Annotated in this window: 41 protein-coding genes and 1 pseudogene (1 of these 42 only partly in view); 12 read left to right on the top strand and 30 right to left on the bottom strand. The window is 70.1% G+C overall.

The window, feature by feature from the left end; translation table 11 throughout:
- From ACFVAV_RS05745 to ACFVAV_RS05760, 4 genes and pseudogenes are all read right to left on the bottom strand, one after another.
- Positions 1-13,452: pseudogene (locus ACFVAV_RS05745) on the bottom strand (non-ribosomal peptide synthase/polyketide synthase); its annotated part reaches 10,272 nt to the left of the window's first position; the annotation flags it as partial.
- A gap of 606 nt (positions 13,453-14,058) precedes the next feature.
- On the bottom strand, positions 14,059-16,329 hold the full coding sequence (locus tag ACFVAV_RS05750) for a polyribonucleotide nucleotidyltransferase (RefSeq protein WP_379030575.1): 2,271 nt from the start codon (positions 16,327-16,329) through the stop codon (positions 14,059-14,061).
- A 375-nt stretch (positions 16,330-16,704) separates the two neighbouring features.
- A complete protein-coding gene (rpsO, locus tag ACFVAV_RS05755; protein WP_019048089.1) occupies positions 16,705-16,974 on the bottom strand; it encodes a 30S ribosomal protein S15 in 270 nt (89 codons plus the stop codon).
- Positions 16,975-17,068: 94 nt separating this feature from the next.
- The gene (locus ACFVAV_RS05760; RefSeq protein WP_379030578.1) at positions 17,069-18,052 is read right to left on the bottom strand and encodes a bifunctional riboflavin kinase/FAD synthetase; all 984 of its coding nucleotides are present in this window, start codon (positions 18,050-18,052) and stop codon (positions 17,069-17,071) included.
- A gap of 101 nt (positions 18,053-18,153) precedes the next feature.
- Between ACFVAV_RS05760 and ACFVAV_RS05765 the strand changes: the two genes are divergently transcribed.
- On the top strand, positions 18,154-18,936 hold the full coding sequence (locus ACFVAV_RS05765) for a metal-dependent transcriptional regulator (protein ID WP_379030581.1): 783 nt from the start codon (positions 18,154-18,156) through the stop codon (positions 18,934-18,936).
- Here the strand turns inward: ACFVAV_RS05765 and ACFVAV_RS05770 are convergent.
- The 7 genes from ACFVAV_RS05770 to ACFVAV_RS05800 form a co-directional block, all read right to left on the bottom strand.
- On the bottom strand, positions 18,926-19,744 hold the full coding sequence (locus ACFVAV_RS05770) for a hypothetical protein (RefSeq protein WP_379030584.1): 819 nt from the start codon (positions 19,742-19,744) through the stop codon (positions 18,926-18,928). The two genes, ACFVAV_RS05765 and ACFVAV_RS05770, sit on opposite strands and share 11 nt — an antisense overlap.
- Before the next feature lie 125 nt (positions 19,745-19,869).
- Positions 19,870-20,292, bottom strand: coding sequence for an EF-hand domain-containing protein (locus tag ACFVAV_RS05775; RefSeq protein WP_379030587.1), 423 nt, complete (start codon positions 20,290-20,292; stop codon positions 19,870-19,872).
- Positions 20,293-20,407: 115 nt separating this feature from the next.
- Positions 20,408-21,340, bottom strand: a complete 933-nt coding sequence (gene truB, locus ACFVAV_RS05780) for a tRNA pseudouridine(55) synthase TruB (RefSeq protein ID WP_379030590.1) — start codon at positions 21,338-21,340, stop codon at positions 20,408-20,410.
- On the bottom strand, positions 21,340-22,011 hold the full coding sequence (gene npt / locus ACFVAV_RS05785) for a 4'-phosphopantetheinyl transferase Npt (RefSeq protein ID WP_379030592.1): 672 nt from the start codon (positions 22,009-22,011) through the stop codon (positions 21,340-21,342). Before npt ends, truB begins: the two co-directional genes overlap by 1 nt.
- Positions 22,012-22,209: 198 nt before the next feature.
- The gene (locus tag ACFVAV_RS05790) at positions 22,210-23,151 is read right to left on the bottom strand and encodes a metallophosphoesterase family protein (protein WP_379031792.1); all 942 of its coding nucleotides are present in this window, start codon (positions 23,149-23,151) and stop codon (positions 22,210-22,212) included.
- 89 nt (positions 23,152-23,240) lie between these two features.
- The gene (locus ACFVAV_RS05795; protein ID WP_379030595.1) at positions 23,241-24,374 is read right to left on the bottom strand and encodes a lipase family protein; all 1,134 of its coding nucleotides are present in this window, start codon (positions 24,372-24,374) and stop codon (positions 23,241-23,243) included.
- A gap of 105 nt (positions 24,375-24,479) precedes the next feature.
- Positions 24,480-25,826 (bottom strand): MATE family efflux transporter, encoded by a 1,347-nt coding sequence (locus ACFVAV_RS05800; protein WP_379030598.1) that lies wholly within the window; start codon positions 25,824-25,826, stop codon positions 24,480-24,482.
- Between the two features lie 279 nt (positions 25,827-26,105).
- Here ACFVAV_RS05800 and ACFVAV_RS05805 point away from each other — a divergent pair, with 279 nt between their 5' ends.
- Positions 26,106-27,272 (top strand): MFS transporter, encoded by a 1,167-nt coding sequence (locus ACFVAV_RS05805; protein WP_379030601.1) that lies wholly within the window; start codon positions 26,106-26,108, stop codon positions 27,270-27,272.
- Between the two features lie 183 nt (positions 27,273-27,455).
- On the opposite strand, the gene ACFVAV_RS05810 is transcribed toward ACFVAV_RS05805, so the two are convergent.
- The 7 genes from ACFVAV_RS05810 to rimP form a co-directional block, all read right to left on the bottom strand.
- A complete protein-coding gene (locus ACFVAV_RS05810) occupies positions 27,456-28,454 on the bottom strand; it encodes a bifunctional oligoribonuclease/PAP phosphatase NrnA (protein ID WP_379030604.1) in 999 nt (332 codons plus the stop codon).
- Positions 28,455-28,459: 5 nt separating this feature from the next.
- A complete protein-coding gene (gene rbfA / locus ACFVAV_RS05815; RefSeq protein WP_189024213.1) occupies positions 28,460-28,909 on the bottom strand; it encodes a 30S ribosome-binding factor RbfA in 450 nt (149 codons plus the stop codon).
- Positions 28,910-28,927: 18 nt separating this feature from the next.
- Positions 28,928-29,221: a DUF503 domain-containing protein gene (locus ACFVAV_RS05820; RefSeq protein ID WP_379031795.1), complete on the bottom strand. Its 294-nt coding sequence runs from the start codon at positions 29,219-29,221 to the stop codon at positions 28,928-28,930.
- An 89-nt stretch (positions 29,222-29,310) separates the two neighbouring features.
- Positions 29,311-32,310, bottom strand: a complete 3,000-nt coding sequence (gene infB, locus ACFVAV_RS05825; protein ID WP_379030608.1) for a translation initiation factor IF-2 — start codon at positions 32,308-32,310, stop codon at positions 29,311-29,313.
- 108 nt (positions 32,311-32,418) lie between these two features.
- Complete coding sequence (locus ACFVAV_RS05830; protein WP_379030611.1) at positions 32,419-32,748, bottom strand: YlxR family protein; 330 nt, start codon at positions 32,746-32,748, stop codon at positions 32,419-32,421.
- Between the two features lie 68 nt (positions 32,749-32,816).
- A complete protein-coding gene (gene nusA / locus ACFVAV_RS05835) occupies positions 32,817-33,845 on the bottom strand; it encodes a transcription termination factor NusA (RefSeq protein ID WP_379030614.1) in 1,029 nt (342 codons plus the stop codon).
- Complete coding sequence (gene rimP / locus ACFVAV_RS05840; protein WP_379030617.1) at positions 33,842-34,471, bottom strand: ribosome maturation factor RimP; 630 nt, start codon at positions 34,469-34,471, stop codon at positions 33,842-33,844. Before rimP ends, nusA begins: the two co-directional genes overlap by 4 nt.
- Before the next feature lie 182 nt (positions 34,472-34,653).
- On the opposite strand from rimP, the gene ACFVAV_RS05845 reads away from it, so the two are divergent.
- Positions 34,654-35,400: a hypothetical protein gene (locus ACFVAV_RS05845; protein WP_379030620.1), complete on the top strand. Its 747-nt coding sequence runs from the start codon at positions 34,654-34,656 to the stop codon at positions 35,398-35,400.
- Positions 35,397-35,834 carry a ferritin-like domain-containing protein gene (locus ACFVAV_RS05850; RefSeq protein ID WP_379030623.1) on the top strand — a complete coding sequence of 146 codons (438 nt, stop codon included), beginning with the start codon at positions 35,397-35,399 and terminating at the stop codon, positions 35,832-35,834. Before ACFVAV_RS05845 ends, ACFVAV_RS05850 begins: the two co-directional genes overlap by 4 nt.
- 123 nt (positions 35,835-35,957) lie before the next feature.
- On the opposite strand, the gene ACFVAV_RS05855 is transcribed toward ACFVAV_RS05850, so the two are convergent.
- Together ACFVAV_RS05855 and ACFVAV_RS05860 are read right to left on the bottom strand one after the other, a co-directional pair.
- Positions 35,958-37,709, bottom strand: a complete 1,752-nt coding sequence (locus tag ACFVAV_RS05855; RefSeq protein ID WP_379030626.1) for an acyl-CoA dehydrogenase family protein — start codon at positions 37,707-37,709, stop codon at positions 35,958-35,960.
- A gap of 178 nt (positions 37,710-37,887) precedes the next feature.
- Positions 37,888-39,636, bottom strand: a complete 1,749-nt coding sequence (locus tag ACFVAV_RS05860; RefSeq protein ID WP_379030629.1) for a proline--tRNA ligase — start codon at positions 39,634-39,636, stop codon at positions 37,888-37,890.
- A gap of 103 nt (positions 39,637-39,739) precedes the next feature.
- Here ACFVAV_RS05860 and yaaA point away from each other — a divergent pair, with 103 nt between their 5' ends.
- The gene (gene yaaA / locus ACFVAV_RS05865) at positions 39,740-40,486 is read left to right on the top strand and encodes a peroxide stress protein YaaA (protein WP_379030632.1); all 747 of its coding nucleotides are present in this window, start codon (positions 39,740-39,742) and stop codon (positions 40,484-40,486) included.
- Here the strand turns inward: yaaA and ACFVAV_RS05870 are convergent.
- From ACFVAV_RS05870 to ACFVAV_RS05885, 4 genes are all read right to left on the bottom strand, one after another.
- The gene (locus ACFVAV_RS05870; RefSeq protein ID WP_379031798.1) at positions 40,476-40,871 is read right to left on the bottom strand and encodes a VOC family protein; all 396 of its coding nucleotides are present in this window, start codon (positions 40,869-40,871) and stop codon (positions 40,476-40,478) included. The two genes, yaaA and ACFVAV_RS05870, sit on opposite strands and share 11 nt — an antisense overlap.
- Complete coding sequence (locus ACFVAV_RS05875) at positions 40,871-41,152, bottom strand: ArsR/SmtB family transcription factor (RefSeq protein ID WP_379030635.1); 282 nt, start codon at positions 41,150-41,152, stop codon at positions 40,871-40,873. Before ACFVAV_RS05875 ends, ACFVAV_RS05870 begins: the two co-directional genes overlap by 1 nt.
- Positions 41,153-41,241: 89 nt before the next feature.
- Positions 41,242-41,922 (bottom strand): NADPH-dependent F420 reductase, encoded by a 681-nt coding sequence (locus ACFVAV_RS05880; RefSeq protein ID WP_379030638.1) that lies wholly within the window; start codon positions 41,920-41,922, stop codon positions 41,242-41,244.
- 91 nt (positions 41,923-42,013) lie between these two features.
- The gene (locus ACFVAV_RS05885) at positions 42,014-42,940 is read right to left on the bottom strand and encodes a LysR family transcriptional regulator (RefSeq protein WP_379030641.1); all 927 of its coding nucleotides are present in this window, start codon (positions 42,938-42,940) and stop codon (positions 42,014-42,016) included.
- A 94-nt stretch (positions 42,941-43,034) separates the two neighbouring features.
- Between ACFVAV_RS05885 and ACFVAV_RS05890 the strand changes: the two genes are divergently transcribed.
- From ACFVAV_RS05890 to ACFVAV_RS05900, 3 genes are all read left to right on the top strand, one after another.
- On the top strand, positions 43,035-43,727 hold the full coding sequence (locus ACFVAV_RS05890) for a type 1 glutamine amidotransferase domain-containing protein (RefSeq protein ID WP_379030644.1): 693 nt from the start codon (positions 43,035-43,037) through the stop codon (positions 43,725-43,727).
- A gap of 194 nt (positions 43,728-43,921) precedes the next feature.
- The gene (locus ACFVAV_RS05895) at positions 43,922-44,791 is read left to right on the top strand and encodes an SGNH/GDSL hydrolase family protein (protein ID WP_379030647.1); all 870 of its coding nucleotides are present in this window, start codon (positions 43,922-43,924) and stop codon (positions 44,789-44,791) included.
- 183 nt (positions 44,792-44,974) lie between these two features.
- Positions 44,975-46,222 (top strand): hypothetical protein, encoded by a 1,248-nt coding sequence (locus ACFVAV_RS05900; protein WP_379030650.1) that lies wholly within the window; start codon positions 44,975-44,977, stop codon positions 46,220-46,222.
- Positions 46,223-46,228: 6 nt separating this feature from the next.
- Here the strand turns inward: ACFVAV_RS05900 and ACFVAV_RS05905 are convergent, their stop codons facing one another.
- Positions 46,229-46,849, bottom strand: coding sequence for a metal-dependent phosphohydrolase (locus ACFVAV_RS05905; protein WP_379030652.1), 621 nt, complete (start codon positions 46,847-46,849; stop codon positions 46,229-46,231).
- Between the two features lie 100 nt (positions 46,850-46,949).
- Between ACFVAV_RS05905 and ACFVAV_RS05910 the strand changes: the two genes are divergently transcribed.
- Positions 46,950-47,363: a PPOX class F420-dependent oxidoreductase gene (locus tag ACFVAV_RS05910; protein ID WP_379030655.1), complete on the top strand. Its 414-nt coding sequence runs from the start codon at positions 46,950-46,952 to the stop codon at positions 47,361-47,363.
- A gap of 9 nt (positions 47,364-47,372) precedes the next feature.
- Here the strand turns inward: ACFVAV_RS05910 and ACFVAV_RS05915 are convergent, their stop codons facing one another.
- Together ACFVAV_RS05915 and cobA are read right to left on the bottom strand one after the other, a co-directional pair.
- On the bottom strand, positions 47,373-48,833 hold the full coding sequence (locus tag ACFVAV_RS05915) for an MFS transporter (protein ID WP_379031801.1): 1,461 nt from the start codon (positions 48,831-48,833) through the stop codon (positions 47,373-47,375).
- Positions 48,834-48,911: 78 nt separating this feature from the next.
- A complete protein-coding gene (gene cobA / locus ACFVAV_RS05920) occupies positions 48,912-50,153 on the bottom strand; it encodes a uroporphyrinogen-III C-methyltransferase (protein ID WP_379030658.1) in 1,242 nt (413 codons plus the stop codon).
- Positions 50,154-50,298: 145 nt separating this feature from the next.
- On the opposite strand from cobA, the gene ACFVAV_RS05925 reads away from it, so the two are divergent.
- Complete coding sequence (locus tag ACFVAV_RS05925; RefSeq protein ID WP_379030661.1) at positions 50,299-51,258, top strand: isopenicillin N synthase family dioxygenase; 960 nt, start codon at positions 50,299-50,301, stop codon at positions 51,256-51,258.
- 38 nt (positions 51,259-51,296) lie between these two features.
- Here ACFVAV_RS05925 and ACFVAV_RS05930 read toward each other — a convergent pair whose 3' ends face one another.
- On the bottom strand, positions 51,297-52,652 hold the full coding sequence (locus ACFVAV_RS05930; protein WP_379030663.1) for a DoxX family protein: 1,356 nt from the start codon (positions 52,650-52,652) through the stop codon (positions 51,297-51,299).
- Between the two features lie 188 nt (positions 52,653-52,840).
- Here ACFVAV_RS05930 and ACFVAV_RS05935 point away from each other — a divergent pair, with 188 nt between their 5' ends.
- Both ACFVAV_RS05935 and ACFVAV_RS05940 read left to right on the top strand, forming a co-directional pair.
- Entirely contained in the window at positions 52,841-53,971 is a 1,131-nt protein-coding gene (locus ACFVAV_RS05935) for a phosphotransferase family protein (RefSeq protein ID WP_379030666.1), read from the top strand.
- A gap of 15 nt (positions 53,972-53,986) precedes the next feature.
- Complete coding sequence (locus tag ACFVAV_RS05940) at positions 53,987-55,096, top strand: hypothetical protein (protein WP_379030669.1); 1,110 nt, start codon at positions 53,987-53,989, stop codon at positions 55,094-55,096.
- 613 nt (positions 55,097-55,709) lie between these two features.
- Here the strand turns inward: ACFVAV_RS05940 and ACFVAV_RS05945 are convergent.
- Entirely contained in the window at positions 55,710-56,072 is a 363-nt protein-coding gene (locus ACFVAV_RS05945; RefSeq protein WP_379030672.1) for a cobalamin biosynthesis protein, read from the bottom strand.
- A complete protein-coding gene (locus tag ACFVAV_RS05950; RefSeq protein WP_379030675.1) occupies positions 56,069-57,622 on the bottom strand; it encodes a cobyrinate a,c-diamide synthase in 1,554 nt (517 codons plus the stop codon). Before ACFVAV_RS05950 ends, ACFVAV_RS05945 begins: the two co-directional genes overlap by 4 nt.
- Positions 57,623-57,671 lie beyond the last annotated feature (49 nt).

Raw genomic sequence — 57,671 nt, forward strand, 5'->3', positions numbered from 1 at the left:
GAGCACGGCACCGTCACGTACAACCACGCCATCGGCCGCTGGGTCGGTACGCAGGGAATCGTCGGCTACAACACCATCGGCCAGCGCATGATCCGGCACGACATCGTCGGCCACGGCACCGTTGCGCTGGACGCCGTTGGGCACAGCACCGTCGCGCAGGGCGCCATCCGCCGCAACACCATCACGCACGGCACCGCCGGCCACCGCACCGTCGCACACGGCACGGTTGGGCACAGCATCGGCGCGCGAGGCGCGACCGGCCACAACATCATCGGTCACTGCGTGATCCGGCACGGCACCTTCAGCCACCGCGCTGTCGCGCACGGCACCGTCAGCCACCGCACCGTTGCACAGGACACCGTTGTGCGCAGCATCATTGCGAGCGACTTGGGCCACAGCGCCATCGATGATGACACCGTTCCGCATGGCAGCGGCATGGTCGGTGGTCCGGCCGCCCGACTGCGCCCGGCTGTCGGTGCTCGTGCGCCGGAGCAGCGCAGCACGTACCGGCGGCTGGCTCGTCAGGTCGTAGCCCGCCCCGACGATATCGCGCACCGCGTCGGCCAGGTCGGCCTCGGCGACATCGTGCACGACGGCTACCGGCAGCACGCGGTCGACCGGGAGGACGACCTGGGTCGGTTCCTCGGTGTCCTCCGGGAACACGGTCCGCAGCGATTCGTGCCGTTCGAGCACATCGCCCAGCGCCGCCCACAGGGCAGCGGTGTCCAGCTCGCCGGACAGGCGCAGGGCGATCGGCAGGGTGTAGACGGCCGAGTCGGGGTCGATCCGGTTCAGCAGCCAGAGGCGGGTCTGTGCCAGCGACAACGGGATACGGTCGGGGCGCGGGTCGGCCACGGTCAGCGGTGGCCGTTGTTCGCTGCGGCCGACGGCGCGTTCGGCGAGGCCGGCGACGGTCGGGGCGTCGAAGACATCGCGCACGTCGAGCGCGCTGCCCAGCGCCGCGTTGGCGCGGGCGACGAGCCGCATGGCGAGCAGGGAGTTGCCGCCGACGGCGAAGAAGTCGTCGTCGGCGCCGACCCGCGCCAGTCCGAGCAGCTCGCCCACGACGGCGGCGAGCGCGGTCTGCGTACCCGGTCGCGGCGCCACGTAGGCGGTGGTGACGGACAGATCGGCGGCCGGTAGCGCCGAGCGGTCCAGTTTGCCCGCGGAGTTGAGCGGGACGGTGTCGAGCACCACCAGGTGGGCGGGCACCATGTACGCGGGTACCCGCCCGGCGACATGCGCGCGCACCACGGCGGCCTCGACGTCACCGGCGACGTAGGCGACCAGGCACTGGCGTCCGGCGTCGTCGGTCGCGGGCACCACGGTCGCGTGGGTGACGCCGGGCGCGTCGCCGAGCGCGGCTTCGATCTCGCCCAGCTCGATCCGCAGGCCACGGATCTTGACCTGGAAGTCGTTGCGGCCCAGATACACCAGCGCGCCGGAGCGGTCACGGCGCACCAGGTCGCCGGTACGGTACATGCGCGCACCGAACCCGTCGGCGGGGCGTGCGCCACCATCGAATTCCGCGGCGAACGGATCGGCGACGAAGCGGTCGGCGGTCAGGTCCGGCCTGCCCAGGTAGCCGCGGGCGAGCTGGTCGCCCGCCAGGTACAGCTCACCCGCGACCCCGGTGGGCACCGGATGCAGCCGCTCGTCGAGGACGTAGGCGCGCACGTTCCAGGTCGGCCTGCCGATCGGCAGCTCGGTCTGCTCGACCGGGGCGGTGATCTGCCCGAAGGTGCTGGTGATCGTCACCTCGGTCGGCCCGTAGGTGTTGTGCAGTTCGGCGGGGACGGTGGCGAGCACGGTAGCCGCCAGCGCGGCGGGCAGTTCCTCGCCACCCAGGTGCAGCATCCGCAGCCCGCGCAGGTCGTCGGCGAGCCCTTCGGCGAGCATCGCGGCCAGCACCGACGGCACGAATTCGGCGACGGTGACGCGCTGTTCGCGCACCACGCGCGCCTGATAGGCCAGGTCGAGGTGGCCGCCGGGCCGCAGCAGGACCAGGGGGGCGCCGAGCAGCGCCGGGCACAGCAGCTCCCACAGCGAGACGTCGAAGGTCAGCGGCGCGCGCTGCAGCAGCCGGTCGGCGGCGGTCAGGTCGTATTCGCCACGCAGCCAGCACAGTTCGTTGACCACCGCCCGGTGCGAGACCAGCACGCCCTTGGGCAGACCGGTCGAGCCGGAGGTGAACAGCACATAGGCCGGGTGGTCGGGCTGCAGTGCTGCGAGGCGTTCGGCGTCGGTGACCGGGCCGCTCGCGACGGGCGGCTGAGCCGGGTCCTCGAGCTGCGCGACGGTGAGCACCGGGCAGCCGGACCGTGAGGCGGCCGCGAAATGGACCGAGGCCGTGGCGGATCGGATGCTGCGGTCGACATGGTCGAGGTCACCCGCCGACGCCGCGACGACCAGTCGCGGCGCCGCGGTCTCGAGCACGTGCCCGATGCGGTCGGCGGGCTGGGTCGGGTCGATCGGCACGTACACGCCACCCGCGGCGAGCACGCCGTGCAGTACCACCAGCAGCTCGATGCCGCGCGGCACGGCGACGGCCACCGGAGTCTCCGGGCCGACGCCGCAGCCGATCAGCCTGCGCGCGAAGCGATTCGCGCGGGCGGCGAGCGCGCCGTAGGTGATCTCGTCGCCTTCGAAGACGGCGGCGACGGCGTGCGGGTCGCGGGCGGCGGCCGCGTCGACCAGGTGCGCCGCCAGCGGGGCGCGGATGCCGAGTTCGGCGAGGGCGGGAGCGAGCGGTTCGACATCGCCGTGCGGGCCCGCCAGCAACGCCGCGCGGGCGGCGTCGCCGAGCAGGGCGAGGTCACCGACGGCGGTTCCCGGTTCGGTGACCGCGGCGCGCAGCACCCGCTCGAGCATCCCGAACAGGGTGGCGATGGTGTCGGCGTCGAAAAGGTCGGTGGCGTAGCGCAGTTCGAGGTCGAGGCCGTCGGCGGTGCCGTCGGCGGCGTAGTGGTCGACGAAGGTGAAGTCCAGATCCACCTCGATCGGCGCGTCCGGCAGGGTCAGCCCCGACAGGGTCAGCCCGGGCAGTTCGAACGCGGTGGTGCGCTGGTTCTGCAGGGCAAGCGACACTTGATACAGCGGCGAATAACCCTGGGAACGAGCGGGATTGACGGCGTCGACGAGGCTTTCGAACGGCACGTCGGCATGGTCGAAGGCATCGAGGTCGCCCGCGCGGATCTGGTCGAGCAACTCGCTGAAGCGCGCGTCCGACGGCACGTTCGCGCGCAGCACCAGGGTGTTGACGAACATGCCGACGATATCGTCGAGTTCGCGGTGCCCACGGCCGGCGACCGGCGTGCCGACGACGATGTCGGTACCCGCGGACAACCGCGCCAGCAGCGCGGCGAGACCGGCGTGCAACACCATGAACGGCGTGGCGCGCTGTGCCCGGGCCAGGTCGTCGATCCGCCGGTGCAGGTCCGTGTCGAGGGTGGCGGTGAACGTGGCGCCCCGGTTCGAGGCGACCAGCGGCCTGCGACGGTCGGCGGGCAGCGTGAGGACGTCGGGGAGGCCGGCGAGGCGGTCCGTCCAGTAGGCGAGCTGGTGCGCCAGCGGCGCGTCGGGATCGTCGGCACTGCCGAGTCCCTCGGTCTGCCACAGCGCGTAGTCGGCGTAGTGCACCGCCAAGGCGGGCAGCCGCGGGTCGGTGCCCGCCGCGCGGGCGGCATAGGCGGCGACCAGGTCGCGGGTCAGCGGGCCCATCGACCAGCCGTCGGCGGCGATGTGGTGCACGACCAGCACCAGGACGTGCTCCGTGGGCGTGACCCGCAGCAGCGCGGCGCGCACCGGCACCTCGGTGGTGATGTCGAAGCCGCCGCCGAGGACCGCGACTACCGCTTCGGGGACATCATCGACGGCGACGTCGGTGACGGCGAGCTCGGGCACGAACGGCGCGCCGACGAGTTGGGTCGCCTGCCCGTCGAATTCGGGATAGGTGGTGCGCAGCGTCTCGTGCCGGGCGACCAGGTCACCCAGCGCGCCGCGCAGCGCGGCGGTGTCGAGCTCGCCGCTGAGCCGGATCGCGACCGGGATGTGGTAGGCGGCCGAGTCCGGATCGAACCGGTGCAGGAACCACATCCGCTGCTGCGCGGGCGAGAGCGGAATCCGCTGCGGCCGTTGCCCCGCCACCGGCCCGCGCCTGCTGCCCGTGCCACGCAGCGCGTCCAACCGCACCGCCAGCCCCTCGACCGTGCTCGCCTCGAACAGTTCCCGCACCGGCACCCTGGCATCCAGCGCCGCACCCAGCCGTGCGGCCACCTGGGTGGCCAGCAGCGAGTTGCCGCCGAGTGCGAAGAAGTCGTCGTCGGCACCGGCCCGGTCGAGCCCGAGGACCTCGGCGAAGGTCGCGGCGACGATCCGCTCGGTGGCGGTGGCCGGTTCGCGGTAGTCGCGCTCCGGCAGTTCCGGTGCGGGCAGTGCCCGGCGATCGAGCTTGCCGGAACTGTTGATCGGCAGCGCATCCAGGAAGACATAGGCGCCGGGCACCATGTACGACGGCAGCACCGCCGCGACCGCGGCATCGAGGTCGGCGGGCGACAGCGTCGTGGGCACGACACGGACGGCGGCCTCGGTCACGCCTACAGGATCGTCAGCGAGAACAGTTGCGCCGGTGGTCGGTACGCCACCCCGACCGGCGAGACCGGCGGCGACAGCGTCAGCGACACCGCCGGTATCGGTGGCAGCAGTGGCGCAATCGGAGACAGTGCTGGGGACGACATAGGCGACGAGTTGGTCTGGGCGGTCGTCATCGGAACGCACCAGGACCGCGACCCGGCCGACGCCGGGGACCGAGGCGAGAGCGGCCTCGATCTCGGCGGGCTCGATCCGGAGGCCGCGCAGCTTCACCTGGAAGTCGGTGCGGCCCAGGTAGTGCAGGGCGGCACCGACTTCGCCGGTGCGCCAGGCGACGAGGTCGCCGGTGCGGTAGAGACGCTCGCCGGTACCGAACGGGTCGGCGATGAAGCGTTCGGCGGTGAGGTCGACGCGGCCGTAGTAACCGTCGGCCAGCTGGGTACCTGCGACATACAGCTCGCCGGGCACTCCGGGGGGAACAGGACGCAACCGCGAATCCAGCACGTACACACGGGTGTTGGCGACCGGCGAGCCGATCGGCGCGGCGGCGGTCTGCTCGGCGCCGACCTCGTGGGTAGTGACCTGGATAGCGGTTTCGGTCGGGCCGTACAGGTTCACGACCGTCGCACCGGTGGCCGTGCGTACCCGCTGGGCCAGCTCGGTGGTCAGTGCTTCGCCACCGGCGAAGACCAGTCTCAGGGAATCCGCCCGCACCGGTTCGGCGACCACGGCGGCCAGCACCGACGGCACGTACTGGACGACGCTGACCGCGTGCCGAGCGGTCGCGGCGGCCAGGTAAGCCGGGTCGCGGTGCCCGTCGGCGGTGGCGAGCACCAGTCGCGCACCGGTCTGCAACGGCCACAACAGTTCCCACACCGACGCATCGAAGGTGAACGGGGTCTTCTGCAGAACGACATCGTCGGCGGTGAGCGCGTATTCCCGCTGTAGCCACAGCAGTTGGTTCACCACGGCCCGATGCGGCACCGCCACGCCCTTCGGCCTGCCGGTCGAGCCGGAGGTGAACAGGACATAGGCGAGGTGCTCCGGCCGCAGCGGGGCGAGCCGTTCGCCGTCGCTGATCGGCTGATCCGGCAGCTCCGACAGGTCGAGCGCATCGATCTCGACGACGACCGACTCCCCCACGGCCACACCGTGACCGGCGGCTGTCAGCACGCAGACCGGTGCCGTCTGCCCCAGCACGTACGCGGTCCGGTCGGCCGGATGATCCGGATCGACCGGCACATACGCGGCACCTGCCGCGAGGACGGCATGCACGGCGACCAGCTGATCCGCACCGCGCCGCAAGGCCACGGCGACCACCGATCCCGGCCCGGCGCCGAGACCGATGAGGTGCCGCGCCAGCCTGGCGACACGACTCGCGAACTCCGCATACGTCAGCGACGCGACATCTCCACTCGCGATGCCGAATCCGTCACCGGGCGTGCCCGCAACCAGGTCCTCCGCGGGGTCGGTGTCCACGACCACCGCGACGGCATCCGGAGTCGCGGCGACCTGGTCGGTGAACAGGGACGCGAGGGTGGCCGAGGAGCCGAGCGCGAGATCGGTGGCGTTCCAGGTGGTCAGCACCTCGGCGGATTCGGCCGGGTCCAGCAGGTCGATGTCGCCGACCGGGCGGGCCGGGTCGGCGAGGACACCGTCGAGCAAGCGATGCAGGCGGGTGGCGAAACCGGCGACGGTGGTGGCGTCGAACAGGTCGGTGGCGTACAGGAACGCACCGGAAAAACCTGCGGGAGCACCGTTGTCGTCGCGGTGTTCGGTGAGGGTGAGTTCGAGGTCGAACTTGGCGATGCCGGTGGGCAGGTCGAATCCGGCGACCGCGAGACCGGGCAGCGCGAGGGCGCGCGGGGTGTCCTCGTTGAGCGACAGCATCACCTGGAACAGCGGGTTTCGGGCGGTGGAGCGGACCGGGTCGAGTACCTCGACCAGCCGCTCGAACGGCACGTCCGCATGACCGAAGGCCGCGAGGTCGGTCTCGCGCACCCGGGCGAGCAGCTCGGTGAACGAGGCGGCAGGGGCCACCTCGGTGCGCAGCACGAGGGTGTTGACGAACATGCCGACCAGGTCGTCGAGCGCGCGGTCACCACGCCCCGACACCGGCGTGCCGATCGCGATATCGGTGGTCGCCGACAGTCGCGCCAGTAGCACGGCGAACACGGCGTGCGCCGCCATGAACACCGTGACACCCTGCGTGCGAGCGAATTCGGCCAGCGCGCGGTGCGTTTCGGCATCGATGTCGATCGCGTGCAGCGCACCACGCCGCGACGCGACCGCAGGCCTGGTCCGGTCTGTCGGCAGTTCCAACTGCTCCGGCACCCCGGCCAGCGCATTCGCCCAGAACGACAGTTGCTGCGCCGCTACCGATTCCGAATCGGCGGCATCACCGAGCACCGCGTGCTGCCACACCGCGTAGTCGGCATACTGCACGCTCAACGGCACCCACTGCGGCGCTTCCCCCACGGCCCGCGCGCCATAGGCGGCGAGCACGTCCCGGATGAGCGGACCGAATGAGAACCCGTCAGCGGCAATGTGATGCACCACGATCACGAGCACATACTCGGGCTCGACGAAGCCCGCTGATCCCGCACGAGTCTCCGACACGATGCCTCGCTGCATGGCCTGGACACCGAGGCCGACCCGGTCCGCAACGAGCCGCGAACACCCGGCATCCGCCACAGTGCCGATGCCATCCGCCACGGTGACGACCGCATCCATCGCACGCCCGGCACGATCTTCAGCAGCACCAGCGTCATTCGCCGCAGCTCCTACCCGATCAGCCGCGAAGCCAGTGGTGGGGACGGAGTCCGGCACGGACGAATGAGCCTCGGCTGCTTCGACGCGAAGCAGACTCGCCAGGATCGGGGCGTCGATGGTGAGGTCGAAACCGGTCGCGACGAAGGTGCGGACCGCGTCCGGCAGTGCGTCCGCGGTGACGATCTGCGGGAGGACTTCGGGGACGAGGCCCGCTGCGGGAAGGATTTCGGCGAACGCGTGACCGTCGCGCTCCGGATAGCGGGTCCGCAGGACTTCGTGCCGGTCCAGCACGTCGACGAGGGCGGCCTGCAGCGCTGCGACGTCGAGTGTGCCGGTGAGGCGCACGGCCATCGGAATGTTGTCGGTGGCCGAACCGGGGTCGAACCGGTTGAGGAACCACATGCGCTGCTGGGCGGGTGAGAGGGGCAGCGGGTCTGGTCGGGTGCCCGCGACGAGAGCAGGGCCGGAGCCGGTACCGCGCAACCGGTCCGCGGCCGCGGCGAGGGTCAGCACGGTGGCGGTGTCGAAGAGCTGGCGGACCGGGATGCGGATGTCGAGGTCGGTGCCGAGGCGGGCCATCAGGCGGGTTGCGAGGAGTGAGGTGCCGCCCAGATCGAAGAAGTCGTCGTCGCGGCCGACCCGGTCCAGGCCGAGGACCTCGGCGAAGGCGGCGGCGACGACCTGTTCGGCCGGTGTCTCCGGTGCGCGGTAGGCGGCGGTTTCGAAGACCGGGGCGGGGAGCGCGGCGCGGTCGAGCTTCCCGACGTGGGTCAGTGGGACGGCGTCGAGGGCGACGATCGCGGCGGGCACCATGTGGGCGGGCAGGTGGGCGGCGGTGTGCGCGATGAGGGTCGCGGCGTCGATGGTCGCGCCGGCGACCGGCACCACGTACGACACCAGCACGGTCGCGCCCGCCTCGGTGCGGTGGCCGATGGTCGCGGCGAAGTCCACCGCGGCGTGCCGGGCCAGGACGGCGTCGATCTCGCCGAGCTCGATCCGGAAGCCGCGTACCTTGACCTGGAAGTCGTTGCGGCCCAGGTATTCCAGATCGTAGGTACCGTCGCGTCGCACCCAGCGCACGGTGTCGCCGGTGCGGTACATCCGCTCCCCCGGCTCGCCGTAGGGGTTGGTGACGAACCGGGCCGCGGTCAGCGCGGGCCTGCGGTGGTATCCGCGGGCCAGCTGCGGACCGGCGATGTACAGCTCGCCGACCACACCCGCCGGGACGGGACGCAGCCGCTCGTCGAGCACCAGTTCGGTGGTGCCTTCCACCGGGGCACCCAGCGTGATCGGCGTTGTCGCGGTGAGGGGTTCGCTGATATTGGTGACGATGGTCGTCTCGGTCGGGCCGTAACCGTTGCGGAAGACGAGCCCCGGAATCGCGGCCGTCCACCGCGCCACCAGCTCCGCCGGGCACGCCTCACCACCGACGACCACGACGCGCAGGTCGTCGAGGCCCTCCGGGTTCACCGTCGCCAGCGCCGACGGGGTGATGATCACATGGGTCACCCGTTCGGCCCGCAACAGCTCACCCAGCTCGGCCCCGCCGAACACACCGGCCGGGGCGACGACCATGGTCGCGCCCTCGGCGACGGTCAGCAGCAGCTCGGCCACCGAGATGTCGAACGACGGCGACGCGACATGCAGCACCCGCGCGTCCGCCGCCGCCAGGTACCGCTTCGCCTGCACCGGCAGGTACGCGGCAACCGCGCCGTGCGGGATCACCACGCCCTTGGGCAGACCGGTGGTGCCGGAGGTGTAGATGACATAGGCGGGATCCAGCGGATCCAGAGCACGGCGACCCGCTCCCCTCGAGCCGTCTTCCGCGGCCATACCGGCCGGGGAGTCGCCACCTACGAGCTCCACCGCGTCGGTTTCCTCTGCCGCATCGCCCGCGACGACCCCCACCACGGCATCGCCCGCGACGGTCCACACGGCCGCATCGTTGGCGACGGTTCCCTCCGCCGCATCACCTACGGCAATACCCACCGCCGCATCACCCGCGAGGATTCTCTGCACCGCGTTGACAGATGTCTTGTTGCCGAGCGCGGCGGACTCCGAAACAGGATTTCCAAGAACGCAATCCACCAGGCCGACACGGGGCGCAGCGGGGTCGAGCACGAGCCAGTCCACAGTGGCGGGCAGGTCGGCCCGCACCGACTGGACCGTGATGCCCACTGCCGCGCCGGAGTCCGACAGCATGTGCGTGATGCGGTCGGCCGGGTAGTTCGGGTCGACGGGGAGGAAGCCGGCGCCGGACTTGATGACGCCCCAGACGGCGATCACCGAGTCGGCCGAGCGTGGAATGCTCACGGCGACGAGGTCACCCGCACCGATGCCGAGGCCGGTCAGGAGTGTGGCGAGCCGGGCGGACGCGGTGTCGAGCTCACCGTAGGTGAGAGTGCGCGCGCCGTCGCGGATCGCGATCACGGTGGAATCGGCCGCAGCGCGGGTCAGCACCTGCGGCAGCAGCGGAGAGGGGACGGACGGGCCACCGCTGCGGCTGGTGAGCTCGGCGAGTTCGGCGTCGATCAGCAGCGGCAGATCCGCGACCGCGGTGTGCGGTGCGGCGGCGACCGCGGCGAGCAAGCCGGTGAACCGGCGCACCATGCGCGCGACCGTGGATTCGTCGAACAGGTCTGTGGCGTAGGAGAACTCGCCGGACAGACCGGTGGTGCCGGACTCACGCAACGTCACCGAGAGATCGAACTTCTCGATGTCGTAGGGCAGGTCGACGGCGGCGGCGCGCAGACCGGGGAGCTCGAACGTGGTCGGCGGCAGGTTCAGCAGCGACAGCGCCACCTGGAACAGCGGGTGCCGACCGGCCGAACGCGGCGGTGCGAGCACCTCGACCAGCCGCTCGAAGGGCAGGGTGGTGTGCGCGAAGGCCGCCAGGTCATCGGCGCGGACCCGGCCGAGCAGGTCGGCGAAGGACTCCCGGCCGCGCACGTCGGTGCGCAGGACCGCGGTGTTGACGAACATGCCGATGACATCGTCGAGTTCGGCGGCGCCGCGCCCGGCGACCGGGCTGCCGATCGCCACGCCGGCATTGCCCGACAGGCGCGCGACAAGCACCGACAGCGCCGCGTGCAGCACCATGAACAGGGTCGCACCCTGTTCGGCCGCAACAGCATTCAGCCCGGCCACCAGATCGGCGTCCAAGGCGAACTCGACCCGGCGTCCCCGCATCGACGCGACGGCGGGACGGGGCCGATCGGTCGGCAGGCTCGACTCGTCCGGCAACCCGGCCAGCGCGCCCCGCCAGAACGCGATCTCGCGCCCGGCCCGGGAATCGGGATCGTCCTCCGCACCGAGCACGGCCCGCTGCCACAGCGTGTAGTCGGCGTACTGCACCGGCAGCGGCGCCCACTCGGGCGCGATCCCCTCGGTGCGCGCGTAATAGGCGGCCATGGTGTCGCGCACCAGCGGACCGGCAGACCAGCCGTCCGAGGCAATGTGGTGCACCACGAGCACCAGCACGTGATCACCGTCGACCTCGAACAGCCGCGCCCGCAGCGGCGGCGCTGCGGTCACGTCGAAGCCGCGCAGAATGACACCGGCCAGTGCATCGGGAAGTTCGTGAGCCGCAACGCTGATGGGGGCCAGCGCGCCCGACAGCGCTGACATCCCCTCAGGAATCAAGCTCTCGGCTGCGTCCCCGACCCGCGAGTAGTCCGCGGCACGCGTAGTGCCGAGCCCGATGCCGCCGGCAGCGCGGATGGTCGGGTTCGACTCGGCGGCCAGCGATGCATAGGCCTGCTCGGGCGCCAGCACGTACTGCGTTCCGACCCCGTCGACCTCCGGGTACACCGTGCGCAGAACCTCGTGCCGGGCGATCAGATCGCCGACCGCCGCACGCAAGGCGTCCAGATCGAGCGCCCCGGACAACCTGACCGCGATCGGGATGTTGTAGGCCCCGGTCTCCGGATCGAACCGGTTCAGGAACCACATGCGCTGCTGTGCGGGCGAGAGCGGCAACACGGAAGGCCGCGGACCGGCGACGAGCGCGGGCCGGTCGTCGGTGACGCCCCCCTCGACCAGCTTGGCGAGCACCGCGACGGTCGGGCTGTCGAAGAAGTCCCTGACATCCACGCGCACACCGAAATTCGTCTGCAGACGGGCGATGGCGCGGGTCGCGATGAGCGAATTGCCGCCGAGGCGGAAGAAGTCGTCGTCCAGGCCGACGGTCTCGACGTCGAGCAGTTCAGCGAACAGCGCCGCCACGGCACGTTCGGTGGCGGTCCGCGGTTCCCGGAACTCGGCCGCGGCGACCCGGAAATCGGGTTCCGGCAGGGCTTTCCGATCCAGCTTGCCGCTGGCGTTGATCGGCATGGCAGGCAGCTGCACCAGCAGCGAGGGCACCATGTACTCCGGCATCGACGTCTTCGCGTGCGCGGCCAGCTCGGCGGAATCCAGCTCCTCGCCGTCGACGCTCACCACATAGCCGACCAGCGCCTCACCGGCCGCGTGCCGGTGCAGCACCACCGCCGCATTGCCGACCCGGGGATGCGCGGCCAGCACCGCCTCGATCTCCCCGAGCTCGATCCGCAGACCACGCAGCTTCACCTGGAAGTCGGTGCGCCCCAGGTATTCCAGCTCGTCACCACCGGGCAGCTGCCGCACCAGGTCACCGGTGCGGTACATGCGCTCGCCATGGTCGCCGTACGGGTTGGCCACGAAGCGGTCGGCGGTCAGGCCCGGCCGGGCCACATAGCCGCGAGCCAGCTGCACACCCGACAGGTACAGCTCGCCCACCACCCCGGCGGGCACCTGGTCGAGGTTCTCGTCGAGCACCAGCAGCCCGGTGTCGTCGGCGGGACCACCGATCGGCACCGACACCTCGTCGGCGGCGGTCACCTCGTGCGCGGTGACGTCGACCGCCGCCTCGGTGGGTCCGTACAGGTTGTGCAGCGCGGTCGCCGACAGTGTGCGCAGGCGCGCGGCCGTGGCGGCGGGCAACGCCTCACCGGACGCGAACACCATCCGCAGCGACGACAGATCCACCGGTGCGGCGGTCTCGGCCAGCTCACCGACGAACGCGGCCAGCATGGACGGTACGAAGTGGGTGACGCTCACCCGATGCTCGGCGATCAGCGCGGCCAGATAGCTGGGATCGCCGTGCCGACCGGGCTCGGCGACCACGAGCCGCGCGCCGATCTGCAAAGGCCAGAACAGTTCCCACACCGAGACGTCGAAGGTGTAGGGCGTCTTCTGCAGCACCACGTCGGCGTCGGTCATCGCGTAGCAACGCTGCCGCCAGTCCAGGTTCGCCACGATCGCGCCGTGCGTGACGGCCACGCCCTTGGGCCTGCCGGTGGAGCCCGAGGTGAAGATGACATAGGCGGTGTTGCCCGCCTGCGCGCCGCCCGTCACCTCGGCAGGCGGCACGGTCCAGTCGATCTCGTCGGTACGCAGGACCGGGGCACCGTTCAGGTCCGGCTCGTCGCGGCCACGGGTCACCACCACGACCGGCCGCGCCACCTCGAGGACGTAGTGCAGCCGATCCACCGGGTGATCCGGATCCAGCGGCACATACGCGCCGCCCGCGCGCACGATCGCGTGCACGGCGACGATCAGCTCCACGCTGCGTCGCATCGCCAGCCCGACCAGCGCTTCGGGCCCGACGCCGAGCGCCACCAGCCGCGCCGCCAGCACCCGCACCCTGGCGTCGAATTCGGCATAGGTCAGCGTCTCGGCGCCGAACTGCACCGCGACACCGTCGGGCATGCGAGCCAGCTGCTCGGCGAACCGGTCGACGAGGGTCGGCGTCTGACCCGTCGCAGGCAACTCCACACCCAGCGCCGCCATGGCATCGCGCCCCAGCGAATCCAGCAGCACACCGAACGTCCCGTCGGCCGCGTCGACCACACCGGGAAACAGCTCGGCGAGCACGACCTGCACGAGCGTTTCCGGATCCAGTGCGCCACCGGTCAGCTCGGCCATCAGGGTGAGCTGGGCATCGAGATCGACATAGGACACCGCGGTACCACCGAACTCGACCGCGATCCGTGCCGGCTCCATCGCCGCGACCGTCGCCACCAGCGCCGCCAGCTGTTCTGTTCCCGCGCGCGCCGGAGTGGTGTTGGTCATCTGGACTGCCTTCCATCTACCGACCGCAGGTGACGCCACACGGCCGCAAAACAACTCTCGGAACTCCCCGGACCACCGGGGTGACGGGATCGGCGCGGGGCGGCCAACCTCGGGCACCCTGCCCGAAATCCGCCCTCTCATACCGGAATTCAGTGCGATCGGCTATGACACGATCGCCGCGCTCCGGTGCATCGCCATGCAACCAGCTATGACTCGGTTATCTCCCGACCTCCATCGTCAAACCACGACACCCGACACCCGCACCAGCAGACGAGGAGAAGCGTATGCGGTCCGCTAATAAACCGGACCAGATTCCGTCAAAATCTCGACTCGAAGACTCGGTTTCCCGACGCTGAGAACGGTCCAGCAATCCGACCGCATACGCCGAGTGGACAGCGGAGGACACATCGCTCCCGAGGCGACATGTCAGCTGTCGGCACAGCTCCACACTGTGTCGGGCAACACTATGTGAAACAACGTTGCATCAACGTTGCATCGCAGTGATTCACACCACTTTTCCCATGCCCGCTACTCCCCGGACACGACGAAACCCCCCGCCGTGCTACACGGCGAGGGGTTTCGGCAGTGGGTGAAGCTACCGCGCGCTTACTCCGCGGCGGCGGTCTCCTCGGCGGGAGCGGCGGCCTCGGCCGACTCCTCCTCGACGGGGACCAGCGAGATCTTGCCGCGGTTGTCGATGTCGGCGATCTCCACGCGCAGCTTGTCGCCGACGTTGACCACGTCCTCGACCTTGGCGACGCGCTTGCCGCTGCCCAGCTTGGAGATGTGCACCAGGCCGTCACGGCCCGGCAGCAGCGAGACGAACGCGCCGAAGGCGGTGGTCTTGACGACCGTGCCCAGGAAGCGCTCGCCGACCTTCGGCAGCTGCGGGTTGGCGATCGCGTTGATCGCGTCGATCGCGGCCTGCGCCGACGGGCCGTCGGTCGCACCGACGAACACGGTGCCGTCATCCTCGATGGAGATGTTGGCGCCGGTCTCCTCGGTGATCTGGTTGATCATCTTGCCCTTGGGGCCGATGACCTCACCGATCTTGTCGACCGGGATCTTGATCGCGGTGACGCGCGGGGCGTACGGGCTCATCTCGTCCGGGGTGGCGATGGCCTCGGCCATCACGTCCAGGATGGTGGTGCGGGCGTCGTGCGCCTGGTTCAGCGCGCCGGCCAGCACCTGCGAGGGGATGCCGTCGAGCTTGGTGTCCAGCTGCAGGGCGGTGACGAAGTCACGGGTACCGGCAACCTTGAAGTCCATGTCGCCGAAGGCATCCTCGGCGCCGAGGATGTCGGTCAGCGCGACGTAGCGGACCTCGTCCTCACCCTTGTCGTTGGTGACGGTGTCCGACACCAGGCCCATGGCGATACCCGCGACCGGCGCCTTCAGCGGCACACCGGCGTTGAGCAGCGACAGGGTCGAGGCGCACACCGAACCCATCGAGGTGGAGCCGTTGGAGCTCAGCGCCTCCGAGACCTGACGGATGGCGTAGGGGAACTCCTCCTGCGAGGGCAGCACCGGCATCAGGGCACGCTCGGCGAGCGCGCCGTGGCCGATCTCGCGGCGCTTCGGCGAACCGACGCGGCCGGTCTCGCCGGTGGAGAACGGCGGGAAGTTGTAGTGGTGCATGTAGCGCTTGGTGGTCTCCGGGCCGAGCGAGTCGACCTGCTGGGCCATCTTCACCATGTCGAGGGTGGTGACGCCCATGATCTGGGTCTCGCCACGCTCGAAGATCGCCGAACCGTGGGCGCGCGGGATCACGTCGACCTCGGCGGAGAGCTCACGGATGTCGGCCAGACCGCGACCGTCGATGCGGAAGCCGTCGGTGAGGATGCGCTGACGCACCAGCTTCTTGGTGACCGAGCGGAACGCCGCGCCCAGCTCCTTCTCGCGACCGGCGAAGTCGTCACCGAGGCGACCGAGCACCTCGACCTTGATCTCGTCGATCTTGGCCTCGCGGGCCTGCTTGTCGGCGATGGACAGCGCCTCGTTCAGCTCACGCTTGGCGGTGCCCTCGACGGCCTCGAACACGTCGGCGCCGTACGGCGGGAAGAGCGGGAACTCCTCGGTCGGCTTGGCGGCCAGCTCGGCCAGGTCCGACTGCGCGCGGCACAGGCGGGCGATGAACGGCTTGGCGGCCTCGAGGCCCTCGGCCACGACGGCCTCGGTCGGCGCCTGCGCGCCGTCCTCGATCAGCGCGATGACCTTGTCGGTGGCCTCGGCCTCGACCATCATGATGGCGACGTCACCGGTCTCGGTGACGCGGCCCGCGACGACCATGTCGAACACGGCGCCCTCGAGCTGCTCCACCGTCGGGAACGCGACCCACTGGCCACCGATCAGGGCGACGCGCACGCCGCCGACCGGGCCGGAGAACGGCAGGCCGGAGATCTGGGTGGACGCCGAGGCGGCGTTGATGGCCACCACGTCGTACAGATCCTGCGGGTCCAGGCTCAGCACGGTGACCACGACCTGGATCTCGTTGCGCAGGCCGTCGACGAACGACGGGCGCAGCGGACGGTCGATCAGGCGGCAGGTCAGGATCGCGTCGGTGGAGGGGCGGCCCTCGCGACGGAAGAACGAGCCGGGGATGCGGCCCGCGGCGTACATGCGCTCTTCGACGTCGACCGTCAGCGGGAAGAAGTCGAACTGGTCCTTGGGGTGCTTACCGGCGGTGGTCGCCGACAGCAGCATGGTCTCGTCGTCCAGGTAGGCGACCACGGAGCCGGCGGCCTGCTTGGCCAGACGGCCGGTCTCGAAGCGGATGGTGCGGGTGCCGAAGCTACCGTTGTCGATCAGCGCGACCGACTCGAAAACACCGGGCTCGACCTCGACCGCAGTCGAAGTACGTTCAGTTGTCTGCGTCATTTTTCTTCTCTCGACCTCTCGTCTCGCCGGAGCGCAGCACCATGTGGGCGCGAACCGGCTATTCGTCAGCCGTACCGGACACGGACACGTGGAAACCCTCCTGGCTGCCACGCGCAGCACCCGGCCGTATCCCCTTGGAAGCGGCGACGCGGAGGCGGTCATCGATCGAAGCCCGACGGCGGTGAGGAACACGCCAGCCGAAAGGCCACTACCGAAGACCGACGCCACGCGGACGGATGCACACGGCTGTCACATGTTGTAGTGCACGCGGGAACCCGATGGTCCCCGAATACACGAATAGCCAACGAGAAGAAGTGTACTTCTTCCCATTGGCTACTCGCCGACCGCCTCAGCGGGGAGGCGTGTCGATGCAGATCAGCGGCGCAGGCCGAGACGCTCGATGAGCGAACGGTAACGCTCGATGTCCTTGGCCTGCAGGTACTTCGACAGGCGGCGACGACGACCGATCAGGGCCAGCAGGCCGTGCCGGGTGTGGTGATCGTGCTTGTGCTGCTTCAGGTGCTCGGTCAGGTCCGAGATCCGCTTCGACAGCAGCGCGATCTGCGCCTCCGGCGAGCCGGTGTCCTTCTCGTGCAGGCCGTATTCGGCCAGAATGGCCGACTTCTGCTCAGTGGTCAGCGCCATGCGGCATCGACTCCTATTTCTCAGTTCCGCGCTCGAAGTTCCGGTTACCCGGGAGGGGCGCCACCGCGGACCGCAGCAAACCCGAGGATCAACCTTACACGCGACGCTCGGCCGCCTCCGCGGCGGTCAGGATTTTGCGCGCGTTCTCGACATCGCGGCCCATGGCCTCGACCAAGTCGTCGATGGTGTCGAACTTGCGCATCCCGCGCAGCTGCTCGACGAAGTCGACCCCGACGTGCTGGCCGTACAGGTCGGCCTCGCCGTCGAGGACGAACGCCTCCACGGTGCGTGAGCGGCCGGAGAACGTCGGGTTGGTGCCGACCGAGATCGCGGCCATCGCGCGCTCGCCGGGCTCGACCGTGCCGATGACCGGGCCCTGCCCGAGGACCGTGAACCAGCCCGCGTACACGCCGTCGGCGGGGATCGCGGCGTGCATGGGCGGGGCGACGTTGGCGGTCGGGAAGCCGAGCCCGCGGCCACGGCCGTCGCCGTGCACGACGACGCCTTCGACGCGATGCGGGCGGCCCAGCGCTTCGGCGGCCGCCGTCATGTCGCCCGCGTCGACGCAGGCGCGGATGTAGGTCGAGGAGAAGGTGACGGCGTGCTCGCCGAGCAGGGTGACCCCGTCGACCTCGAAGCCGAAGCGGCTGCCGAGTTCGCGCATGGTGTCGACGGTGCCCGCGGCCTTCTTGCCGAAGGTGAAGTTGTCACCGACGACGACCTCGGTGACGTGCAGGCGTTCCACCAGCAGATCGTGGACGTACCCGGCCGGGGTGAGCTTCATGAAGTCGTGGGTGAACGGCATCACGCAGAACACGTCGATGCCCAGTTCCTCGGCGAGCTCGGCGCGCCGGGGCAGGGTGGTGAGCTGCGCGGGATGCGAACCGGGCCGCACCACTTCCATCGGGTGCGGATCGAAGGTCATCAGCACCGACGGAACACCCCGTTTCTTCGCCGCGGCCACCGCACGGCTGATCAGCTGCGCGTGCCCACGATGCACGCCGTCGAACACGCCGATCGTGAGGACGCAGCGCCCCCAGTCCGCGGGCACATCGTCGAGACTTCGCCATCTCTGCACAGAGCGAAGCCTACGCAAAGCGGTACGGGAACAGAATTCCGGTGTGAGAAGGATCCTCGCACCGCGCCGTGCCGTTCGCCGATGTGTCATTCGGGCCAGGGATGCCTAACATCAATGATGTGCCAGGTAAACGAGATGTCGCTACCCGCCGTGCGTCGACGCAGCTCGGTGAACAGGCCGAACTCGCTGCCACCGCGACGATCGCGCCTGAGTTGTCCGCGGTGGCACAGGACTATCTGAAGGTCATCTGGACCGCGCAGGAATGGTCCCAGGAGAAGGTGTCGACGAAGCTGCTCGCCGAGCGGATCGGGGTGTCGGCCTCGACGGTGTCGGAGGCCGTGCGCAAGCTGGCCGATCAGGGTCTGGTCGAACATGCCCGCTACGGTTCGATCACCCTCACCGAGCACGGCAGGCGCGCCGCGATCGCGATGGTGCGCAGGCATCGCCTGCTCGAGACGTTCCTGGTGAACGAACTCGGATACGGCTGGGACGAAGTGCACGACGAGGCCGAGGTGCTCGAGCACGCGGTCTCGGAACTGCTGATGTCGCGGATCGACGCGAAACTCGGCCACCCCGACCGCGACCCGCACGGCGACCCCATCCCGTCGGTCGACGGCGCCGTCCCCACTCCCCCGGCCCGCCGCCTCAGCGACTTCGCGGCAGGCGAATCCGGCCGGGTGGCCCGCATCTCCGACTCCGACCCCGCGATGCTGCGCTACTTCGATTCCGTCGGCATCGCCCTCGACACCGTGATCGAGGTCGAGGAGCGCCGTGATTTCGCCGGCACCATCGCGGTCCGCATCGCGGCCGCCGACACCCCGACCGAGCTGGGGACCCTTGCCGCCGAGGCGATCTGGCTCATCGACAGCGGGATCAGCAGTTGAAATAAGGCCGCAAGCGGTCGGGCACGCCGTCGGCGGCGGCCGTGTCCCAGCAGGTGGTGTGCGGGAACAGGACATACGTGGTCCAGGTTCCCGAGGTGCGGGTGATGATTCGCTGGTTGTCACCGGGGACGGTCCAGGAGATCACGGCCCACTGCCCGTCGCACTCGCTGATGTCGGCGGCCGGCGCGGGGTCGACGCCGAGTTCGGTCTCGATGGTGGATTCGGCGCAGGCCGGTGCCGGTTCGGGTGACGTGTCCTGGAAGCGGAGCTGCCCGGTGACGGTGGCGCCCTGGTCGACGAGGAAGAGCGTGTGCATGCCTTCCGGGACGGGGTCGGTGCCCGCGGGGGCCGTCATGCCGAAGCGGTAGCAGCCGGTCACGGTGGTGAAGGCGGCCAGCCCGGACGAGTCGGTGACGCCGTCCAGGCGGCGGGTTTCGGTGGTTTCGCCGACGGGGATGTCATGGCCGGCCGGGTCGCACGGCTGCTGGAGCGAAAGGTAGACGGGCACACCGGGAACCGGGAGGCCGGACAAAGTCGCGGTACGCAGGATGACGGTGCCGGTGGCCGGCGTGGGTGGCGGGCCGGGCGGTGCCGGGGTGGACGCAGACGGGCGGACGGTCGCCGCTGCGGTGGGTACACCGCGGGTGGGCGGGATCGCTACCGGCGCCGTCGACGAACTGGTCGTGCTGGATGGCCGGACGGGGCTCGACATCGCCGGTGCCTGGGGGTCGCCGCCGGTTCCACACCCGGCGAGCGCCAGTGTCACGCCGGCGATGACGCCGATCCAGGTCTTCTGCATCGCAGCCATGGCCCTACCCCTCCGATGCGATAGCTATACGTCCTGGCTATCGCCTGAAGTGGCGGGGGTGTTAGCGGTCGTCCAGTGCCCCTGACGCGGAAGCCGTGGGAATCAGCCGCGCACGCCCGGATTACTCAGCGCGACAGGAAGTCCAGCAGCACACGGAATTCCGGGAGAGACAGATACCCGTCGCCGTCCTGGTCGGCGGCGGTGAGCAGGTCGGCGGCCGGTTCCTCGATCCGCCCGCCGCCGACGTGGCGGATCAGCGAATCCAGCTCGGTGACGGAGATCCGCCCGTCGCCGTTGACGTCGAACACCCGGAACGCCGCCTCGGCGTCGTTCACCTCGATCCGCCCCTCGACGACAGCGGCGTCGAATTCGACACGGGAGACCAGGAAGTCGCCGTTGGTATCGACTGCGGCGACGAGCCGCTCGATCGCCGAGCGGTCGACATCGATACCGGCGGAACGGATTCCGGCCGCGATATCGTCCACCGACACCAGGCCGTCACCGTCACGGTCCCACAGCGCGAATGTGTCGACCTGTTCTGCACTCATCTCGCTACCCTTCCCCGCGATCGGCGATAACCATGGCGCCGACCGTCACCGCCACTGTACGTATCCGAGGGCCGACAAGTCCGGTGAGCCGGTGCAAGTCGGCCTTCCGCGAAGGTCAGTCGCCGATCCCCTGCGGGCGGACCACCATCACCGAGGCCGCGCGCTTACCGCTCTCCTCGAGCAGCGCGATGGCACGGCCGGCCGGATCGATCGCCGCGTACACGCCTTTGATGCCGATCGGTTCGAGCCAGCGGCCGTTGCGCAGGTCGTTCGCCTGGGACTCGTCGATGTCGCGGTGCGGGAACGCCGTGCGCACCGCGGTGTCGATATCGAGGCTGAGCAGCGGCTGTTCGGCGTCTGCGGCGGCGGCCAGTTGCTCCAGGGTGCTGGCGTGTTCGAGGGTGAACGGGCCGACCCTGGTGCGGCGCAACGCGGTCAGGTGTCCGCCGACGCCGAGGGCGGCGCCGAGGTCACGGGCGAGGGCGCGGATGTAGGTGCCCGAGGAGCATTCGACTTCCACGTCCAGGTCGACGAACTCACCGTCGGCGAGATCGCGGCGGGCCAGGATGTCGAAGCGCGACACGGTGACCGGACGCGCGGCGAGCTGCACGTCCTCGCCCGCGCGGGCACGGGCGTAGGCGCGTTCACCGTCGACCTTGATGGCGCTGACCGTGGCGGGCACCTGCTCGATATCGCCGGTCAGCGCGGCCACACCGGCCGCGATCTGCGCGTCGGTGAGGTGCAGCGCGGGCGTGGTCGCGGTGACCTCGCCCTCGGCGTCGTCGGTGATCGTGGCCTGACCGAGCCGGATGGTCGCCGTGTACGCCTTGGTGGTGAGGATCAGCTGCCCGAGCAGCTTCGTCGCCCGCTCCACGCCGAGCACCAGGACACCGGTGGCCATCGGATCGAGGGTGCCCGCGTGGCCGACCTTCTTGGTGCGCAACAGTTTCCGGCTGCGCGCGACGACATCGTGGCTGGTCCAGCCGCCGTCCTTGTCGACGATCACCAGCCCGCCGAGCTGGTCGACCGCGGGCGTGCGCGCGGCCATCAGCCGTGCGCGATCGCGGTCAGGATCAGCCCGTCGGCGATCAGCCAGCGGCCGTCGAACGAGGTCAGCGGGGCGCCGCCGTCGTTCGTCGTACCGGGGACGAGCAGCTTCGTGTGGAACGTTCCCGAGCCGGAATCGGCGGTGCGGGAATCGATCTCGAAGGTGATGTGCGCGTCCTCGAAGCCGAGCCAGCGCAGGGTCAGCGGGAACCAGGCCTTGTAGGTGGCCTCCTTCGCGCAGAACAGCAGACGATCCAGGTGCAGGTCGCCTGCGGGCGCGGACGCCAGCCAGTCACGTTCGGCGGGCAGGCTCACCGATTCGAGCACGCCTTCGGGCAGCGCGCCGTGCGGTTCGGCGTCGATGCCGACCGAGCGGAACCGCAACGCGTGCGCCATGGCGGCCGCGCGATAGCCGTCGCAGTGGGTCAGGCTGCCGACCACACCGCGCGGGAACAGCGGCATGCCGCGCTCCCCTTTACCGATCGCCACCGGCGGCTCACCGAGCTGCTCGAGCGCCAGCCGCGCGCAGTGCCGGGCACCGATGAAGTCGCGACGCCGCTTCTCGACCGACTTGGCGATGAGATGCTCCTCGGCCGGGTGCGCCTTCAGGTCCTCCGGGTACGCCAGCAGCTCCGCAGCGGCTACCCCAGACGGCAGAATATTCTGAATCATCGGGAACCAGCGTAATCGGTGCCGTAGCTCGCCGTCCGACCGCAGCCGCTGTTGCCTGTTGCACTCAGTGCTGCGGCGTCGGCCGAGGCCACAGCTGCACACCCCGCGAGAGCCAGGTCCGGCGGCCGTTGCTGCCCGGCGGCCGTCTGCCCGCCGACCACCGGTGCCGGAGCGCGGTGCGGCTAGTGCAGCAGCGGGTCAGATGCCCCGGCGCCGGTCGGCTTTCGCGCGCATCTCGGCGGCCGCGGCTTCCATCTCCGGGGTCACCGTGAAGTGGCCGCCCCAGGCATTGAGGTCGCCGTCCGCGTAGACGGGTTCCGGCAGGATCTGGCGCAGCAGGGGCTCGGGCATGCCGCGGCGCTTCCACTCGCGGGGGTAGCCGAGGGAGACCTCTTCGAAGCGGACGCCGTCGTAGTAGGTGGTGCGCGGGATGTGCAGGTGGCCGTAGACCGAGCAGACCACGTTGTAGCTGGTGTGCCAGTCGGCGGTGAGGTCGGTGCCGCACCACATCGAGAACTCGGGGTAGAACAGGATCTCGGTGGGCTGGCGGACCAGCGGGAAGTGGTTGACCAGCACCACCGGGGTGTCGGCGCCCAGTGCGTCGAGGCGGCGCTGGGTGTACTGCACGCGGGCGTGGCACCAGGCGTCGCGGGTGAGGTACGGGTCGGGCCTCAGCAGGAATTCGTCGGTGGCGACGACATTGCGCTCACGCGCGACGGCCAGGCCCTTGGCCTTGGTGGTGGTCCCGTCGGGCAGCCACGAGTAGTCGTAGAGCAGGAACATCGGCGCGATGGTGACGCGGCCGCCGTACAGCTCGGCGCCGGATCCGGTCCACACCGGGAACGGGTCCTCCGGTGTCACGACGTCGAGGTCACGGCACATCGCGACGAGGTAGTCGTAGCGGGCGGCGCCGTGCATCTGCACCGGATCCTTGGGCGTGGTCCACAGCTCGTGGTTGCCCGGCACCCAGATGACCTTCGCGAACCGGCCACGCAGCAGCTCGAGCGCCCATCGGACCTCCTCGGCCTTCTCGCCCACGTCACCCGCCACGATCAGCCAGTCCTCCGGCGAATCCGGCTGGATCTGCTCCACCACCGGCTTGTTGCCCTGATGTCCCACGTGCACATCGCTGACCGCCATCAACTTCGGAATCACCTGTCCACAGTGGCATACGCGCGCGGCGGCGCGTCCGTGGGGCGCGGCAGCGCCCCTGTCCACGCTGACGCGGATCAGACGCGGAACAGGCCGTCGACGAAGGTCAGCACGCGATCGCGCGAGGCTTCCTCGATCTCCTCGTGCGAGACCGAGTACATCTCGAAGTCGACCTGGGTACCCGAGGCGCGCAGCTGGGAGAGCAGGGCGAAGGTCATCGGGATCGGGACGACGGTGTCGGTGGCGCCGTGGGTGATCAGCACCGGCTCCTGGTAGCCGGCGGTCGGGGCGACCATGTAGTCGCGCAGGCCGGTCCCGATGCCGTTGTCCGCCATCGGTTTCGCGAGCACCGACCCGAGCGACATACCGGCGGAGAGCTTGTCGAAGTCCTGCACGCACCTGGTGGAGATGGCGTCGACGAGGGCCCGGCCCGGTTCGCTGAGGTGACCGTTGACATCGAGATCGGGACGGGCCGCGCGCAGCCCGGCGAGCATGCCGGCGAACGGGCCGGTGAGCCGGTCGACCATCGGCAGGTTGGGCACCTGCGGACCCACCTGGGCGAGGATGTTCTCGTAGTTGGACTCCGGCGCCATCGCCACGGTGCCGCGGAAATCGAGGTCCGGTGCGTAGCCGGTGGCGAGATTCCCTGTGGCCAGCGCGGCGTGCCCGCCCTGCGACGAGCCGACGACAGCCCACGTGTTCGACAGCGCGGGCACCGCGGATCGCGCCGCCTTGACCAGGTCGACGGTCGCCGTCGCCTCGGTGCGCGTGTGCAGGTACGGGTGGACGGTCCGCGAGTTCGGGGACAACCCGACGTAGTCCGGGGCGACCACGGCCCAGCCGCGATCCAGGAATGCCTGCAGCAGCGGCCGGTCGTGGGCCGCCTTCGTCGTGGTGATGCCGCACTGCGAACCGAGCCCACTGGTGCCGTGATCCCACGCCACGATCGGGTAGCCGCCGGCCGGTGCGGGCGAGTCGGGGAGCAGCACCAGCCCGGCGCCGTCGACCAGTCCGCCGGTCGGTCCTTCGGTGCGGTAGTCCACGATCGCCGCCCGCGACCAGTCACCCCAGCCTGCGGGCTGGTCGACGTGCGCGAGGAGCGCGCCGGTGCCTTCCGGTGCCGCCTGCGCGGCGGGTATCCCCACCCCGGCTCCGACCACCAGCGCCGCCGCACCGGCCGCCCAGCGCAGGCCGACATTCCTCGAAAACACGTCCAGCACCGCTACTTCGCCTCCATCATCGGCTCGAAGTCATCCGTTCCGACGGTAGTGCGACATCGCCATCGGGGTGATCGGTGTGACGAGCGCCACTCTCTTTCAGGCGGCTCCGCTCGGCACATCGGCGCCGACACGAGCCCAGCGGCCGGAGCGGGCTCGGGCGACGACGGCGATCAGGCGCAGCAGCATGAAGGCGACCAGGCCGGACCAGATCCCCGCCACACCCCAGTCGAAAACGAGGGACAGCCAGATCAGCGGGAGGAAACCGAGGAGAGCGGCGGCGAGCGTGGCGGTGCGGAGAAACGCGGCGTCGCCCGCGCCGAGGAGGACGCCGTCGAGGGCGAAAACCGCGCCCGCCACGGGGATCATGGCGACGAAGAACCACCAGACGACCTGCGTGCGATCGAGGACCTGCGCGTCGTCGGTGAACAGCAGCGGGATCACGCCCGCACCGGCGGCGAAGACCGCGGCCAGGACCACCGCGAAGATCACCGACCAGCCGGTGACGCGGCGGGCGATGCCCTTCGCACCCCGTGCGTTGCCCGCGCCGAGAGTGGCGCCGACGAGGGTCTGGGCGGCGATGGCGAGCGAATCCAGGGTCAGCGCGAGGAAGTTCCACAGTTGCAGGACCAGCTGGTGGGCGGCGACGGACGCGGCGCCGAAGCGGGCGGCGACCGCGGCGGCGGAGACGAAGCACACCTGGAACGACAGGCTGCGCACGATGAGATCCCGGCCGAGCACCAGTTGCGCGCGCATCACGGCGGGGCGTGGACGCAGCGAAACCCGTTCCCGCAGCAGCGCAGAGACGAACAGGGCGCCGGACACGAGCTGCCCGGCGAGATTCGCCACCGCCGAACCGGCCAGTTCCATCCGCGGCGCACCGAGCAGCCCGTACACCAGCACCGGGCACAGCACCGCCGACAGTGCCAGTCCCGCAACCACATACATCAGCGGGCGGTGCACGTCCTGGACACCACGCATCCAGCCGTTGCCCGCCATCGACAGCAGGATCAGCGGTACACCGCACAGCGCGATCCGCACCCAGATCAGCGCCTCGTCGGCGATCTCGCCACCGCCGGCGATCGCCGCGCACAGCGGGCCCGCGAACAGCTGCACCACCAGCACGATGAGCACGCCGATCGCCGCCCCCACCCAGCTCGCCTGCACGCCTTCCCCGACCGCACCCGCCCGGTCGCCCGCGCCGTGCCGTCGCGCCGCGCGCGCGGTCGTGCCGTACGACAGGAATGTCAGCTGGGTGCTGACCGTACCCACGATGACACCGCCGACGGCCAGCCCGGCCAGCGCCAGCGCGCCGAGCCTGCCGACGATCGCCATGTCGAACAGCAGATACAGCGGCTCGGCCACGAGGACCCCGAGCGTGGGCAGCGCGATCCCGAGAATCCGGCGCGGACCTGCCTGATACTCCGGATCATCGATGGAACTCACGCCCGACCTCCCCGTCGATGGGCGCCACGTTCCGGCGCACGCCAGTGCTGATCACGGCCGATGGTCGCACACCGCACCGACAAGCCCTCGACGACGGCACGGCGCGCGCCGCAGTCGCCTAGGCACACGGGACTGTTTCCGGTGAAGTCGCGCGATGCGCGCACCGACGCGGCATTATTGGTCACCCGCCCAGTTGCTGCCGGTGCGACCGCACCGCACGCTCAGGCGAGCGAACACCGCGGACTTCCTGTTCGCCCGAACCACCGAGGACGATCGACCATGGCGATGGCGAACCGATGGCGCATGATCACGGCCTTTGCCCTGGTCGGCGCGGCCACTCAGCTGGTGTGGCTCACCTACGCACCGGTGACGACCGTCGCCGCCGAGCATTTCGGCGTCTCCGAATCCGCCGTCGGCTGGCTGGCGAACATGTTCCCGCTGCTCTACGTGGTCCTCGCGGTGCCGGCGGGCATCCTGCTCGACCGCTGGTTCCGGCCTGCCCTGATCGCCGGTGCCGTGCTCACCGCGCTCGGCGCAGGCGTGCGGTTGCTCCACGACGGGTTCGCGATGGCGCTCCTCGGGCAGACTGTCGTCGCCGTGGCGCAGCCGTTGGTGCTCAATGCGATCACCGGCATCGCCGGGCACTATCTCGACGAGAAGGACCGGCCGACCGGAATCGCCGTCGGTACGGCGAGCACGTTCGCCGGGATGGCCGCCGCCTTCGTCCTCGGCGCGGCACTACCCGCGGAATCCCAGCTCGGAACACTGACGGCGATCGGCGCGCTGTTCGCCGGCGCGGCCGCCGTCTGGCTGACGGTCGAGCTGGTCCGAGCGGGACGCGGACCGGCGGCGAATACACAACAGACGTCGCCGTCCGCGCTGCGCGCCACGCTCGGCGACAGCTATGTGCGCAGGCTGTGCATCGCGGTGTTCTTCCCGTTCGGCACCTTCGTCGCGCTGGCCACCTACGGTCAGGCGCTGCTGGAACCCGCGGGCGTCAGCGCCGATGCCGCCAGCATCGTGCTGCTGATCAACGTCCTCGCTGGCGTCGTCGGATGCGCGGTGGTGCCGGTCGCGGTGCTGCGTCGCGGTGTGGAGCTGCCCGCGGTCATGGCCGGCCTCACGGCCAGCGCGCTCGCCTGTCTGCTCGTCGCCGTGGCACCGGGGCTCGCCACCGGATTCCTGGCCTTCGTCCTGATCGGCCTCACGCTGTTGCCCGCGCTGCCGATCGTCCTCACCATGGCCGAACGCCACACCGGGGCGGCCGAAGGCACGGCGGCCGGACTGATCTGGATGACCGGCAACCTCGGCGGCCTGGTCGTCGCCGGTGCCACCGGACTGCTCGTCGACCGACCGGCACTCGCTTTCGGATTGTGTGCTGCCACAACAATTCTGGGAGTCCCGCTGACCATGCGCCTGCGCCGCACACCAGTCCGGGTCGGCTGATCGTCATCCGGTCGGCAGGGCCGTCACTCGCCTGCGCCGGGCCGGATGGCCGGGCCGTCGCCCGCCCGAGCCAGACGATCGGCTGGACTATCACCAGCCTGGGCGATCGCTCGCCTGGACCGGGCCGATCAGCGGGGCCGTCCCGCCTTCGCTGGACCGGACGTCCGGTGGCCGACTCAGCGGTCAGCCGAGCGCGGTGACCAGCGCCTGCACCACGTCAGCCGCGTTGCCGTAGGTCGTGTACCCCGCCGCGAACCGGTGCCCACCCCCGCCGAACGATCCGGCGATCGCGGCGACATCCACACCGTCGGCAGCGCCGGGCGCGGAGTCGCGGGAGCGCAACGAGACGGTCCACCGGTCGTTCTGGCCGCGAGCTTCCTTGAAGACGGCCGCGATCCCCGCTTCGGCGGTAGTGCGGACGACGTCGATCACGCTCTCCACCTCTTCAGGCCCGACATCATGGGTGTCGGCGGCGCGCACCAGCGCATAGACCAGCCCGACGCCGGCGGCCGACGGGACGACGACGGCCGTCGACAGCACCTTCGACAGCATCGGCAGCCACGAGAAGGGGTGGGTATCGAGCAGGACACGGGTGATCTCGGCGCCATCGATTCCGGTGGCGAGCAGCCGCTCGGCCATGGCATGGCTACCGGTGCGAGCCCAGCGGAACGACCCGGTGTCGGTCACCAAGCCCGCGAACAGGCAGTGCGCGATGGGGGCGTCGATCGGGATGCCCCACGCGTCGAGCAGGCGGGTCACCAGTTCGGTGGTCGACGCCGCCGACTCGTCGATCAGGTCGACGGTGCCGAACCCGTCGTTGGCGCGATGATGATCGATGACCAGCGTCGTCGCCGCACCGGGCAACCGGTCGGCGAGCGCGCCCAGCCTGCTGCGGGCACCACAATCGACGACCACCAGCAGGTCGACTTCGAGCGGCACCTCGGCGGGCGCCACCAGCAGATGACCGCCGGGCAGTGTCCGCAGCGAGGCGGGCAGTTCGGCGGGCTCGGCGAACGACACGGCCACCGGCACGCCCTTGCGCTCCAGCGCCAATGCCAGCGCGAGCCCGCTGCCGATGGTGTCGGCGTCGGGCTGCACGTGACACAGCACCGTCACCGAACGCGCCGCCGCTACTGCGGCGACGGCTGCATCCAGCACGGTCGCGTCACGGACGCTGGTCATGGGGGTTACTCGTCGCCGTCGTCGTCGCGATCGGCCTTGTACGGGTCGGCCTCACCCGCGTGGGTCGCGTTGGCCGCGACCTTGGCGACCTCGTCGTCGATGGCGCGAGCCCGGGCCAGCAGCTCCTCCATCTCGCGGGCCGCGTCGGGCACCTTGTCCAGCGTGAACGACAGGATCGGGGTGAACTTCACCCCGGTGCCCGCACCCACCTTGGACCGCAGGACGCCCTTGGCCGCGTCCAGACCGGCGGCCGCGGCCGCGTAGTCGGGTTCGGTGTCGAGCGTCTCGCCCATCACCGTGTAGAACACCGTTGCCTCGCGCAGATCGCCGGTCACCTTGGCATCGGTGACCGTGACGAACCGCAGCCGCGGATCCTTGATCTCGTACTCGATCGCGGTGGCCACGATCGCGGAAATCCGCTTGGCGAGTCGGCGTGCCCTGGCTTGATCCACCATGGGTCTGTCCTCCTCTACTCAGTCCTCGGGTCCGAAGATCCGGCGGCGTACTGCCAGCAACTCTATCTCCGGACGGGCGGCAACGTGCCGCTCACACTTGTCGAGCACCTCGTTCAGGTGCCCGGTTTCCGCACTGACCATCGCCACCCCGAGCAGTGCCCGGCGGTGCAGGTCCTGATCTCCCGCCTCGGCGGCGTGCACGGCGAATCGCTTCTGCAGCTCGGCGAGAATCGGGCGGATCACCGACCGCTTCTCCTTGAGCGAATGCACGTCACCGAGCAGTAGATCGAATTCGAGCGCACCGATGTACAGCGGTGCTCACCTCCTGGTAGATGGATTGCCCGCATGACCACACGCCGCACCCGAAGCATCGGATGCGGCGTGTGGAACGGTGTGCGTTATCAGTCGCGCGGCTTCTCGCGCAGCTCGTACGCCTCGATGATGTCGCCGTCCTTGATGTCGTTGTAGGTCACGGTCATACCGCACTCGAAACCTTCGCGCACCTCGGTGGCGTCGTCCTTCTCCCGCTTGAGCGAGGAGATGGTCATCGTCTCGGCGACCACCCTGCCGTCGCGGATCAGGCGCGCCTTGGCGTTGCGCTTGACCGAACCCGACAGGACCATGCAGCCAGCGATGTTGCCGACCTTCGACGAACGGAAGATCGCGCGGATCTCCGCCCGGCCCAGCTCGACCTCTTCGTAGATCGGCTTGAGCATGCCCTTGAGGGCCTTCTCGATCTCGTCGATGGCCTGGTAGATCACCGAGTAGTACCGGATGTCGACGCCCTCGCGGTTGGCCAGCTCGGTGGCCTTGCCCTCCGCACGGACGTTGAAGCCGATGATGATCGCGTTCGAGGCCGACGCCAGGTTGACGTTGGTCTCGGTGACGCCACCGACACCGCGGTCGATGACGCGCAGACGCACCTCGTCGTCGATCTCGATGCCGAGCAGGGCCTCTTCGAGGGCCTCGACGGTACCGGAGTTGTCGCCCTTGAGGATCAGGTTGAGCTCCGAAGTCTCCTTCAGGGCGGCATCCAGATCTTCCAGGCTGATCCGCTTGCGGCTGCGCGCGGCCAGTGCGTTGCGCTTGCGCGCATTGCGGCGGTCGGCGATCTGGCGAGCGATCCGGTCCTCGTCGACCACGAGCAGGTTGTCGCCTGCGCCGGGCACCGAGGTGAAACCGATGACCTGGACGGGCCGCGACGGCAGGGCCGCCTCGACGTCGTCGCCGTGCTCGTCGACCATGCGGCGCACGCGACCGTAGGCGTCGCCCGCCACGATCGAGTCGCCGACGCGCAGCGTGCCGCGCTGGATGAGCACGGTGGCCACCGGGCCACGGCCGCGGTCGAGGTGCGCCTCGATGGCGACACCCTGGGCGTCCATGTCCGGGTTGGCCCGCAGGTCGAGCGAGGCGTCGGCGGTCAGCAGGACCGCTTCCAGCAGCGCGTCGATGTTGGTGCCCTGCTTGGCCGAGATGTCGACGAACATGGTGTCGCCACCGTATTCCTCGGTCACCAGGCCGTATTCGGTCAGCTGCTGCCGGATCTTGTCCGGGTTCGCGCCTTCCTTGTCGATCTTGTTGACCGCCACCACGATCGGCACGTCGGCCGCCTGGGCGTGGTTGATCGCTTCCACCGTCTGCGGCATGACGCCGTCGTCGGCCGCGACCACGAGGATCGCGATATCGGTGGCCTTCGCACCACGGGCACGCATGGCGGTGAACGCCTCGTGACCCGGGGTGTCGATGAAGGTGATCAGGCGCTCGTCGCCGTTGAGATCGGTCAGCACCTGGTAGGCGCCGATGTGCTGGGTGATGCCACCGGCCTCGCCCTCACGGACGTTGGCCTTACGGATCGTGTCCAGCAGTCGGGTCTTACCGTGGTCGACGTGACCCATGACGGTCACGACCGGCGGACGCTGCTCGAGGTCTTCCTCGCCGCCGGCGTCCTCGCCGTAGGTGAGATCGAACGATTCCAGCAGCTCGCGGTCTTCGTCCTCGGGGCTGACGACGTGGACGACGTAGTTCATCTCGCTGCCGAGCAGCTCGAGGGTCTCGTCGTTCACCGACTGGGTCGCGGTGACCATCTCGCCGAGGTTGAACAGCGCCTGCACGAGGGCAGCCGGGTTCGCGTCGATCTTCTCGGCGAAGTCCGACAGCGAGGCGCCGCGGGCGAGACGGATGATCTCGCCGTTGCCGCGGGGCAGCCGCACGCCACCGACGGCGGGCGCCTGCATGTTCTCGTATTCGGCGCGCTTCGCCCGCTTCGACTTACGGCCACGACGCGGAGCGCCACCGGGACGACCGAACGCGCCCGCTGCGCCACCACGGCCACCGGGACCACCCGGACGACCGCCGCCGCCACCGGGACGACCACGGAAGCCACCGGCCGCGGGTGCACCGGCACCCTGACCTGCACCGGGGGCACCGCCACCGCCACCGCGGTAGCCGCCACCGCCGCCGCCACCGGGACGACCTGCGCCGCCACCGGGAGCGCCGCCGGGACGACCCGGACGGCCACCGGCCGCCGGACCCGGACGCGCGGAACGCTGGGGCATGGCACCGGGGTTCGGACGCGGAGGCATCGAACCCGGGGTGGGGCGCGGACCACCGGGACGCGGGGCACCGCCCTGCGCGGCGGCCGGACGCGGACCACCCTGACCCTGACCGGGGCGGGGACCGCCCTGACCGGGAGCAGGACGCGGACCACCCTGGCCGGGAGCCGGACGGGGACCGCCCTGACCCGGAGTCGGACGCGGGCCACCCTGCGGGGCGGGACGCGGCGCCGGACGCTCACGGTCCGGGGCGGAGCTGAACGGGTTGTTGCCGACGCGCGGGGTCTTCGGGCCGGGCTTCGGGCCGGGACCGGCCGGACGCGGGGCCTGGGCACCCGGTGCGGGCTGGCCCGGACGGGCCTGACCTGCGGCGGGCTGACCCGGACGCGGTGCGCCGGGGGCCGGACGCGGACCGGGCGCGGGGGCGGCACCGGCCGGCTTGGCGGCAGGCGCGGACTGCGCGGCTGCGGGGGTGGGACGAGCGGCCGGAGCCGGCTTCACCTCAGCCTGCGCGGCCGGTTCGGCGGGCGCCGGAGCGATCGGTGCCGCGGGGGCGACAGCGGCGGGGGCCGCCGGAGCCGGACGCGGACCGGGACGCGGACCGCCCGGGGTGGGCTTGGCAGCCGGACGGGCTGCTTGGGACGGACCGGGACGGGCCGCCGGCTTCGCGTCGGCCGCCGGGGCGGACTTCGACGCGAGCGATTCGCGCAGACGACGTGCGACGGGTGCTTCCACCGTCGAGGACGCCGACTTCACGAACTCGCCTTGCTCCTTGAGCTTCGCGAGTAGTTCCTTGCTCGTGACACCGAGTTCTTTGGCCAACTCGTGCACGCGGGCCTTGCCTGCCACTGCTCTCCTCACTGAGAGGTCGGGCAGTGACGCCGCCTAGGGAAGGCGGGCCCGCACGACCTCGGGTTATCTCCGATGGACGTTCATCGTTGGTGCTTCACGGTGTGCTCATGAGTGCTCGTGCCTGTTCTCGAGGTACTGCTCCAGGGCTGAGATATCCAGATTTCCGGACACTCGTAGGGCTCTGCCGAATGCTCGGCGCCGCTCTGCGGAACGCAGACAAGCTGAAACGGGGTGCAGCCAGGCACCCCGTCCGGGAAGTCTGCGCCGCGGATCGGGAACGATCGCAACAGCCGAGGCCCCGGTAGAACCGGTGTCCCGATGCTGCGCCACGATCCGCAACAGTTCGGCAGACGGCTCGCGTTGACGGCATCCGATACAGGTTCGAACGGATTGCGCGGGCCGGTCTTCTACCCACTCTACCGGTGACCCGGTCATAACGACGAACCCCTCCCCTTCCGAAGTTACGAACATGTCATCCGGGGGTCGGGATTCCCGAATTTCGATCAACTACGGTGCGCCTCCGGCCGGACCGAGTCGCCCGGTTCCGGAGCCGCGTCGCTGCGGATATCGATACGCCAGCCGGTCAGACGGGCGGCCAGGCGGGCATTCTGGCCCTCCTTGCCGATCGCCAGCGACAGCTGGAAGTCCGGCACGATCACCCGCGCCGCCCTGGCCTCCGGATCGACGACGGTGACCGAAACCACCTTCGACGGCGAGAGCGCATTGCCGACGAAGGTCGCCGGGTCCTCGGCGTAATCGATGATATCGATCTTCTCGCCCGCCAGCTCGCTCATCACGTTGCGCACGCGCTGGCCCATCGGGCCGATGCACGCGCCCTTGGCGTTCACGCCGGGCACGGTGGACCGCACGGCGATCTTGGAGCGATGACCCGACTCGCGGGCCACCGCGACGATCTCCACCGAGCCGTCGGCGATCTCGGGCACCTCGAGCGAGAACAGCCTGCGCACCAGGTTCGGGTGCGTGCGCGAGAGCTGGATCTGCGGGCCACGCGGACCACGGGAGACGCCGTAGACGTAGCACTTGATCCGGTCGCCGTGCTCGTAGGTCTCCCCCGGCACCTGCTCGGCGGGGGGGATCAGGCCCTCGGCGCCGTGGGCCTCGCTACCGATCCGGACCACCACGATGCCGCGGGCGTTGGCCCTGGCGTCGCGCTGGACCACACCGCCGACGATGTCGCCCTCATGGGTCGAGAACTCGCCGAAGGACTTCTCGTTCTCGGCATCCCGCAGCCGCTGCAGCACCACCTGGCGAGCGGTGGTCGCGGCGATGCGGCCGAACCCCTCGGGGGTGTCGTCCCATTCGGAGACGAGGTTGCCGTCTGCGTCGATTTCACGCGCCATCACCCTGACCACACCGGTCTTCTGGTTGATGTCGATGTAGGCGTTGGGCTGATGGCCCTCGGTATGCCGATAAGCGGTGAGCAGCGCCGACTCGATCGCCGAGATCACGGTCTCGATGGGGATGCCCTTGTCGGCGACGATCGCCCGCAAGGCTTCGATTTCGATATTCATTCCGCAACCCCTTCGGTGGGAGAGTCACTGTGTTGGCCTGCAGCGGCGAGGTCGGCGGGCTCTTCGCCCGGTACGGGTCGACCCGTGGCGATGCCGCCGGCGAGTTCGAGTTCGGCGGCGCCCGGCGCGTTGAACTCGACCTGGACCACCGCGGAGGCGATGTCGGCGAGCGGCACGTGCACCCGGTGCGGCTTGTTCTTGCCACCGAGGACGAGCGCCACGGTGCCGTCGTCGGCGAGCAGGCCGACCCGCGCTTCGAAGCGGGCCTTGCCCTCGACCGGTTCGGCGCCCTCGCGCAGCGCGAGTTTCACCTTGCGTCCCTGGGCCCGTCGCCAGTGCCGCTCGGCGGTCAGCGGCCGGTCGACGCCGGGGGTGGTCACTTCGAGCAGGTAGGCGGATTCGCCGAAGTCGCCCGCTTCGTCGAGCAGCTCGGACATCTCCCGGCTGAGCTCGGCGATGGCGTCCAGATCGGCCGGACCGTCGCTGTCGACGGTGACCTTCAACCGAACCGGCGCCAATTCGTCTTTGCCCGCAGACGCGATCGCAACGCCCTCGAGGTCGAATCCCCGGCGTGCGACGAGCTCAGCGACGAGCTGGCTCACCCTTTCCTCGGTGGGCATCGGCATATGGGCGGCTCCTGGTTCAGTTGTGACGCGATCGGAAATTTCTACGCCGAAGGTCTAGCGTAACGCGCTCCGAGAGTGTAAAGGACCAGCCACTGGGCGTCGCGCACCGGTCCGCCCCGGCGTGCCTCGTCGTGTCGCGACGCGGGCGGGCCACCGTCGGCGGATCTGGCACGATGGTGTTCGTGCCCTTCCGCCATACCGCCCCGCCGAGCGCCGGGCGACCTTCCGGCATGCGCTCCGACCGGCACGAATCCCGCCCGATGACGGTCGAGTCGTCCGGCCTGGTCGCCCCGCAGCACACCGGATCGATATCCCCCGCAGCCCCCGCGCTGCCGACCTCGGCCGCACCGGCACACCGGCATTCGGCCGCTCAGCACCCAACCGCAGCCTTCATGGCGCGGGGCGGCTGGCGGCGCCGCTCTGTGCTGCGGCTCGTCGGCACGACCGCCGTCGGGCTGCCGGCACTGACCGCACTGGCCGCCTGCGCCGAGGACGACACCGTGTACGCCCCGGATCCGCTTGCCGCGCAAGAGGTTCTGGCCCGCGCCGACGCCGCGGCCGCCCAGGCCGCCATCGCGCTCGCACCCCAGTACCAGGCGGCGCTGTCCACCATCGCGACCGAGCGCGGCGCCCACGCCGACGCCCTGCGCACCGAAATCGACCGGGTGATCGGCGTCTACGGCGACGGCACCACCCCGGTGCACCGCACCGGTGAGATCACCGTGCCCGGCCCGGACGGGCGACCGGTGCCCGCGTCGGCCGTCCAGACCCCCGCCCAGCCGCTCACGATCGCGCAGCTGCGCGATCAGCTGGTCCGCTCCCAGCAGTCCGCCGCCGCCCTGGCCCGCACCGAATCCGGTTACCGCGCAGGGCTGCTGGCGTCGATCAGCGCGGCCTGCGCCACCGAGGCAGGAGTTCTGCTGACATGACCGATCAACGTCAGGCGCTGCAGGGCGCACTCGACAGCGAATACGCCGCCGTCTACTCCTACGGCGTCATCGCGGCCTACGCCAATGCCGACCGGGCCCGTCTGGTCGCCGAGTTCAGCGCCGCGCACCGGGCCCGCCGCGACGCCACCATCGAACTGCTCGAGGCGGGCGGCACCGCGCCCGAGGCACCGGACGCCGCCTACAACCCGCCGTTCCCGGTCAACGATCCGATCCCCGCGGCCAACCTGGCGGTCGCGGTCGAATCCGATTGCGCCGCCGCGTGGTACGCCGTCGTGGAACGGGCATCCGACGAGTCGGTGCGCGCCACCGCGACCGAGGCGCTCACCGAGTCCGCGGTGCGCCGGGCCCGCTGGCAGGCGATCCTGGGCGCGAATCCGGTGACCACGGCTTTTCCCGGCCGCACCGCGGTCTAGCCGCCCGCAGATCCGGGCATCGGCTCCTCCTGCACCGGGACGCGCCTCCGGCGGTACAGCGACCTGCCCCACGTGACGGATGTCGGCCGCCCCGCCCGAGGCGAGGCGGCCGAACCGTATCGACTACGGGCGCATCGAGTAGGCGCCGTCGTAGGACTCCGCCTGCTGCCACACCCGGTTGAAGCGCTCGGCGTCGGCGACGGGGCTGCGCAGAGCGCCGATGGCCCATTCACGCTGAGCCTCGGTGACCGTCGGCTTACCGAGCAGAGCGGTGGCCTGGGTGTTGAAGTCGCGGATCTGGAAGTCGAAGATCTGGGCGAGCACGTCGCGGTCGAGCCCGGTGAGCTCGGCCTGCTCGAGGATCAGCTGGCCGTAGACCACCGTGGAGAACAGGTGGCCGATGGTCAGCATGAAGTCCAGGTCCTTCTGCTGATCGGCGTCGGGCGCCGCGGTGAGCAGCAGGGTGCGCAGCGCCTGCGCCTGCTCGTAGAACCGGCCGACATTGGGCACGTCGGCGGCCTGCTCGTAGGCCGGGGTCCAGTCGGCGAACTGCACCTTGCCCGCGCCGCGTGCCGGGCCCTGCTTCCAGAAGAACTCCTGGTCGCCCGGCGCCAGGTCGGTGCCGATCGCCGGGTACTCCTTCGGGTTGAGCAGGTAGTTCGGCATGAACTTCAGGATCTGGCCGACGTTGACGTGCACCGTGCCCTCGAGCCGGGGCAGGTGGTTGATGTAGCGGGAGGCCTGCGCGAAGTAGGTGGCCTTCTCGAAGCCCTTGGCCGCCAGCACATCCAGCAGCAGGGTCATCGCGACCTCGCCCTCGGAGGTCACCTTGGACTTGGTCATCGGGTTGAACAGCAGGTAGCGGCGGTCCTCGAGGGAGGCGCTGCGGAAGTAGTCCACCGCGCGGTCGCTGAACAGCTTCATCGCGATCAGACGCGCGTAGGCGTCGACGAAATTGCCACGCACGTGGGCGAAGTCGGTGACCGGGTTGCCGTAGAGGATGCGGTTGTTGGCGTGGGTGATGGCCTCGAAGAACGAGTGCTCGACCATGCCGATGCTGCCGTGGCAGAGGTTGAACTTGCCGACGTTGACGGTGTTCAGCGCGGCCGAGAAGCCCTCGGGCCCTTCGTGCAGCACGTCGGCGGCGGTCACCGGGTAGTTCTCCAGCCGGAAGTGGCTGACATACATCTGACCGTGGATGACGCTCTCGATCAGGTGGTAGTTGTCGTGGCGGCTGTCGGCGGCGAACCAGATGTAGCCCTCGGCGCCCTCGACATCGGCGCGGCGGGAGAACACCGACACCATCGAGGCGACGTTGCCGTTGCCGATGTAGTACTTCTCGCCGTTGGCGCGGAACAGGATGCCCGCCTCGGCGTCGGCGCTGCCCGGCTCGCTCGGGGTCAGGATCAGGTCGGTGTTGTAGATGTCGGCGCCGTGGTCGCGCTCGGACAGCGCGAACGCCATGACCTGACCCTCGTCCAGGTCGGCGGCCGCCTTGCGCTTGGCGATCTCGTTGTCGCTCTGCCAGATCGGGCCCAGGCCCAGGATGGTGACCTGCTCGGCGTACCAGTACGCCAGGCCGTAGAAGCCGAAGATCTCCGCCAGCGCCGCGTTGCGAGCGGCGTCCCAGCGCTTGTTCGGGTCACCGTCGGCGTAGGCGGCCGGGGTCAGGAAGGTCGCGAACAGCTTCTCCTTCGCGACGAAGTCGAGGAACTCCTCGGTCCACACCGCGTCGCGGTCGTCGGCCAGCAGCTGCGCCTTGCCCCTGGACTCGAACCACTCGATGGTGGCGCGCAGCAGCCGCCGCGTCTCGGCATCGAAGTGCTGCGGGTCGTAGGTGGCGGGGTTGAACAGCAGGCTAGGCGAACTCGTCATGGGAGCTAACTTAGCAGCGCCGCCACGCCGCCACGCCGAGCCTCGAGGCTATGACCTGCAGGTTTCCCCTACGTAGGCGTAAGTTCCCCGGGGCACAGCAGCGGCGCCCGACAACCCGAAAACGACCATCGCGCCGCCCCGCATTGCTTGCGGGACGGCGCGATTCGCCGATCAGAACTCAGCCGCGGATCTTCGCGGTGACCGCGGTGACGGCGTCTTCGGCCGGGATCTCCTCGGCCTCACCGGTGCGGCGGTTGCGCAGCTCGACCTTGCCGTCGGCCCAGCCGCGGCCGATCACGAGAATCCACGGCATGCCGAGGAGCTCGGCGTCCTTGAACTTCACACCGGGCGAAGCGGTGCGGTCGTCGAAGAGGACCTCGAGGCCCTGCTTGTCCAGACCGGCCACGACCTGCTCGGCGCCCTCGCGGGCGGCGGCGTCCTTGTTGGCGATCACCACGTGCACGTCGAACGGGGCGACCTCGGCGGGCCAGCGCAGGCCCTTCTCGTCGTGCTGCTGCTCGGCGATCACCGCGACCATGCGGGAGACACCGATGCCGTAGGAACCCATGGTGAGGCGGACCGGCTTGCCGTTCTCGCCGAGCACGTCGACGTCGAAGGCGTCGGTGTACTTGCGGCCGAGCTGGAAGATGTGGCCGATCTCGATGCCACGGGCCGCCACCAGCGGACCCGCACCGTCGGGCGAGGGATCGCCGTCGCGGACCACGGCGGCCTCGATGGTGCCGTCGGGGGTGAAGTCACGACCGGCGACCAGGCCGACGACGTGCTTGCCCTGCGCGTCGGCGCCGGTGATCCAGGCGGTGCCCTCGACGACGCGGGGGTCGACGAGGTAGCGAACACCGTTGGCCTGCAGCGACTTCGGGCCGATGTAACCCTTCACCAGGAAGGGGTTGGCGGCGAAGTCGGCCTCGGTGAGCAGTTCCACCTCGGCGGGCTCGACGGAGGCTTCCAGGCGCTTGTCGTCGACCTCGCGGTCGCCGGGGACGCCGATGCCGAGGATCTCGGTCTTGCCGTCCGGGTGGCGCAGCTTCACCATCACGTTCTTCAGCGTGTCGGCCGCGGTGACGGGACGCTCGAGCACCTTCGCCTCGTTGGCCCACTCGACCAGCGTCGCGATGGTCGGGGTGTTCGGGGTGTCGTACTCGACCGCGGCGGGCTGACCCTCGATGGGCAGCGGCGCGGGCGCGGGCGTGACCACGGCTTCCACATTGGCCGCGTACCCGGACTCGACGCAGCGCACGTAGGTGTCCTCACCGACGGGGCTCTCGGCGAGGAATTCCTCGGAGGCGCTGCCGCCCATGGCGCCGGAGGTGGCGGCCACGATCACGTACTTGACGTCGAGGCGATCGAAGATGCGCTGGTAGGCCGCGCGGTGGGTGGCGTAGCTGGTGGCCAGGCCGTCGTCGTCGAGGTCGAAGGAGTAGGAGTCCTTCATGGTGAACTCGCGGCCGCGCAGGATGCCGGCGCGGGGACGTTCCTCGTCGCGGTACTTGGCCTGGATCTGGTACAGCGTGACCGGCAGATCCTTGTACGAGTTGTATTCGCCCTTCACGGTGAGCGCGAACAGCTCCTCGTGGGTGGGGCCGAGCAGGTAGTCGCCGCCCTTGCGGTCCTGCAGACGGAACAGGGCGTCGCCGTATTCGGTCCACCGGTTGGTGGTCTCGTAGGGCTCGCGCGGCAGCAGCGCGGGCAGGGAGATCTCCTGGGCGCCGGTGGCGTCCATCTCCTGGCGCACCACGTCCTCGATCCGGCGCAGCGTGCGCAGGCCCAGCGGCAACCACGAGTACACGCCGGGAGCGACGCGGCGGACGTAGCCGGCGCGAACCAGCAGTTTGTGGCTTGGCACCTCGGCGTCGGCGGGATCGTCTCGCAGGGTGCGCAGGAACAGGCGGGAGAGGCGGGTGATCACGGATGCACAGAGTAGTCCCTGGTCCAGGGCGCCGTGCAAGCCGATAACGGTTCCGGGCCACCAGCGCCCGCGCCGCGGGACGACGCCGGTACCGTAGGCGATCGTGCTGGTGCTGCTGCCTCCCTCCGAAACCAAGTCCGACGGCGGAACGGGCGCGCCCCTCGACCTGGCCGATCTGGCGATGCCGCAGCTCACCGCGGTGCGCGACAAGCTGGTCACCGAGGTGGTGCAGCTCGCCGCCGACCCGGCCGCCTCCGCCGCCGCGCTCGGCCTGGGCAAGGGCGCCGACGCCGAGATCGCCCGCAACGCGAGCTTGCGCACGTCGCCGACCCGGCCCGCGCTGGAGCGCTACACCGGCGTCCTCTACGACGCGCTCGACGCGAAGTCGTTCACCAAGGTGCAGCGGGCGAAGGCATACGCGCGCCTCGGCATCGGCTCCGCCCTGTTCGGCGCGATCCGCGCGGGCGACCCGATCCCGGCCTATCGCCTCTCCGGCGGCACCAAACTGCCCGGCCTGCCGACTTTGTCGGCGCTGTGGCGCGACGTGCTGCCCGACGCCCTCTACGCGGAGGCCGCGGGCGAGCTCGTCGTCGACCTGCGCTCGGGCACCTATCAGCAGCTGGGCCGGGTCCCCGACGCGATCACCGCCAACGTGCTCACCGAGCACCCCGACGGATCCCGCACGGTGGTCAGCCACTTCAACAAGCATCACAAGGGCCTGCTGGCCCGCGCCCTGGTCCTGACCCGCGCCGAGCCGACCGATATCCGTGCGGTGGCACGGGTGGCGACCAAGGCCGGCTTGCGCACCGAGATCGCCTCCCCCACCGAACTTCTCATCATCACGCAGTAGCGGGCGCGCCCATCAGCTGGATGAGATTGCCGCAGGTGTCGTCGAAGACGGCGGTGGTGACCTCGCCCATCGGCTGGGGTGGCTGGGTGAACAGGACGCCGCGATCGAGCAGGCGGCGGTATTCGGCCTCGAGATCGTCGACGGTGAAGATCATGCACGGGATGCCGTCGGTGGTGAGGGCGGTCTTGTAGTTCTGGGCGATCGGGTTCTGGTCGGGTTCGAGCAGCAGTTGGGTGCCGTCGACGTCGGCGGGCGAGACCAGGGTCAGCCAGTAGTACTCACCGATCGGCACCCGGTCCTTGACCTGGAAGCCGAGCACGTCGGTGTAGAACTTCTCGGCCTTGTCCTGATCGTCGACGAAGATGCTGGTCACACCGATGCGGATCATGTGTCCTCCTGGGGGATCGGCCATCGCTCCGACACCGCGCGCAACGGCGTGAAGTCGGCGTGATGGAACCTGTAGCGGCCTGCACGACGGGTGGTCACCAGTCCGGCGGCTTCGAGTATTCCCAGGTGCTGGGTGATCGCCTGCCGCGACGAACTGATCCCGTGCTTGGTGGCGAGCTTCGCGCACAGTTCGAACAGGGTCTGTCCGTCCCGGTCGGCCAGTTCGTCGAGGAGCGCGCGCCGTGTCGAGTCCGCGAGTGCGAGGAAAATATCGGTCACGGCGTGCGTTCCTCCCGTCGTCTCCCCTCGAACAATAGGCAAGCTGCCACTTGCATGTCAAGCATCGACGCAGGTAGACGATCCCCTGGTCAGACTTCCGCGGCGGCCAGCGCGGCCCGCACCGTCGCGACGTCACCGGTCGTGGCGGCCGACGGCGGCCACGAATCCCACGCGACGGCATACGGATGGACATAGACCGGAGTGTCGCGCTGGGAGCGCCGGCTCTCGGCGAGGGTGCCACCGTCGACGACGTCGTAGCCGAGGGCATCGATCAGGTGCGCGGCGGCGATCTTCGCGGCCGGGTCGTCACCGAAGACGGGCAGCGCCGAGCGGTCGGCCGCGCCCGCGGGCCGGGCCAGTTCGGCGAGATGCTCGAAGTAGATGTTGTTGAACGCCTTGACAACCTGGGATTCGGGCAGGTGCCGCTGCAGCAGCTCACTGGTGGTGACGGTATCGGCGTCGAGTTCGGCGATGGCGCCGTCGCGCTCGGGGTAGTAGTTGTTGGTGTCGAGCACGACCTTGCCCACCAGCGGCGCCACCGGCACCTGCTGATACGCCTTCAACGGCACGGTCACCACGACGAGATCACCGGCGGCCGCGGCCTCGGCCGGCGTCGCCGCCCTGGCCCGCGGCCCCAGCTCGGCGACGAGGTCGGCGAGTGTCTCCGGTCCACGAGAGTTGCTGAGTACCACGTCGATTCCGGCGGCCACCGCCAGCCGCGCCACAGTCGATCCGATATTGCCGCTGCCGATCAATCCGAGTGTCGTCATGTGCTCGGTCAACCATCGATCCGGTACGCCTGTTCCCTCGGCGGGCGAGCGAGAGATGCCCCACCGATCGGGTGTATCGGGAATACCGGGGTCACCAGGCGCGCGCCGCTTCCGTCAGCCGGGCGCGGACCAGCTCGACGTGCGGCCGGGGCGGGCCGCCGACTCGGCGGGCCAGGAATCCGGTGTTGATCGGGGGGTCGGCCGGGTCGAGCAGCGTCACCAGGGTGGCGGCGGCGAGTTCGCGGGTGCACAGGTAGCGGGGCAGCACGCTGATCCCGGCGCCCGCGAGCACCGCGGCCAGCACCGCGCGCAGGTCGGCGACGATCAGTGCCGGTTCGGTCTCCAGGCGGGTCCCGAACACGTGCCGCCAATACCGGCGCAGGATCGGCAGATCCGCGGCGTAGCTGATGATCGGAATCCCGTCGAGTGCGGCGGGACCGTCGGCGAGCAGACGGCCGGTGTCGATGCCGTGCGCCACCGAGGGCGCGGCGACGAGCAGGAACTCCTCGTCGACGAGTGGTTCGGCGAGGACGGTCCGGCCCCGCGGACGGGCGGTCGCGATGACCAGATCGAGTGTCCCCGAACGCAATTCAGCCAGGAGGTCGTCGGTGAGCCCGCTGGTGACGGTGAGCCGCACACCGTCGGCGACCAGCGGCGCGAGCGCGGGCAGCGCCTGCACGGCGAGCAGCTCGGCCGGACCGCCGAGCAGCACCGGCGGTTCGGCCGGCGGCGGATGGTCCGCGCCGGCGCCGCCGACGACCGACTCCAGCGCGTCGAGCGGAACGCTCACCCGGGCCGCCAGCTCGTGACCGGCGGCCGTCGGCGTCACCCCGCGGGGCAGGCGCTCGAACAACGGCCTGCCCAGGTGCCGTTCGAGCGCCTGGATCTGTGTGGTCACGGTCGGCTGGGACAGACCGACCTGCGCGGCGCCCGCGGTGAGCGAGCCGGTCCGGTAGACGGCCAGGAAGGTCCGCAACTGCACCAGATCCATCGACCCATCGGCTGGCCTATGTCTCATATCGACCAGTCTATTGGTCAGGAAATGCCACTGTCCCTAGCGTGGGAACTACGACCGGTCGCCACTGAACCCGATGACATGGAGAAGGAATCCGATGGCACACATCCTGTTCGTCCTCACCGGCGCCGACCACTGGACCCTGGCGGACGGCACCGAGCACCCCACCGGGTACTGGGCCGAGGAGTTCGCCGCGCCCTACGAGGCGTTCACCGGCGCGGGCCACCTCGTCACGGTGGCGACCCCGGGCGGCGTGGTCCCGACGGTCGACCAGGCGAGCCTGGCCGCCGACGCGAACGGCGGCGCCGAGCGCGCGGCCGCCGTTGCCGATGTCCTGTCCGGCGCCACCGCCTTGCGGCAGCCGATCCCGCTCTCCGATGTCGACCTCGCCGACTACGACGCCGTCTTCTACCCCGGCGGCCACGGCCCGATGGAAGACCTCGCCGTAGACCCCGTTTCCGCCGGGCTCCTCACCGGCGCCCTCGCCTCCGGCAAGCCGCTCGGCGTCGTCTGCCACGCCCCCGCCGCCCTGCTCGCCACCGCCGACGCCGCGGCCCGGTCCCCCTTCGCCGGGTACCGCGTCGCCGCGTTCAGCAATGCCGAGGAAACCCAGGCGGGTCTCGCCGACAAGGCCAAGTGGCTGCTGCAGGACCGCCTCCTCGCGCTGGGCGTCGACTACCGCGAGGGCGAGCCGTGGGCGCCGCACATCGAGGTCGACCGCAACCTCTACACCGGCCAGAACCCCGCGTCCTCGGCGAAGCTGGCCGCGGAGATGCTCACCGCGCTCTGACGGACCGGACGTCGACGAGTGCCGCTCCCGTCGGCGTCCCCTTCGCTCCGGTCTCCACGCGCCGGAAGACGCTCCAGCTGTGCCGGGTTGCCGTCCGAACTCGTCACCGGCCGCCGTCGCACTCGCGATGGCGGTGGCCGTCCGCCGTCGAGCGAAGGTTGTGGCCCGGGACACATGGCCCTACTCTTCGCGATGTGGATCACCGCCGTTCGATGAAGAACAGCCTGCGCGCGCTCGCCGCGGCATTGACCCTCTCAGCCCTGCCGCTCGTACCGGCACAGGCCAAGCCCCCGGTCGCGGCCGGGACGGCGTATGTCGCGCTCGGTGATTCCGGTGCCGCGACCACCGGCGCCGCCAACCTGGACCTCGAGGCGCCGCTGCGCTGTGTGCGCTCCACCCACAACGCTCCCCGGCTGGTCGCCGAGCGCCTGGGGCTGGCCCTGGACGACCGGACGTGTAGCTCCGCGAAGATCCCCGACCTCTACGCCTCCCAAACACCGGGCGTCGGACCGCAACTCGACGCGCTGGGGCCCGCGACCGAGATCGTCACCGTGCACATCGGCGCCAACGACGCCGACACGACCAAATACATCCTGAACTGCCACGCGGCCGCGGCATCCGGCGGCTGCGCCGCGGCGGCGGATCCGGAGTGGGACCGCAAGATCGACGCGATCGCCCCCGCCTACGCCACCGCGCTCACCGATATCGCCCGCCGCGCGCCCCACGCGAGGATCTTCGTCGACGGCTGGCCCACCTACCTCGGCGAGACGAGCTGCCCGGCCATGCTCGGCCTGCTCCCCGCCGACGCCGCCTACATCCAGTCGAAGTTCGCTCGCCTCAACGCCGTCGTCGCCCGCGCGGCCGCCGCTCACGGCGCCGTCTACATCGACACCATCGCGGCCTCGCCCGCGCTCGGCATGTGCGCCGACCCGTCCGTGCGCTGGTTCGACCCGCTCGTCGCCGACCAGACCCTGCTCCCCTACCACCCGACCCTGGCCGGCCAGCGCGGCGTCGCCGAACTCGTCTCGGCCGCCGTCGAATCCAGCGGCGCGCTCCACCGCTGACCTGCATCACTCCCGTGATTCCCTGTCCCCCAGTGCAATTCGCACCCGGTGCGGGTAATGTTCGCCGGTTCTGCTGCGGCTCGCCCAGGAGAACGTGACAACGATCCGACCCCGGTGGCGTCGCGACGGCGCCTCGGCGCTCGTCCGGGTCAGGGGCCGACAGTGGAGTGGAGCAGGGCTCGAATGGGTTTTCTCAGTGGCGTTTTCGGACAGCGGAGGAGCGAATCCGGCGACTACGCGACGTTCGGCGAGTGGGCGCTGGCGATCGTGCGGGCACGCCCCGACATCGTCTCCGCCGAGTTCGATCCGACGGAATTCGCCATCACATACGCCACCCCGGCGGGTGGCTGGGGACAGATCAGCCTGGCCACCCCGTACCGTTCCGTCAGCGCGGCGCCGGCGGACCTCGCGGGCGATGTCCTGGTGTTCGGGCTGCACCGCTTGATCGACAACGGCGAGGACGTCTCGTCCGGTCTCGCCTGGGCGACGGTCGCGCCACGTCTGCGACCGGTGATCCGGCAGGCGGGCGAACTGGCGACGCGGGTGCAGGGCCTGTCGATCGCCGAGAACACCGTCTGGCGACCGCTGCTCCCCTGCCTGATGGAGCGGGTGGTGATCGACAATCCGACGTCGATGGAATCCGTGACGCCGCAGCACCTGGCCAACTGGGGCGTCGACGCGGACACCGCGTTCGAGACCGCGCGCGCCAATATGGCCGAACTCGGGTCGGCCATCGTCGATGTCTTCGAGGCGGCGGAGGGCCTGCTGTACCTGGCCGACGAGGACGGTGAGATGTATGCGGGCGCGCTGCCGCTGGCCGCGGGCTGGATCGCCGCTCTCGGCGCGAAAGCCGGTGCGCTGCCGATCGTTTTCGTGCCGGGCACCGTCGGGGTGTTCGTCGGCTTCGCGACCTCACCGCACCGGGTGCGCGAGCTGGTCGCGGTCGCGCGCGGGTTGTTCGACGACGCGGCCCGCCGGGTGTCGCCGGTGCCCTACACCCTCGACGAGCACGGCCGGCTCATCCCGTTCACGGTGCCGCGGCACCATCCGGCGTGGCCCGCGATCCGGTCGGCCGAAGCAACGCTGGCCGCCCAGGTGTACGCCACGCAGCACGACGGGCTACGCGCCGACCTCGCGGCGGAACTCCTCGAGGACCACGCCGCGACGCTGATGCACACCCGCGGCGCCGACGGCATCGAAACCACCTACGCGCCCTGGGCCGACACCGTCCCGACACTGCTGCCGCACGCCCACAATGTCACCTTGACGAACGTGGAGACCGGCGCCACCTTCGGGGTGCCGTGGCATGTCCTGGCCACCGAGGTCGACCTGGTGCCCGTGCCCGGTCTCTTCCCGGTCCGCTACCGGGTCCAGTTCCATCCGGGCGCACAGGCGATGGCCAGGATGGCCGCCGCGCAGGGCCTGCACTGACCAGCGTTATCCCGTGAGCTGCGCCAACTCCGCCGCCAGATTCGCGCGCGCCCGCTCCTCGTAGCGGGCGCGCGCCGCCGCGGTCCGGAACAGCACCGGCTGATTCGCGATCGCCCGCAGCACCGCCGCGCGACCGGAGCAGAACAGATCGTCGGGCACGTGCCCGTACTCGATCCGCACGGCGGCGGCGTAGGCGGCGTAACTGTCCGGGTCGCCACCGAGCACGACCAGGTCGGCATCGCAGAGCACCGCGCCGTTGGCGTCGCCCGCTTCGGAGTCGTGACCGCGGGTGAGCAGCACGAGCCGCACCACCTCGGCGACGAGTTGCTTTCCGGCGCCCAGGGATTCGAGGACGTCACGGGCCAGGTCGGCGCTGCGCTCCTCGTTGTCGGCCCGGTCGACGGCATAGATCGCGTCGTGGAAGAACGCGGCGTAGCGGACGGCGTCGATATCTGTTGCGCTGTCGGCCAATTCGTCGATCGCGGCCAGCATCACGCGCAGGTGCCCGACGGTGTGATAGCGGCGATGGGGTTCGGCGTAGCGGGCGATGATCCCGGCTCCGAGCTGCGCGGAATCGGGGCCCGCCAGGGCAATCCAGCGGTCGAGCAGATCCAGCGACGACGTCATGTCCTCCAGTGTCGACGGACCCGTCCCGCCCGACAACCCTGTTTCGGTGTGACATCCGTTCTCCGGAATGCGCGCGCCGTGGATTGCGTTGTCCGGGAGCGTGACCGATACCGCTGTGCTTTCCGAGGAACTGAAGTCGTATCTGGACGAGGAGAAGGTCTACGCGACCGTCGCCACGCTCGGAGCGAACGGGCATCCGCACCTGACCGTGGTCTGGATCAAACGCGACGGCGACGACCTGCTGTTCTCCACCACGGTCGAGCGGCAGCAGGCCAAGAACCTGGTGCGCGACCCCCGGATCACGGTGATGGTCAACCCGCCCGAACGGCCCTTCCTCTACGCCGAGATCCGTGGCACGGCGACGACCATCCCCGATCCGGAGCGCGAGCTGCCCGACGAGATGTCGCTCAAGTACACCGGCAAGCCCTACCGCGAGTTCAATCCCGCCGCCGTGCACGACGCGGAGCGCGTCATCGTCCGGATCACCCCGCACCGAGTCGCCGGCCGCCTGTGACCGCCGGAGTCAGCTCCGCTGGGCCTCTTCCTGCGCGTGCTGGGCCTGCACCAGCTGCTGCGGGGTGTAGCGCAAGCTCAGCGCGACGAGCGCGGCCAGCACCGCCAGCCCGGAACACACCAGCAGCACCAGCGCGTATCCGCTGTTGAGCGCGTCGATCTCGGTCGGGGACATGTTCGCGGCCAAGCCGTCGCGGCCGCCGAGCGAGAGGGTGCGCGAAGCGGCGATCGGGCTGAGCAGGCCGATCGCGATCGGCGTCGCCAGGTTCATGAACATCTGGCCGACCGCCGAGAGCGGGCCGATGTTCGACGGCGGCACCCCGACCAGCACGCACAGCGGCGCCAGCACCATGGCGACACCGACGCCGAAGCCGATCACCAGCAGCAGCGCCAGCAGCGTCGGCAGGTATTGCACGTGCCGGTCCAGCGTCGACCCGAACAGCAGGCCGCAGGCCAGCACGACGGCCGCCGCCGACAGCAGCCAGCGCGGCGCGATCACCAGCGCCGCCTTGGACGCCACCGCGCCGCCGACGCCGATGCCGATGGTGAACGGGATCGAGGCGACACCGGCCTGCAGCGGGCTGTAGCCGAGCACGTTCTGCAGCAGCTGCGCGACGAAGAACGTCATCGCGCCCAGCACCGCGCCCGCCAGGAAGATCAGGGCGAAGGTGGCGACCCGGTCGCGGCTGTCGAACAACGACCACGGCAACAGCGGATCGGACTCGCGGCGCTCGGTGAGCACGAAGATCACCAGCAGCGCGAACCCGCCGATCAGCGAACCGAGGATCACCGGGCTGTCCCAGCCCATCGCCGGACCCTCGGTCGCGCCGAACACGATCGTCGCGCAGGCGAGCGTGCCCAAGATCGCGCCCTTGATGTCGAGCGGGGTGCGGTGGTGGGCGGTGTCGGTGAGCTTGTAGATCGCGCCGAGCACGATCAGCGCGCCGATCGGCACATTGATCAGGAAGATCCAGCGCCAGGAGAACTCGGTGAGCGCGCCGCCGACGACCAGGCCGCCGACCGAGCCGATGCCCGCCATCGAGCCGACGATCGCGATCGCCTGGTTCCTGGCCGGTCCCGGCGCGAAGGTCGTCGCGACCAGCGCGAACGCGGTCGGCGCGGCGATCGCGGCACCCGCGCCCTGGAAGGCGCGCGAGATCAGCAGCATCGCCTCGCCGTTGGCCAGGCCGCAGGCCAGCGAGGCGGCGGTGAACAGCCCGACGCCGTAGATCAGCATGCGCTTGCGGCCGAACGCGTCACCGAGCCTGCCGCCGAGCAGCATCAACCCCGCGAAGGTCAGGCCGTAGGAGGTCACCGTCCAGGCGCTGCCCGAACTGGACAGCCCCATCTCCTCCTGCAACCGCGGCAGCGCGAAGATCACGACGGTGCCGTCGAGCACGACCATGAGCTGCAGGCCGCTCAGTACGAGGATGGCGAGGCCGAAGGCCCGCTTCGTCACCGGATACTGCATCGTCGCAGCGGGTTTCTCGAGCACAACGAGGCAGTGTAATTGGCGCGGTGGCAACGCACGGGTGCGCGGCCCGTGAAGCTAGTCCAGCCCGAAACCGGCCGTCGGGCCGATGACGATGATCGCGGGCGGGCGGATGCCCTCGGACTTGACCTTCGCGGCGACGGTGGCCAGATCGGCACGGACCACCCGCTGGGTGCGCAGCGTGCCCTCCTGGATGATCGCGGCCGGGGTATCGGCCGGACGGCCACCGGCGAGCAGCGCGTCGGCGAACTTGTCGATCCGTTCCACGGCCATCATCAGCACGAGGGTGCCACGCAACTTGGCCAGTGCGGCCCAGTCGACGAGCGAATCGGGATGGTCGGGGGCGACGTGCCCGCTGACGACGACGAACTCGTGGGTCACCCCGCGATGGGTCACCGGGATGCCGGCGGCGCCGGGCACCGAGATCGGGCTGGTGATGCCGGGCACCACCGTCACCGGGATGCCCGCCTCGGTGCAGGCCTCGAGCTCCTCGTAGCCGCGGCCGAACACATACGGGTCGCCACCCTTGAGCCGGACGACGAACTTGCCCGCCTTCGCGCCTTCGACGAGCGCGACGTTGATCGCCTCCTGCGCCATCGAGCGGCCGTAGGGGATCTTCGCGGCGTCGATCACCTCGACGTGCGGGCCCAGCTCGGCGAGCAGTTCCGGCGGCGCGAGCCGGTCGGCGACCACCAGATCGGCGCGCGCGAGCAGCCTGCGGCCGCGCACGGTGATCAGATCGGGATCGCCCGGCCCACCACCGACGAGGGCGACACCGGGGGTCACCGGCTCCGAATCATCGGTCACCACGCCGGACTGCAGCGCTTCGAGCAGCCCGTTGCGCACGGCGGCCGAGCGCCGATGCGCCCCACCGGCCAGGACGCCGAGAGTCAGCCCGTCGTAGCGGGCGGTGGCGGGGGTGACGGCGGTGCCGTCGCGCGCGATGTCGGCGCGCACGCAGAAGATCCGCTTCGCCGTCGCCTCGGCGACGACCGCGGCATTGGTCTCGGGTTCGTCGGTGCAGGCCATCGCGTACCAGGCGCCGTCGAGATCGCCGTCGGCGTAGGCGCGCAGGTCGACGGTGAGCTGACCCGCGGTCGCCATGCCCTCGACGGCCGGGGTGACCGCCTTGCTGACCACATGGACCTCCGCGCCGGCGGCGACGAGCAGACCGAGCCTGCGCTGGGCGACGGTGCCGCCGCCGACGACGACGACTCTGCGCCCGCGCAGATCGAGCCCGACCAGGTAGTTCGGGTCTCCGGCGGGCGGGGTCGATGCGGTGTCAGACGTGTTCGGCACAATGTCGGAGCCTAGTTCCTGGCTCGCCGGACGCCGAACGGGCCCGCCGACATTCGTTGCCGACCGGACGACCAGGCAGGACAGTGGAGTCCATGACCCAGCCCGACGCACTGCTCGAGTGGCCTACGACGAAGGAGACACCGGCATGAGCGGCATCGCCTCGGTAGACCTGGCCCGCTGGCGCACCGGTGGCGACGCGGCCCGCGCCGTCGAACGGGAGGTCGACGAAGGCCTGCGCCGGGCCGGCTTCCTGCTGGTACACGGCCACGGCGTCGACCCCGCGTTGCCCGCCGCGGTCCGCGCGGCCGCCCGCCGCTTCTTCGCCCTGCCCGACGCGGTCAAGGAGCGGTACGCGGTGACGGTCGGCGGACGCGGCTGGATCGGCCCGGGCCGCGAGGCCAACGGCTACGCCGAGGGCACCGCGACGCCACCCGATCTCAAGGAGACCTTCGCGGTCGGCGCCGACACCGCCGTCGGCGATCCGGCGGTGGACCGGATGTGGTTCCTGCCCAACGTCTGGCCCGCCGAGGTGCGGGAACTGCGCGCCCTGCTGACGGAGTACACGGCCGCGATGCGCACACTCTCCGACGAGCTGCTCGCCCTGTTCGCCGCCGCGCTCGCGCTGCCGGACAACCCGTTCGCCGACCTGGCCGCCCGCCCGACCTGGACCTGCAACATCAACCACTATCCCCCGTTGACCAGCGTCGGCGAACCGGAACCCGGCCAGTTCCGGATCGGCCCGCACACCGATTTCGGCACCGTCACGGTGCTCGATCGCGAACCGGGCGCTGGTGGCCTGCAGGTGTACACCGAGGCAGGCGGCTGGGCCGACGCGCCCTACGATCCGGCCGCGCTGACAGTGAATATCGGTGACCTGCTCGCCTATTGGAGCGGCGAGCGCTGGCTGTCGGGCAGGCACCGGGTGCTGCCCCCGCAGGCCCACGCACCCGAGGAGGACCTGGTCTCCCTCATCTACTTCTACGAGCTCGACCACGATGCCGTGGTGACTCCGCTCGCACCGCCGATCGGGCGGGTGCGGCAGGGGCCGCCGGTGGTGTCGGCCGAATTCCTGCGTATCCGGCTCGACGCCATCACCCTCGGCTGAACGTCCCGCCATCCCGCGCCGACCTACGCACGGTGGCCTCAGCCGACGTACGGATTGTTCTGCACCCAGCGGAAGTCCGTGCCACGCAACGGGAACCGGTCGAGGTCGAGACGGGTGAGGGTGACCACTACCGGTCGACCGTCGAGCTCGCCGCGCAGCGCCAAGCGGTCGTCGGCAGGCCGGTCGACGGTGAATGTCACCGACGACGCCGGAGGTTCGCCCGGCGCGACCGGTGCGGCGGTGAGCGTCATCGTGTGCGCCTGCCCGTCGAAGGTCGCGACCATCGGCACGATCGTGTCGTCCATCCGCTGATACCCGGCCGAGCCCGCATCGATGATCAGGCGCTGCCAGCGCACCGGATCGGTGGTCAACGGCGGCACCGGGCTCGCCTCGGCGGTGAACTCGGTCACCTCCCAGATGCCGTACAGCTCGGGTTTCGGTGCGCCACCGCCGTATTCGTCCCACGTCTGCGAGCCGAGATACACGCATCCCGCCACGATCCACAGCCCCGCCGCGACCTGAACCACGGTCGCCCACCGGTTCCTGCGCGCCGAGCCGAACAGGGGCGGCTGCACCAGCGGCCCCGCATCACGCTCCAGCACCAGCACATTCGCGAGTCTCCGGGCCTGCGGAGCGAGCAGTACCAGGCTCATCAGCAGCAGATGTCCCGACAGCATCTTCACCGGCACGTCGAAGGTCAGGTTCAGCAGGAACACCTGCGCCATGCTGATGACGCTCATCATGGCGCCCAGCGTGGCCGTACGCGGCCAGAACAGCAGCAGCCCGGCGAGCACCTCCGCGGCACCCAGCGACATCTCGTAGGCGGGCGAGGACCCGACCTGGGTCCACAGCATCGACATCGGGCTCAGATCACCGACACGGGTGAGCAGCGTAGTGAGCGCAGGTTCGGGCATCTGGGTGGGAATGAGCTTGGCGAACCCGTAGAACAGCATCTGCCCGCCGACACCCAGCCGCAGCACCGTGATGAACCAGCTCAGCAGCCGGGGATAAGCGCGCCTGCGCCGGTCGAGCACCGACCAGACGACGGTGATCAGCACCGCCGCCACCAGTACCAGACCGCACTGGATCCAGATCGCGGCCTGATCACCGCTGCCGTTCATGGCCAGCTCGGCCTCCACGCCGAAGACATGCTCGCCGATCCAGCGGCTCACCGGCGCCAGCGAGAGCATCTGCCAGGCGATGGCGTCCTCGGGCAGTTGCAGGGCGAGCACACCGAGGAAGACGAAGCTGATCTGCGCCATCCACAGGCAGAACAGACCGAGGTAGGCGACACTGAACCGGAAGGCGAGCCGAGTCACCGGATGCCAGGCCGGAGCGGGTGGCGGCGGGCTCGCGATGTCGTCGTGTGCGCGCTCCGTGGTCACGGCGGTCACCGGTGCCTCCTCATCGAGTTCGATTGCTACCGAAGCTAATCGGCGTCGCGAGCGGGCGCGTCCGGGAAAACCCCGATCTTTACCGTGTCAACCCTGAATCTCGCTCACCGACTGCCCGCTTACATTCCGGCCGGTCTTCCGGTACCCCGGTAATCGAAACGTGTTTCATCTCGCCGACAGGGGTACCTATGTCCGACGATCCGGACCTCACCGCACAACAGTCGCTCACCGTCACCGAGCGTGATCTCGACGAACTCGCCGAGCAGTTGTCGCAGTGGCTGGCCGGCAAGGTCGGCGCCGACGCACTGCCGAAGGTCGGCAATCTGAGCAAGCCGTCCACCGGCGGCATGTCGAGTACCACCATCCTGTTCGACGCCGAGTGGTCGCTCGACGGCGTTACCGACGGCGGCTCCTTCGTCGCGCGGATGGCGCCCGAGGACGGTTCGTTCCCGGTGTTCCAGTCCTACGACCTGCCGCTGCAGTACCAGGTGATGGCCGGGGTCGCCGAGGCCTCCGACGTCGCGGTACCGCCGCTTCGCTGGCTCGAACTCGACGAATCCGTGTTCGGCACCCCCTTCTTCGTGATGGAGAAGGCCGAGGGCCGGGTGGCCGCCGACAACCCGCCGTACGTGTTCTTCGGCTGGGTGTTCGACGCGACCGTGACCGAGCGCGAGCAGATCGCCGACGCGACCGTCGACGTGATCGCCCGGGTGCACGCGATCGACGACATCACCCGCCGCTTCCCGCTGCTCGACGGCGAGGGTTCGGCGCTGCGCCGGCATTTCGAGGCCCAGCGCGCCTGGTACCGGTGGGCACTGACCGACGACGGCGTGCAGATCCCGCTGATCGAGCGGACCTTCGACTGGCTCGAAGCCCACTGGCCCGCCGAGACCGGCCCCGACGTGCTGAACTGGGGCGACGCCCGCCCCGGCAACATCCTGTTCGACGAGTTCACCCCCGCCGCCGTGCTGGACTGGGAGATGGCCGCCTTCGGCCCGCGCGAGCTCGACCTGGGCTGGGTGATCTTCATCCACCGCTTCTTCCAGGACATCGCCACCCGCTTCGACCAGGCCGGCCTGCCCGACTTCCTGCGCAAGGACGCGGTGGTCGCGAAATACGAAGAGCTGACCGGACATACGGTGCAGGATCTGGACTTCTACATCGTCTACGCGGCGCTGCGGCACGCGATCGTGATGGCCAGGATCAAGCGCCGGATGATCCACTTCGGCGAGGACACCGTGCCCGCCGAGCTGGACGACTACGTGATGCACCGGCTCAGCCTCGAAGCACTGCTCGACGGCACCTACGAGTGGGACTGAGAAGGAGATACGACGATGAACGCGATCATGCCCGTCCCCCTGGACGAATACCCGGTCCATCAGACCCCGCTGTCGCTGGCCCGCGTGGCCACCAGTGACCGCAACTTCTACGACCGCTACTACTTCAATGCCTTCGACCCGGCCGGCGACAGCATGCTGATCACCGGGTTCGGCGTGTACCCGAACCTGGGCGTGGTCGACGCGTTCGCGACGGTGCGCCACGGCGAGGCCCAGCGCAGCGTGCGGTTCTCCGACGCGCTCACCTCCCGCGATCTGACCACGGCGGTGGGCGGCTACCGGGTCGAGGTGATCGAGCCGCTGCAGCGGCTGCGGGTGGTGTGCGAGCACGACGACCTCGCCTTCGACCTCACCTGGACCGGCGCGCATCCGGCGGTGCAGGAGCAGCCGCACCTGATCCTGTCCGGCACCCGGCCGATCATCGAGGCCTCCCGGTTCGCCCAATTGGGTTCCTGGGCAGGCACTCTCGCCGTCGACGGCCGTGACTACACGGTCGATCCGGCGGCGTGGACCGGCAGCCGCGACCGTTCCTGGGGCATCCGTCCCTCGGGCGAACCCGAGCCGCCCGGCCGCGCCGCTTCCGAGGGTGCCGGCGGGTTCTGGTGGCTGTACGCGCCGCTGCGGTTCGACGAGTTCGCCATCGTGGTGATCATCCAGGAGGACCCCGACGGCACCCGCACCCTCAACAACGCGGTCCGGATCTGGAACGACGGCCGCAAAGAACAGCTGGGCTGGCCCCGGATGCACTGGACCTACGAGCCCGGCACCCGGCACCCGAAGTCGGTACGCCTGGACATGACCACCCCCGACGGCAAGCCGCTCGAAGTCGAGATCGAGTCCCGCCCCGGCATCGCCCTGCACGTCGGCTGCGGCTACGGCCCCGACCCCGACTGGACCCACGGCCGCTGGATGGGCCGCGACTGGTCGCTGTCGAGCGCCTACGACCTCACCGACCCCGCGATCATCGCCCGCACCCCCTACGGCGTGATCGACCACATCGGCTTCGCCCGCTGCGGCGACGCCGAAGGCTGGGGCCTGTTCGAGCACGCCTCGATGGGCCGCCACGACCCCACCGGTTTCGCCGATTGGTCCTCGGTCGCCCCCTGAGGCCCGACCCTTTCGCGCGAGAGGAAAGGCGCCGCCGCGACAACGAGGTCGCGGCGGCTCCGATTTCCCCACCTCCGACACGAACAGCAATCAATCGGCAACGCGCCGATGTGGGTTGACCCTCCCATTGTTCGCTGGGTACCTACGAGCTCTCCGCTCCGACCCTGATTACGTCGCTAAGTTGCGAGAACAACTCTATGACTCACCGCTATGGCGAGCCGCGGTATCCAAGGGACTGACGGGGAAAGCGAAGTCACCAGAACATGTTGCGGCTCTTCCACAGAACAGACAGGGATACCCGTGGTCAGATGCGGTTCGCGCCAACCGCCGCGCCGCACTTCTAGCCCATGCTGTTCCGGCTGCCGCAGCAGCACCTCGGAGCGACGCACAACGTGCACACGTTGCTCGGATGATCGAAGGAAACCGAGGTCGTCCGGGATGGGCAAAGGGACGAACCCTCTCCGACGAGGAACGAGCTGTCCGGTCGGCAGCCCTCCAGGGCCGCCCGAAATCGCCGGAGACCAGAGAAAGGATGCGCGAAGCCGCACTTCGACGCTGGGCACGGCAGCGCACCGCTAGTCCGATCGGGTAGGTCGGTCACACAACGCAAAGATCAGAGAGCGGTCTCGGTCGCAGCGATCACAATGCTGTCGATAATCCGCTTCGGGTGCGTCAGCCCGCGTCCCCCAACGAGTAGGGCAGCTGCCTCGGCAACGCTGGCCGTCCGGACCGCTGCGGCGATGCGCGCCGAGGGATGCGGCACATCCACAGCAGCAAGTTCGGCTGCTGTGAAGCCGCGGACCACCGCGCCCAGCTCTTCGGCTGCAGCGCGCACGCCCGTTTCACACGCGCGTCGATCGAGCGTCGCCAGGCAACTCACCCGAGCGTCTCCCACCACATCCCGCACTGCCGCCACAATCCGTTCACCGGCAACGCCTGGGCGCAACCCAAGCCCGACGACCCACTCGCCACTCATCTGGACATGTTCCGCGACAAGCCGAAGATCCTTGCGGCGCTGACAAATCGGGCGATGGCGTCCGGGTTCCCCGCGGGATGGGTGTGCAGGTAGGAGGCGTGGACCTGGCGGACCACCGCACCCTCGGTGATGGAAGTTGTTGTGCGCCAGCCCCAGGCGGCGTTCTCGGGGCCGGTGCGGGTGAGGCGGGTGCGGTGGAACTCGTGGCCGCGGACTCGGGTGCCCGCGCGCCAGAGGGTGGAGTCGTGCAGGGCGACCGCGTCGCGGTAGCCGAGGGTCAGGCGGGGGCCGAATTCGGCGTCGGCGTCGATGACGCCTGCCATCGGGTGACCGTCGAGGGAGCGGGTGAGGTAGAGCAGGCCCGCGCATTCGGCGTGGATCGGCAGGTCGCGCGTGGCACCTTCGGCCACGGCGGTGCGCAATTTCTCGTTGGCCGACAGTGCGCCCGCGTGCTCCTCGGGGAAGCCGCCGGGCAACACCAATCCCGCGGTGCCGGAGGGTAGTTCGTCCGTCAGCGGATCGAAGACCACCACCTGGGCACCCGCCGCGATCAGGAGTTCGCGGTGTTCGGCGTACCCGAAGGTGAACGCCGGTCCTCCCGCCATGGCTATCAGCGGGCCACTGCCGGTGGCACCGGGGCCCGGTGTCGTGGTCTGAGCACCCGCCGCGCCCACAGATCCAGCCGATGCACTCCGCCGCTCTGTCACCGGGTCGCCGTCGATGACCGAGCTTCCCCCAGCGCCTGCGGTGCCGACGACATCGGCAGCCGGTCCCGTGCGTGCTACGCCGGGAGCGTGGTCGGCCGCGGCCAGTTCCGCCGCAGGATCCCAGGCCGGGCCCTGGACCGATCCACCCGCGAGGTCGACGATCGCCTTCAGATCGATGTGAGCCGTGACGAGTTCGGTCATCGCGTCGACCGCGGCAGTGGCGGCAGTGCCGTGCTCCACGGCGGGGATGAGCCCCAGATGCCGTGAGGGGACTTCCAATTCGGCCATACGGGGCAGGGCGCCGAGAACGGGGATGCCGACGCGATCACACGCAGCACGCAGCACTTGCTCGTGGCGTTCGCTGCCGACGCGGTTGAGGATCACCCCGCCCAGCCGGACCGAGGAGTCGAAGGTGGCGAAGCCGTGCAGCAGTGCGGCCAAACTCTGGGAGTGGCCGCGCGCGTCGACGACCAGCACGACGGGCGCACCGAGCAGGCTCGCGACCTGGGCGGTGGAGCCTTCGGCGACCGCCTCGGTCCGGTTCTCGTCGATCCGTCCGTCGAACAGGCCCATCACGCCTTCGACGACGGCGATATCGCAGCCGTGCGCGCCGTGCCGGTACAGCGGGACCACCCGATCCTCGCCCACCAGAACGGGATCCAGATTGCGGCCGGGTCGCCCGGCCGCGAGTCCGTGATAGCCGGGGTCGATGTAGTCGGGGCCGACCTTGAACGGCGCCACCCGATGACCGGCCCGGCGCAGCGCACCGATCAGGCCGGTGGCGAGAGTCGTCTTGCCACTGCCGGACGCCGGGGCTGCGATCACCACCGCTGGTGCACTCATCAGAGGCCCCGAGCCCAGGCGACAGGGAGGCCCGCGTCCGTCACGGTGA

Source organism: Nocardia sp. NPDC057663, assembly GCF_042799895.1.
Lineage (GTDB): Bacteria > Actinomycetota > Actinomycetes > Mycobacteriales > Mycobacteriaceae > Nocardia.

Bases quoted from the DNA above. Each gene is read 5' to 3' on its own strand.
- ACFVAV_RS05890 (WP_379030644.1), top strand. From the start codon at position 43,035: ATGGCACACATCCTGTTCGTCCTCACCGGCGCCGACCACTGGACCCTG.
- rimP (WP_379030617.1), bottom strand. From the start codon at position 34,471: ATGCCGATGCCCACCGAGGAAAGGGTGAGCCAGCTCGTCGCTGAGCTC.
- ACFVAV_RS05950 (WP_379030675.1), bottom strand. From the start codon at position 57,622: ATGAGTGCACCAGCGGTGGTGATCGCAGCCCCGGCGTCCGGCAGTGGC.
- ACFVAV_RS05810 (WP_379030604.1), bottom strand. From the start codon at position 28,454: ATGACCAGCGTCCGTGACGCGACCGTGCTGGATGCAGCCGTCGCCGCA.
- ACFVAV_RS05850 (WP_379030623.1), top strand. From the start codon at position 35,397: ATGACCGATCAACGTCAGGCGCTGCAGGGCGCACTCGACAGCGAATAC.
- ACFVAV_RS05770 (WP_379030584.1), bottom strand. From the start codon at position 19,744: ATGGCTGCGATGCAGAAGACCTGGATCGGCGTCATCGCCGGCGTGACA.
- ACFVAV_RS05775 (WP_379030587.1), bottom strand. From the start codon at position 20,292: ATGAGTGCAGAACAGGTCGACACATTCGCGCTGTGGGACCGTGACGGT.
- ACFVAV_RS05805 (WP_379030601.1), top strand. From the start codon at position 26,106: ATGGCGATGGCGAACCGATGGCGCATGATCACGGCCTTTGCCCTGGTC.
- ACFVAV_RS05915 (WP_379031801.1), bottom strand. From the start codon at position 48,833: ATGCAGTATCCGGTGACGAAGCGGGCCTTCGGCCTCGCCATCCTCGTA.
- ACFVAV_RS05935 (WP_379030666.1), top strand. From the start codon at position 52,841: ATGTCCGACGATCCGGACCTCACCGCACAACAGTCGCTCACCGTCACC.
- npt (WP_379030592.1), bottom strand. From the start codon at position 22,011: ATGATTCAGAATATTCTGCCGTCTGGGGTAGCCGCTGCGGAGCTGCTG.
- ACFVAV_RS05830 (WP_379030611.1), bottom strand. From the start codon at position 32,748: ATGACCGGGTCACCGGTAGAGTGGGTAGAAGACCGGCCCGCGCAATCC.
- ACFVAV_RS05900 (WP_379030650.1), top strand. From the start codon at position 44,975: ATGGGTTTTCTCAGTGGCGTTTTCGGACAGCGGAGGAGCGAATCCGGC.
- ACFVAV_RS05855 (WP_379030626.1), bottom strand. From the start codon at position 37,709: ATGACGAGTTCGCCTAGCCTGCTGTTCAACCCCGCCACCTACGACCCG.
- rpsO (WP_019048089.1), bottom strand. From the start codon at position 16,974: ATGGCGCTGACCACTGAGCAGAAGTCGGCCATTCTGGCCGAATACGGC.
- ACFVAV_RS05945 (WP_379030672.1), bottom strand. From the start codon at position 56,072: ATGAGTGGCGAGTGGGTCGTCGGGCTTGGGTTGCGCCCAGGCGTTGCC.
- truB (WP_379030590.1), bottom strand. From the start codon at position 21,340: ATGGCCGCGCGCACGCCCGCGGTCGACCAGCTCGGCGGGCTGGTGATC.
- ACFVAV_RS05790 (WP_379031792.1), bottom strand. From the start codon at position 23,151: ATGGCGGTCAGCGATGTGCACGTGGGACATCAGGGCAACAAGCCGGTG.
- ACFVAV_RS05880 (WP_379030638.1), bottom strand. From the start codon at position 41,922: ATGACGACACTCGGATTGATCGGCAGCGGCAATATCGGATCGACTGTG.
- ACFVAV_RS05940 (WP_379030669.1), top strand. From the start codon at position 53,987: ATGAACGCGATCATGCCCGTCCCCCTGGACGAATACCCGGTCCATCAG.
- ACFVAV_RS05885 (WP_379030641.1), bottom strand. From the start codon at position 42,940: ATGAGACATAGGCCAGCCGATGGGTCGATGGATCTGGTGCAGTTGCGG.
- ACFVAV_RS05925 (WP_379030661.1), top strand. From the start codon at position 50,299: ATGAGCGGCATCGCCTCGGTAGACCTGGCCCGCTGGCGCACCGGTGGC.
- ACFVAV_RS05765 (WP_379030581.1), top strand. From the start codon at position 18,154: ATGCCTAACATCAATGATGTGCCAGGTAAACGAGATGTCGCTACCCGC.
- ACFVAV_RS05750 (WP_379030575.1), bottom strand. From the start codon at position 16,329: ATGACGCAGACAACTGAACGTACTTCGACTGCGGTCGAGGTCGAGCCC.
- nusA (WP_379030614.1), bottom strand. From the start codon at position 33,845: ATGAATATCGAAATCGAAGCCTTGCGGGCGATCGTCGCCGACAAGGGC.
- ACFVAV_RS05905 (WP_379030652.1), bottom strand. From the start codon at position 46,849: ATGACGTCGTCGCTGGATCTGCTCGACCGCTGGATTGCCCTGGCGGGC.
- rbfA (WP_189024213.1), bottom strand. From the start codon at position 28,909: ATGGTGGATCAAGCCAGGGCACGCCGACTCGCCAAGCGGATTTCCGCG.